Genomic DNA, 57,671 nt, shown 5'->3' with positions numbered 1-57,671 from the left:
TCGCCCATATTGTAATTAGGTGGGATTTCTATTAAAGATTCGATTTCCTCATGATCTAAACCTTCCACCACTTGAGAAACCAAATTTACAACTTCCTTTTTAAAATCCAACATATTATTACCTCCCTTTCTAAATATTTAAAGCCCCCATCCCATTAAGAGACGAGAGCTATCCCGTGGTACCACTCTTATTGGCCTTTGGCCCACTCGAAGTCTTTAACGCAACTAGCGTAATATCCTACTCTAATTTCAGATATAGCCTCTAGGGCCCTCTTCGAATATAGCTTTGTACTGGCTTCCACCGTCCCAGCTCGCTATCACAAAGGAATATATTCTACTCTCCCTATCATTGGTTAATATTAACTTATTAATCTATAATATACAATACTTGAATAAATAATTCAAGGTCTATTTAAGCTCTATAACTGTAACTCCATCTCCACCTTCTCCAAATTTCCCAGATCTAAAGCTTTTTACATGTTTATGCCCCTTTACAAAGGATTTTATGCCCTCTCTTAATACTCCAGCTCCCTTACCGTGAATAATATATGATTCCTTTAAACCAGCTATATATGCATCATCTATATATTTGTCTAACTCCAATAAAGCTTCTTCCAAAGTTCTTCCCCTTAGATCTATTTCGTTTTTAATGGTGGAGGCTTTAGATTTAATTATTTTTTTAGTGCTAGTCTGGGTTTTCTCTAAATCTATTTCTTCTGATCTTCTTAATGTGGAAATATGAACTTTTACCTTCATAATTCCCACTTGAACTAATACATTGCCATCCTCATCAGGAAGCTCCAATATATTCCCTTTTTGGCTAAGAGATAGTACTTCTACCATTTCTCCTACTTTCAAATTCTTGGGTATTTCTTTAGACTTTACATTCAACACATTATCAGATAAGGAACTTTCCACTCTTTCCAAACTGGCTTTTAATCTCTCCTGAGCTTCTTGAATTTTCATCATTCTGTCCTTTTCAATATCTGAAGATATTTCCCTTAATTCACTAACTATTTTATTCGCCTCTTCCTTTGCAGCTCTTAAAATATTCCTAGCTTCTTCTTTAGCTTTGAGAATTATTCTTTCTCTATTCTCCCTAGTTTTTTCCTTTTCCCTAGTCAATCCCTCTTTAAGTTTTTCTACTTCTTCCTTTAGTTTTTCCATTTCATAGCGATTTTCTTCTATTATCCTTCTATCCTTATCTATTGCCTTAAGAACATCTTCAAATTCCACATTCTCTTTAGATATCAAAGTCTTAGCATATTCGATTATATAGTCTTGTAATCCTAGCCTTTTGGATATTTCAAAGGCATTTGACTTTCCTGGAACTCCAATCAATAACTTGTAAGTTGGACTTAGAGTTTCCACATCAAACTCTACAGAGGCATTTTTTACTCCTTCTGTAGTTAAAGCGTATATTTTAAGCTGGCTATAGTGGGTGGTGGCAATGGTTCTAATATTTAACTGTAATAGATGGTCTAAAATAGCCATAGCTAAAGCTGCCCCTTCTGTAGGGTCTGTTCCTGCCCCTAGTTCATCGAATAAAACTAAACTATCCTTTCTCACCTTATCCAGTATATCCACTATATTAGTCATATGAGATGAAAAGGTGCTTAGAGACTGTTCTATACTCTGTTCATCTCCAATATCTGCAAAAATTTGATAGAACACTCCTATTTGAGAATTATAATCTGCAGGAATATGGAGTCCTGACTGAGCCATTAAAGTCAACAGACCCACAGTTTTTAATGTGACAGTTTTACCCCCTGTATTTGGTCCAGTAATAACTAGAGTATTAAATTCCCTCCCCACATATACATCTATAGGAACTACCTTTTTGGGATCTAAAAGGGGATGGCGGGCCTTTTTAATATTGATGTATCCATCTTCATTTAACATCGGTTTAGTAGCATCCATTTCCAAAGCTAATTTCCCTTTAGCAAATATGAAATCTAGTCTTTGCAGTATTTTTTGATTATTCCTTATTGTTTCTCCTTCTTCAGCTACTAAAGCAGAAAGCTCTTTTAAGATTCTTTCTATCTCTTCCCTTTCTTTAATCTCCAACTCCCTTAGTTCATTGTTTAACTCTACTACTGCCATTGGTTCAACAAAAAGGGTAGCTCCACTTGAGGACTGATCATGAATTAATCCCGGAAAATTGGCCCTATACTCTTGTTTAATAGGTACAACATACCTGCCTTCCCTCATGGTAATAATGCTGTCCTGTAGAAATTTCTTATACTTAGGGGAATTTATAATGGAATTCAATCTGTTCTTTATGGACTCATTCTTATTTAATATCTGTTTTCGAATATTTTTCAAAGTGGGGCTTGCATTATCAGAAATCTCGTTTTCATCTATTATTGCATTATTTATTCTATCCTCTATATCTTTCAAAACCCTTAAGCTGTTTATGAATCCACTAATTATAGGAAATTTGGAAACCTCATCTTCCTTTAATTCTTTCATATAGCCCTTCAAACTTCTTGAAACCCTAAGGGAATCAGATATCTTAAGAAGGTTGACTGGCATCAACATTCCGCCTAATTCAGCTCTTTTCAAATCTTGAGATATATCGTAGATCCCAAAAAGGGGAGGGTTCCCTCTTTTTACTACCAATTCTAAGGCTTCCTCAGTTTCCCTTTGGAGTTCTTCTACTTCTACTAAGGAAGTAGAAGGCTTTAATTCTTTTATTAATCGTTTGCCTAGCTCAGACTCTGCTTTATCCATAAGCCTATTCACTATTTTTTCATATTCCAATACTCTTAAGGTCTTTTCATTCATATTCTCACCTCAGATCAAATAACACCTCTAAAGTAGTGTCCCTTAGTTATCCCTCTTCTTTTTCTAAATTTATCTACATAATCCATTACTTCCTCCTCTGAAGCTAAGCCTTTAGCACAAGCATAATATATTTCCTGTATATCCCTGATGCCTTCTTCCTCAAAAGTAAAATCTAACCTGATCATGTTTACCCCTTTTTTATATATTTGCCTTAAACTGTCCAATACCATTATAGGAACACTATTATATATGGTGGTAATTTTCCCTTTTCTTTCCATGTAGAACTTCAATCCCATCCTATCTTTAAGTCCATAGCCTTTGCTATAAGAACAAGCCCTACAGTTAGAATCATCCTTACAGCCCTTTAACAAAGACATGGGACAATGTTTCATTATCATTAAGGGCAAATACCCGTATCCAATAGCTTCATAATCGAAGGGATGTCTTGTACACAGCTTTTCTATCTGCTTCATATTCACTTCTGGAGATAAAGTAAGACTTTTCAAGCCAAATTCCTTTAGGAAATTTGCTGAGAAACTATTAAATATGTTTAATCCTATATCCCCATGAATATCAAAGTTGAAATTATACTTGACCCAATTTAGGGTTCCAAGATTAGAAACTGCAATCCCATCTATAAGTCCTTCCACAGACTTGATCTTTTCCTTTAATCTATCTAAATCTCCTTTATAGAGAATCCTGTCCGTTAATAAAAAGGCTTCTTTGCCAGCTTCTTTTATCTTGAATAAAGCTTCCTTTAATCCTCCATCAAAACCAACATATATTCTATCAAGCTTTCTTATATCTATTTGATTAAACTGGCTTTCCTTTAATAGGGAGAGGCTAATTTTACTTTCAATATTTCTTTTTACTTTAGTAAAAGTGAAATATTTAGAAATATTAGCTAAATACTCTTCTTCAGGAAGGGGTTTTCTTTTATTAAAATTCATCCTTTTATTATTTAGCCTTTTTATAGCTTCCCTTCTTAAGCTATTTATTACACTTATGGGTAAAAAGGCTCCTTCATCTAAATGGATTATAGCCCTTTCTAAATAATATACTGTGTCATTTAACTTAGCAAGCTGGGCCAATACCCTTTCTTTCGTTAAAACCACTTTTTTCCCTTTTTCAACTTTTAAATCCGACTTTATCTCTATACTTTCTCCTTCATATTTTAAGCACAACTTAGCAGGCTTATCAATTAGTATTTCCATCTCCATTTCAATTGGAAATTTAATATTCTCTTTGCTGAAAGAATCTTTAGCCCTGTTTAGGAGTTGGTCGCTAGGCACAGCTCTGTTATCAGGCCTATCATAGGATATGAATTTTCTTCCAAAGTCCTTAAAAGGTAGTCCTTTGGTAAAACCTCGATTGAATATTTCATAAATATCCTTCTTATCCTCTTCAGTTATACTATCTATACCTAAATCTAAGGCCTTTCTATAGTTTTTGACAATTACAGCTACATATTCGGGTCTTTTCATTCTACCTTCGATTTTTAATGAAGCAATTCCACTATCTACAATGGAATCTAATACCTCTATGGTATTCAGATCCTTTGGACTCAATACGTATTTTATATTCCATAAGTCAGAAAGCTCTTCACCACTACTATAATCTATTAACGAATAAGCCATCCTGCAGGGCTGGGCACAAGTACCTCTATTACCACTTCTTCCACCTATTATACTGCTCATCAGACATTGTCCTGAATAACAGACACATAAAGCTCCATGAATAAATCCTTCCAATTCTATGTTCGAGTTTTGATGAATATATTTTATTTCTTCCAAAGGAACTTCCCTTGCTAAGACTACCCTTTCAAATCCTAATTTTTGCAAAAAAAGAGCTCCCGGTAGATTGTTTATTGTCATCTGGGTGCTCCCATGTAAAGGGAGGTCAGGAAAAAGCTTCTTGATTAAATAAGCAAGACCTAAATCTTGAACTATAATCCCATCTACATCTATTTCATAAAGATATTTTATATAGTCTAAAGTATCCTTCATTTCATCATCGTCAATTAATATATTGACGGTCACATATACCTTCACACCTCTTAAATGGGCGTACTCTATAGCGTATTTTAATTCATCCTTATCAAAATTAGATGCATATTGCCTTGCATTAAAAAGCTTTCCCCCAAGATATACTGCATCTGCACCATTTTGTACTGCAGCAAACAGGCTCTCCATACTACCTACAGGAGCTAATAATTCTACATTTTTATCCAACACTTAGTTATATTTCCTCCTTGCTAAATATATTCTTCTCCTTATCATATAATTTTACTGCTTCCTCTAATTCCTTTTTAATCTCTATTATCTGCATCTGACTGTCAAATATTTTATCCTGCAGCTTCTTTATGGTATTTTGACTATCTTGCAATTCCTTTTCCTTTAACTCCATAGCTTGAATATAATTTTCCAGCTCCTTTTTCAAGCGTTCATTTTCTTTTTTAATATTCAACAACTCATCTTTATACATATTTGATTCCATAGAAAGCTGTTCATTCTTTGTTTGCATTTCCTTTAATTGATTTAATAAGTTCTCGTAGTTCTCCATTGGCGATTTAGCTCTATTTTTTAAAGATTTCAATTCATCTAAAGCTTTGTAAAGTTCATCGGCAATATTCAACGCTGCCAAGGTAGCTGCCATTGAGCTGCTAAGCCTACTATTTTTACTAACCATTTCCTTTATCTTTTTATCTACATAAACAGCCAATTTGTGAATATATTCCTCTGGACCATTCCCAACTACCGTAAAGTTACGACCATCAATCAGAACGTTTGTCTTAGTTTTCTCTGTCATAACTTATCCTCTCCCTTTAATTATCTTAAGGTAGATATTCTACAAAATCCTCCAAAATCCTCTATTTTTTGAAAAATTTTAGCTCCTTAATTTTGCATCCAATCTCTTACCTAATTCTTGAATTATCTTTTCATGAATCTTATTTACCTCTTCATCTTTCAAAGTCTTCTCACTCGACCTAAAGGTTAGAGAAAAAGCAACGCTTTTTTTACCTGACTCAATTTGCTTGCCCTCATATATATCGAAAAGCTCAATGCTCTCTATTAATCCTTCTCCATTTTCTAATATTACCTTTTCAATCTCTCCAACTAACACATCTTCATCTACTACTATTGCTATATCCCTTAAAATAGCTGGATATTTAGGAAGTGGCTTGTATTTTCTATCTAAGTTGCTTTGTTCTACTAATGCATCAAAATTCAGTTGAGCTATATAGACTCTAGTATCTAAGTTATAGTTTTCTAATACATCCATGTGTATTTCTCCTAAAACTCCAATAGAATTCCCTTTCACCATAACATTGGCAGTCCTATTGGGATGGAAGGTTGGATTGTTTTCTTCCTTTATATAATCAAATTCCTTTATACCTAATCTTTCAAGCACTACTGTTATTATTTCTTTTAAATGATAAAAGTCTACATTTCCATACATTCCTATAACTAAAATCTTTTCTTCCTTTGGTAATTGCTTTAAAGGTAGTTCTTTAGGGATGAATATGTTTCCAATTTCATAAAGATAGCATTCTTTTATCCCATGGTTATAGTTTCTACTTAATAAATCTAACATATTAGGTATTAAAGTTGTTCTCATAACGCTGTAATCTTCTCCAAGAGGATTTAAAAGTCTAATATAATTTCTCAGTTGGCTGTTGGATTCTACCTTTATTCTATCATAGGTCTTGGGACTAATAAAGGAATAAGTTATGACTTCATTTAATCCAAAACCACGTAAAATTGAACCTACTTTATCTGAGATTATTCTGCTATAAGGTTTTTCTCCTCTTGTCAAAACTCCTATTAAAGGTTGGGCCTCTATATTATGGAATCCATGTAGCCTTCCTATTTCCTCTATTAGATCTGCTTCTATATTTAAATCCAATCTATAAGTAGGTATCTTAACTTCTAAAACATTTCCATTTACATTAGTTTTTAAATCTAATCTTTCTAGATAGTCTATCATATCATCTACTGATAATTGGGTTCCAAGAAGCCTGTTTACTCTTTCAGACCTTAAGTTAATTGTTTTTTCCTCTCTTCTATTTTTGTAGACATCGATTTTTCCTTTTACTATTTTCCCTGCTCCAATTTGCTCAATCAATTGACAAGCTCTTTCTGCAGCTATTTCACAAAGATTAGGATCCAATCCTTTTTCAAATCTAATGGAAGCTTCAGTTCTTAAATTCAGTTGTTTAGATGTAGATCGAATGGATTTATCACTGAAGTTTGCTGATTCTAACAATACGGTAGTGGTTTCTTCTGTTACTTCTGAATCCATTCCTCCCATGACACCAGCAATGCCAAGTGGATTTTCTCCATCAGTAATTAGCAAGTTGTCGGGATTAAGAATTCTCTCTTGACCATCTATAGTTATTATCTTTTCTCCTTCTTTTGCCCTTCTAACTAGTATCTTCTTATGACTTAATTTGTCTAAATCGAAAGCATGAAGAGGTTGACCGAATTCCAACATTACATAATTGGTAACATCAACTATATTATTAATAGGCCTTACCCCAGCTTCCATAAGATGAATTTGCAGCCATAAGGGAGATTCTTCTATCCTTATATCCTTAATAACCCTAGTATAATATCTGTTGCAAAGCTCTTCGTCTATTTCTATAGACTCTACATAATTCTTAATATCTTCTATCTCATCCCTTACTTTCACCGTTGGCAATTCCAATTTCTTATTAAATGTGGCCGCAGCTTCCCTAGCCATGCCTACTATACTTAAGCAATCGGGTCTGTTCGGAGTTATTTCTAGTTCAATTATCTCCCCGTATAATCCTAGTATCTTTGCTATGGGTGTGCCTAAAGGATATTCTTCATCCAGTACAAATATCCCATCTCTTTGGTGTTTTGGAATAACGCTATCATCATAACCTAATTCCTTTAAAGAACAAAGCATGCCGTAGGATTCTACACCTCTAAAACTGGTCTTCTCTATGTATAAACCATTAGGAAGTTTTGCCCCTATTAAAGCAACAGGAACATAGTCACCTACTTTTAAATTTGTTGCCCCAGTAACTATTTGTAAGGTTTCATCTCCTACATTGGCATTAACTATAAGAAGTTTATCCGCATTCTCATGCTTTTCTATTTTTTCTATCTTACCTACTACTATCTTTTCAAGTCCTCTATCCAATGAAATAATCGACTCCACATGGGAACCAGATAAAGTCAATTCATCTGCTAATATTCTAGAGTCTACATCTATATTTACATATTCTTTTAGCCATTTAACTGGTAATAACATTTCTACCCTCCTCACATCGATTAAAATTGTTCTAAAAACCTATTATCGTTCTCAAACAATAAGCGGATATTGTTAATACCATATTTTACCATGGTAATTCTATCTATCCCCATACCAAAAGCGAATCCTGAATACTTTTCCGGATCTATACCACATACCTCTAAAACCTTAGGATGTACCATTCCACAACCTAGAAGCTCCATGCTCCAACCGGTCCCATCACAAACCGGACATCCTTTACCTTTGCAGCTAAAACAGGATACATCTACCTCAGCACTAGGTTCAGTAAATGGAAAATAATGTGGCCTAAATCTGGTTTTCATATCTTTACCAAATAATTCTTTTACAAATATATTGATTGTATCTATTAGATTTGCCATTGATATATTTTCATCTACTACTAAACCTTCCAATTGATGAAACATTGGAGAATGGGTATCGTCGACATCATCAAATCTAAAGGTTCTTCCTGCTGAAACTATCCTTATAGGCGGTTTTATAGTTTTCATTGCTCTTATTTGCACAGGAGATGTATGGGTTCTTAGGAGAATATCCTCAGTAATATAGAAAGTATCAGTTAAATCTCTTGATGGATGGTTTTCTGGAGAATTTAAAGCGTCAAAATTGTATTCTACAGTTTCAATTTCTGGACCCTCCACTACTGTAAATCCCATGCTAATAAATAGATTTTCTAATTCTTCTATAGTTGCTAAAAGAGGATGTTTATGCCCCAATTTCCTAGTCCTCTTGTTTATGGAGATATCTATCTTTTCCTTTTCAATTCTTTCCAATTTTAATTTTTCCTTAAATCTATCCTTTGCATCCGCTAGTTCTTTTTCAATCTCCTGCCTAATTTCATTTGCCAACTGGCCTATAACTGGTCTTTCGTCTTTGGAAAGCTTCCCCATATCGCGTAAAATAGAAGTCAGTTCTCCCTTTTTGCCTAAAAATTTTATCCTTATGTTTTCCAATTCTTCTAAACTATTCATGCCATTAATATTCTTTAATGCTTCTTCTTTAATTCTTTTTAACCTATCCTTCATATTACTACTCCTTTCCTGAAAAAAACAAGATCTATTTAAGCAGAAGTCCAAAATTCAGACTATTTTAATAGATTATAGCACCTAGAACTTGAATTTACAAGAGCTATCAACTGCGCTGTCTTAAAGCTTCATACATTATTATGGATGAAGCTATAGCCACATTTAAGGATTCAGCTTCCCCTGACATGGGTATTTTCACCAATTGGTTAGCCATTATTTCCAAAGGTTTAGATACTCCTCTGGATTCATTCCCAATTATAATAGCCGATGCTTCTCTTAGGTTTATATTTTGAATAAATCCTTTTCCTTTCAAGGAAGTAGAATATACTTTAATATTTCTTTTTTTAAACTTCCCTATTATCCCTTCTAAATTATCTAAAAAGTATAATGGAACCCTAAATATAGAACCCATAGTAGATCTTACTACTTTAGGGTTATAAACATCTACAGAACCTTCTCCAATTACAATTCCATCAATACTAAATGCATCTGCTGTCCTTATTATGGTACCCATATTTCCAGGATCTTGCACTTGATCTAACATAAGAATAAAGGGATTGGTTTTATCAAATATTTCATCTATACTATTTAATTTAAATTTAGCTACAGCCAATATTCCTTGAGGAGACTCCAATTGGGATATTTCTTTATAAAGTTTATTTGATATCTTAATCAACTTGTCATAATCCTTTATTTTCTCCCACAAGAGATCTCCTCCCCTGATGTTAAACAGCTGATCGCAATAGACTATACAGGATAGGGGATAATCCTTGTCTATACATTCTTCTACTATTTTAACTCCTTCTACAATAAAGGATCTTTGTAACCAACGTTCCTTTTTCCTATAAAGGCTTTTAATTTCCTTAATAGTAGGATTAGACGAACTTGTAATATGAATCATAAATTTATCACCAGCACTTCTGTATATTTATAAGCTGTAACCCTTAAAATCAGCCTTAACATTATTTTGACATAAAGGTTTCACAAACTCCATAAATTAAGCAAAAAAGTTCCGAAATCGGAACTTTTATTACGCATTTTTTGCAATTTCAACTAATTTTGAAAAGCCTTCTGGATCATGGATTGCCATTTCGGATAATACTTTTCTATTGATTTCAATGTTAGCTTTTTTAAGTCCGTTAATAAATGTACTATAGTTCATTCCATTCATTCTAGCTGCTGCATTTATTCTTGAAATCCAAAGCTTTCTGAAATCTCTTTTTCTTTGTTTACGTCCTGAATATGCATATTGCAATGACTTCATAACTGCTTGATTAGCAGGTCTATATAATTTGCTTTTAGCACCATAATATCCTTTAGCTTGTTTCAAAACTTTTTTATGTCTTTTTCTAGCAGTTACACCACTTTTTACTCTTGCCATTTAAACTACCTCCCTTATATATCTATTTCTGTTTTTATTATGGAATTAAAGAGTCGATCCTCTTTTGATCTCCCTTGCTTACTAATGTAGACTTTCTTAAATTTCTAACCCTCTTAGGAGATTTCTTTCCAGTCTTATGACTCTTATATGCTTTATATCTCTTGATCTTACCTGAACCAGTTCTTTTAAGCCTCTTAGCTGCTCCTCTATGAGTTTTCATCTTTATCTTTTTAGCCATTTATATTACCTCCCTTACTTACTCTGTTTTTGGTACTAAATACATAATCATATTTCGACCTTCCATTTTAGGATGTTTATCTATGACTCCATATTCAGAGATTAATTCACTAAACCTTTCCAATACCTCTTTTCCAGCATCGGTATGGCCTAATTCCCTTCCTCTAAACCTGACACTAACTTTAACTTTATCACCATTTTTTAAAAAGTCTATGGCCCTTTTTGCCTTCACCTTCAAATCATGCTCGTCAATGTTAGGGGTCATTCTAACCTCTTTAACATTAATAGTCTTCTGATTTTTTCTAGCTTCTTTTTCTTTTTTAGATAATTCATATTTATACTTTCCATAATCCATAATTCTACAAACAGGCGGCTTTGCATTTGGAGCTACCAACACCAAATCTAGTTTCCTTTCATAGGCTACTTCCAAAGCTTTTTTGGTGGGCATTATACCCAACTGATTGCCATCCACATCGATGAGCCTTACTTCCTTTTCTCTAATTTCTTCATTAATTTGAAGTTCTTTAATATTACTGCACCTCCCAATTTTCTTAAAAATAAAAGCGGGTAGAAAATACCCGCTATAACTCCAAAAAATATGCACAACTAACTATATATTGAGGATATAGTTGTTTCTAAAATATGGACTATAACCTTATAAGCTTTCGCCATAAGGTGAGAAGCGGATACTTCTACTTTTCTTCTAATATTCATTTACCATAAACATTATATGTTAGATTTTACCCGTTGTCAAATATTTTTTTATTTTGCTAACTCATACAAAGCATGAGCATATATTTTCGTAATCTTCATTAAATGATCTATGGATATAAACTCATCTTTCTGATGTGCCACCTCTTTTTGTCCAGGAAAAACTGGCCCAAAAGCTACTGCATTTTCCGTTGCTCTAGCGTAAGTTCCTCCTCCTATGGTAATTGGCTGGCTTTCCACGTCTCCCGTTTGTTCCCTATACACCTTCATTAACTTTTCTACTAAAAAGTTGTCCTTTGGCACATATAAAGGTTTCATATCCGATTTGCCTTCAACTAAATCAATGCCAGTTCCCTCCAAATTTCTTCTAATGCCATCATACACTTCCTTGGCACTACTTTTTATTGGATATCTAACATTTATAGTAAGTTTAATTCCTTCTTTATCTAATTTTATTACTCCTGGGTTAAAGTTCAGTTTACCAGACACATCATCTTCAAATCCACAACCAATATCCTCTCCATGATGTCTGAAACCTATTCTATCGTTATATATCTTAATGAAATTGCAAATATCACAACTTCCATCCATTAACTTTCCTAAAAAGGCCATTAAATATGAAATAGCATTTTCTCCTTTCTCCGGAGTGCTACCATGGGCTGATACACCTTTTGCAGTTATCTTGATCTTATCACCCTTTCTCTCTAGAGTTAATGGATACTTGGTATTTTCAACAAAATTATTCAATTTTTCTTCCACCATAGATGGATTTTCTGAACTTAATATAGCTTCACAATAATCAGGCACCATATTAGCTGCATTACCACCTTGAATATTCTCTATAGCTATACCACTACAACCACTAGTATTAATTTTCTTTACCAAATCAAATACAATTATTCCTTTTTCTCCATGTATAACTGGAAAATCCGCATCTGGAGTAAAAGCCATAGTTGGCGCTTTTTCATGTTTGAAATAATGATGCATACAACCCCAACCAGTTTCTTCATTAGTTCCAAATATTATCCTAATTTTCCTATTTAGTTTAACTCCCGACTCCTTTAAAGCTTTCATGGCATAAATACATGCAATAGCTGGCCCTTTGTCATCTACAGTCCCTCTACCATAGATTTTATCATCATGAATTTCTCCTCCATAGGGAGGATAAGTCCAACCATCACCTTCAGGTACCACATCTAAGTGAACCAATATTCCTACCGTTTCCTCGCCTTCCCCAAAATCAGCATGTCCAGCATAGCCATCAAAGTTTTTAGTATTAAAACCCATTTTTTCACAAAGATTAAGAGCATATTCTAATGCCCTATAAGGTCCTTCTCCAAAGGGCATATTTAGTTTTCCTTCCTCTTCCACACTTTTAATCCTCACAATTTCTTGAGTAGACCTAATAATATCCTCTTTATAATTATCTACTAATTTCATAAACTCCATTATATCACCTCATTTTTTAATAGCTTAAATATTCAAATCCATTTGCATGAGTCAAAAAACTTTTGCATAACCCTATTTTTCAATAACCTCTAGTTATAAATATTATAACTCTACAAATTATTTCCTTCAACTTTTAATATGATTCTTTTTATATAAAATATGTAAATGGTTACACTACTATTTAGAAAAAGTAAAAAGGTGGGGATATATTGAAAAGAAAAAGTCTAGTATTCCTAATATTAGTAATTAGCATTATTGCGTCCACAATCCTATTGCTGGATAGATTTTACCCATCGTCAGGATTGAGTGAAATAAAAACTAGAAATCGGCTGATCATTTGGGTTTTTACAATAATTCTATTATTTTATTATATAAAATCTGGTTCAAAACCCCAATTAGTTCCTTCAGTATTGTCAAATGAAAAAATTGCTAATAAGGAAAAAGATAAACCGGATGTTTCATTTAAGGATGTTGCTGGATTAGATGAAATAAAGGAAGAACTACAGGAAACCATCGATTTTCTCAATAATTCCAGCAAATATAAAAAGATGGGAGCAAGAATACCAAAGGGCATTCTATTTTATGGCCCTCCTGGCACAGGAAAAACCTTATTAGCAAAAGCTGTAGCTGGAGAAACCAATTCAGTTTTTCTTTATGCTAGTGGTTCAGAGTTCGTAGAAAAATATGTAGGAGTAGGCGCCAAGAGGGTTAGGTCCCTATTCGAAAGAGCAAAAAAAGAAGCGCCAAGCATAGTTTTTATTGATGAGATCGATGCCATTGGTAGTAAAAGGAATTTAGAATCCAATAATGAAAAGGACCAAACATTAAACCAACTTTTAGTCGAAATGGATGGCTTTAACACTCATGAAACCGTCATAGTAATTGGAGCCACTAATAGATTAGACTTATTAGATGAAGCCCTATTAAGACCAGGAAGGTTTGATAGGCATATTTTCGTTGGAAGCCCCAATATGAAAGCCAGACAGCAAATACTAGAAGTCCATACCAGAAATAAACCTTTAGATAAATCCGTTAATATATTGGATATTGCTCGAAAAACTCATGGCCTTTCAGGAGCTGATTTAGCTAATATTGCCAACGAGGCTGCCATAATAGCCGTTAGAAAAAACAGAAGTAAAATTACTATAGAAGAATTTGATGCAGCAATTGAAAGAGTATTAGCAGGATTGGAGATTAAAAATCCAACGGTTTTATTGAAAGAAAAGAAAACGGTAGCCTTCCATGAAGCAGGTCATGCTTTAGTAGCAAAACTACTAAAAACAGAAATGGTTCAAAAGGTTTCTATTGTACCCAGAGGCCAAGCTTTAGGATATGTGCTAAAATTTCCTGAGGAGGATAGATACCTTTTAACGGAAAGGGAACTAATGAATAAAATAATAACTTTATTAGCAGGTAGAGCTGCTGAAGAATTGATATTTAAAGAAATAACTACAGGAGCAAAAGACGATTTAGATAAAGCTACTAAAATTGCAAGGGAAATGGTTTGCAGTTATGGGATGAGCTCATTAGGCCCTATTGCCATTGATGAACAACATATTAAATATGATTATGAATTGCTTAGGGCTGAAATAAAAAGAATACTGGATAAAGGGTATAAGGATGCACTAAAAATTCTTGAAGAAAACAGAACTTTACTTAATCATATAGCTGACACTCTCATAGAAAAGGAAAGCATCGACAGCAAAGAGTTGGAACAAATATTTAAAATATACGAAAACCCTATAGATTGTGCCACATAATATAACAAAAAGCGTAGAAATTTGCTTCTACAAGAAGTAATTTTCTACGCTTTTGTTTTTAATTCTTAATATGACTATTTTTTATTCTCAACTTCATCCAGTATCATACTTAAAAACTCTTCTACCTTAAATTGACCTATATCTCCTATGTCCCTTTTATTTACTGATACTAACCTACCTTCGACCTCCTTTTCACCTATAATAAGCATATAAGGTATTCTTTGAAGTCTAGCTTCTCTTATTTTATAGCCTATTTTTTCTGCTCTATCATCGATTTCTACTCTTATCCCCTTTTCTCCCATCATCTTTTTAATTTCATATCCATAATCATTGAATTTGTCAGATATTGGAAGGATTATAGCTTGAACCGGTGCAATCCATACAGGGAATTTTCCTGCATAGTGTTCAATCAATATTCCCATGAACCTTTCAATGCTTCCTAAAATTGTTCTATGAATCATTACAGGTCTTTTCTTCTCATTATCCTTATCTACATAGGTTAAGTCAAATCTTTCTGGCATTTGGAAGTCTAATTGTATTGTACCACATTGCCAAGTTCTTCCTATGGCATCTTCTAAATGATAATCAATTTTAGGACCGTAGAAAGCTCCATCTCCTTCGTTTAAAATATAGTCTATTCCTTTTTCTTCTAAGGCTTCCTTTAAACTATTTGTAGCCAATTCCCATTGTTCGTCTGTACCCATAGAATTTTCAGGTCTTGTAGATAGTTCTACATGATATTTAAACCCAAATATGCTATATATATAGTCTGCTAAATCTATTATATTCATTATTTCTTCCTTTACCTGAGAAGGAAGAGCATATATATGAGCATCGTCCTGAGTGAAACTCCTAACCCTCATTAATCCGTGAAGAGCTCCAGAAAGCTCATGACGATGAACTAATCCTAGTTCTCCCCATCTTAGAGGTAGATCTCTATAGCTATACAATTTCGATTTATATATTAAAATAGACCCAGGACAGTTCATTGGCTTTATGGCATACTGACCACTATCGATTTCAGTAAAATACATATTTTCTTTATAATGATCCCAGTGGCCAGATTGTCTCCATAAACTTTCATTTAGTATTATGGGGGTTTTTAATTCACCATAACCCCTTTTTGCATGTACTTCTTTCCAGAATTCCTCTAATATATTCCTAACAACCATTCCTTTAGGATGGAAAAATGGAAAACCCGGCCCCTCTTCATGGATGCTAAATAAGTCTAATTCCTTACCTAATTTTCTATGGTCCCTCTTCTTCGCTTCTTCTAATCTATTAATATAAGCTTCTAAGTCCTTTTTCTTTTCATAAGTTGTTCCGTAAATTCTTTGGAGCATTTTGTTCTTTTCATCGCCTCTCCAGTAAGCTCCAGCAATGCTTAATAACTTAATGGCCTTAACCCTTTTTGTATCTAATAGATGTGGGCCAGCACATAAATCTACAAACTCTCCTAGTTTATAGAAGGATATTTCCTCGTCTTCTGGGAAGTTCTCTATTAAGTCTACCTTGTAGATCTCTCCTCTTTCTTCAAAATACTTAATAGCTTCATCTCTTGGCATCACAAATCTCTCTAAGGTGTGGTTCTCTTTGACGATCCTCTTCATTTCCTCTTCTATCTTTTCTAAATCTTCTGGAGTAAATCTGTGTTCTGTATCAAAATCATAATAAAAACCATCTTCTATAGCAGGTCCTATAGCAAATTTCACATCAGGAAAAAGCCTTTTCACAGCCAAGGCCATTATATGAGCTGATGTATGCCAAAATATTTCCTTTCCTTCTTTATCTTCAAACTTTACCAGACGAAAATCAGAATCCTCTTCAATAGTTTCTTGCATTCCCTTTGTTTTTCCGTTAACTACCGCTCCTAATGCAACCCTTGCTAGCCCTTCACTTATGTCCTTTGCTATTTCTAAAACGGTTACGCCTTTATAATATTCTCTAACAGAATTATCAGGTAGAATAATTTTAATCTTTTCCATTTCTATCTCCTTTCCATATTATGTTATAATATTATGGTACAACTGAAAAACCTCTCGTCACTGCAGTAAGCAGGGACGAGAGGTTTACTCCCGTGGTTCCACCCTAATTGGTTCTTAATTAAGATAACGCTATTAGCGGAAATCCTTCTGCCAAAGGCTTGGGATTCGACTCAGGGGTGGTCTTCAGCTGCTCTTTCCAGGAGGAGGCTTTCAGCCAAAGGCACTCCTCTCTCTTTCTGGTCAAAACAACCTACTCTTCCCATCATAGTCTTTATATTAATTTAATTAATTATTTTATCACAATATACCCAGTTATTCAAGGATTATTCAATGCTTTTTAGTTAATGTTTAGAATTTAATATTTAAATTAAATAATATTTCTTCTATGGAAAGCATAGCTTGTTCTCCCGTTTTCATATTCCTAAAAGTGTATTTGTTTTCTTTTATCTCCTCTTCACCAATTATGATGGCATATGGAATATTCAATTTATCCGCAAATCCAAACTTCTTCCCCATTTTAGCTTTTTCCAAGTATATTTGGGTATTTACTTTATTATTCCTTAGTATATTGGCTATTTCTACAGCTCTATCTAAGCAATTTTCCATAGGCAATATTATAGCTTTAGTAAGGGAACTATCTTCACTTTTTATCAATTTTGCTTCAGATAATTGATAGAACAGTCTAGTAAGCCCAATTGAAATACCTACTCCAGGTAATTTCTGATCTGTATAGTATTCTGCTAGATTATCATATCTGCCTCCTGAGCAAATGCTCCCTATTTCTGGATAGTCCTTCAAAAATGTTTCATATACTGTACCAGTATAATAATCTAAGCCTCTTGCTATAGTTAAATCTATAGAATAATTCTCCCGGGGTACTCCAAATAATCCCACATAGTGATTCACTAGTTTCAGTTCTTCTACTCCTTCATTGAAAATCTCATTATTAATATTTAATCTCTCTAAGCTACTTAACTTTTCTTCATTGGTGCCCTCTATTCCAATGAATTCCATTATCTTTTCAATAGTGTTAACTTCTAAACCAATATTTTCTAATTCTTTAATTACCCCTTCTGCACCAATCTTTTCTATTTTATCTATTGCCCTTAATATTGCCAATGGTTTATCAATTTCCAACCATTTAAAAAATCCATTCAATACCTTTCTGTTATTTATTTTTATTACAAATGAATCAAAACCTAAATCCTTAAAGGTTGAATAAATTACACTAGGTATTTCTGCATCATTTATCACATCTAAACTTCCATTTCCAATTATATCAATATCGCATTGGTAGAACTCTCTAAACCTACCTCTTTGGGCCTTTTCTCCTCTATATACTTTTCCTATATGATACCTTCTAAAAGGAAATGTTAATTCGGAAAAATGTTGGGCCACATATCTAGCTAATGGTACAGTCAAATCAAACCTTAATGCCAAATCTGTATCTCCTTTTTTAAACCTATATATTTGTTGTTCTGTTTCTCCTCCTCCTTTTGCCAATAATACTTCAGCTTTTTCAATTACTGGGGTGTCAATAGGTAAAAAACCAAATCTTTCGTAATTTTTTCTAATCGTATCCATCATTTTATTGAATAGTATCTGATCCGATGGAATAAGTTCCATAAACCCAGCTAATATAGACGGTTTAATTTTATTTTTACTCATATGTATACCTCCAAACGATAAATTGTTATTACTATAATAACATCTATTAAATTTTTTTCAAATAGATTATATAATAAAATGAAGCTCTATAAGCTTTTAGCTTCATTTTATCCATCCGTTTTGATTTTTACTCTTCTATTACATCCTTCACATCCGTAACAAAAATATATTTTCTCTTGGAAAACGTCAGATATGATTCTTAATACATCTTTATTTTTGTTCTTATCATTTAAATGGATTACTATGTTTTTAGGAGATAGGACTATTAACGAGCTAATCAGTATATCATCTTGACTAATATCTACATCCTCTAATTCGCTTATTACCTCTTCAAAAAAATTATTATTTATTTCATTGTAATCTTTATCTAATAATTTATAATTTGAATCTTCAAACAAAATATTGACCAAATCTTTTTTCTCTCCCTGTACGTCGACAAAATATTGCAGTATTTGAATAAACTCTCTATATTCCTTTTCAAGAGTAAATTCTTCTACACCTTTATCCACAACTAAATCTATAAAAAGATTGAAACCCTTTAGTCTAAATAAAATAAATCCATCTATTGAAATAAAAGACATATCTTTTATATATTTTTTTATTTGGTCATTTATACATTCCTTTTCTATTATAAAATTACTTTCATTTAATAATAACTTTTCTGAAATTTCGCCTACCTGTTTCTTTTCGTTAGGATTTAAATTTTTGAAATTGGTTCCAATCTGCTTATATATAATATCTTTTGAATAAATATTTAATATTAGGTCCAATATAAGTTTAGTTATATCATCATAAAAATCTTTCCCAATCCTATTATTAGGAGGAATAATATGGAATATATGCCTAGATTGGTAATCTACTTCCTCTAATTTTACCTTCTTACCTGAAAAAAAATTATTTATTATTTCTCTTGCTTTATCTATATCCTTGTTAAGTGCTATCTGAATCTTCACTACTCTTTCACTCCCTTCTTGTTACTAGTATGTTCCCTCAAAAGGTCTATATACTGCATAAAGAGTTACTCTATTGGCAATTAAGAGTAATAATAGTTCCAATATCTATAATCTTTTCGTTACTTAACCAATAAATCTTTTTATTGTATTTGTTTACAAAATTTATAATTACGGTCTTGTCGGGATGTCCATCCAAATTCCCGGAAATGATAACAATTTCATTAGATAAATTTCCGGTTGCTCCCCCTATAAAGCCATAAGAATAACCTTTCAAAGTTACATAACCTGGTTGAATTAATAAAACATTTATTCCTCGTTTACAAAGTTCCCTATAAATAGGATAATCTGCTGTTATAATAGCTCTATCATCCACAATAGCCATAGAACATTTTGCATAACCTTGTTTAATATCTATAAATTCCACATTCTCTTTTTTCAGATAATATTTAAGTTTCTCATCGGTATATTTAAAATTATGTACCGCATAATCACCTATCCTACCTACATTGTATGCAATATCCCCTGGATAGTCTTTAGTTAATTTGGTTTCACCTTTTATAATTTTAATACCCAATCTAGATAATTTGTCTTCATAATAATCAAAAACATTTGGTGCAATAATTAAAGTATTGTGGTTAATAGGGTGGATTACCATATCTGGATGATAGGAAATAGGCTCTGCAATATCCTTGCAAGGTATAGTCAGAATTATATTTAAACCTAATCGCTGAAGATTCATCTTCATCTCTTCCGAAATGCTACCATCTATTATGACCGTATTAGCCATTTCTAACGGTATAAAAGGATTTTTCATATCTCCACCTTCTTACAAAAAAATTAAACCTTCTATCATTAATAGAAGGTTTGTGGAGGCGGCACCCAGATTCGAACTGGGGAATAAAGGTTTTGCAGACCTCTGCCTTACCACTTGGCTATGCCGCCATATGGAGCGGAAAACGGGATTCGAACCCGCGACCCTCGCCTTGGCAAGGCGATGCTCTACCACTGAGCCACTTCCGCACATTTCATCAATCCTGTTGGTGCCCAGAGGCGGAATCGAACCACCGACACGAGGATTTTCAGTCCTCTGCTCTACCGACTGAGCTATCTGGGCAAAGTTACTAAAGCCACATATTATAGTATACAGTATTGTTTAAGTATTGTCAACATAAAAATCCCCACTTCCAATTGGAAACAGGGATTAATTGATAAGCCTTCTTAAATCATCTTTAGTGAAATTATATTTCCTATTGCAAAAATGGCATACTACCTCCGCCTTTTCATCCTCTTCAATCATTTTACTTATCTCTTCTTTACCTAAGCTTAATAAGACTTCTTCTATACGTTCTTTACTACAGTTACATTTGAACTCAATAGATTGCTTTTCTAATATCCTCATATTGAATTCTCCAAATAGAGTTTCCATAATCTCTTCCGGATTCAAACCTTCATCAATCAAGGTGGAAATAGGCTTAGCTCTTCTTATTATTTCTTCTACTCTATCTATATCCCTATTATCTACATCTGGAAGAATTTGAAGAATATAACCACCAGCTGCCCTTACCGATATATCTTTATCTACTAATACACCTAAATTAATGGCTGAAGGTTGTTGTTCAGAATGATAGAAATAATGGACCAAGTCTTCAGCTATTTCTCCAGTAAGCAAATTAGAATAACCTACATAGGGCTCTTTCAAACCTAAATCTTTTATTATTGCCAATTGTCCAGTTTTACCTACTATACCTCCTACATCCAATTTGCCATCAGGCCTAGTTAATAAATCCGCATAAGGGTTGTCTACATATCCCTTAACCTGCCCTCTACTATTTGCTACTGCTATTATATTCCCAATAGGTCCATCGCCCTTTATCTTCAGGGTTAAAGTATCTTTTTCCCCTTTCATGGTTATTCCCAACATTGCAGCTGCTGTTAAAACCCTGCCTAAAGCTGCAGTAGCTGTAGGAGAAGTGTTATGAGTTATTCTTGCTTCTTCTACCATTTTAGTTGTGATTGCAACAAATAATCTAATACTTCCTTTTTCATCTATACATCGAATAACGTAATCTTTCATAGTCATTCGCCCCCAACTCAAATATTTAAAGCCCCTATTAAGGGGCTTAATTTGCTACCGTTATAAAACCTATAAAACAATTGGATTTATAGTTTAATAACATTAGTAGCTTGAGGACCTTTTTCACCTTGAACTATTTCAAATTCAACACTCTGTCCTTCTTCTAAAGTTTTAAATCCATCGCTTTCAATAGCTGAATAATGTACAAACACATCCTCGCCATCTTCAGTGGATATAAATCCATAGCCTTTAGTAGCATTAAACCACTTTACTGTTCCTTTTACCATTTAAAACATTCCTCCAATACAACAATTTAATAGATGAATCCTATGTATCATCTACTTTTATTCAGTCTATCACAATATATATCTCTTTGTCAAATAGTTTTCCCAAAGATGTGATAATTATTCTATAATTTTATGCTAATTTAAGGTAAACAGACAAAATGGATCCTTTCGCTTTCTCCAGAGGGCTTATTAAAAGTGAAACTGTGATAGGCTTCAACTTGAGAAAATCCAGCATTTTTAAGTAGTTCGCATATTTCTTCTTCCTTATAGGCTTTTTCTAGATGTTCTTCATCAAATCTTCTATAATTCCCTTTTTCCCTTTTTATGAAAAACGTTAAATAGAATTGGCAAATATTATCCTCATCATCGAAATAGTTCTGCCAAATGTAAAAAATATCATCTGTATCTTCTATAAAAGTATTATTTCCTATAATCTCTTTTAATTTATAATATGAATTAATATCGAATATAAAAATTCCACCTTTGTCAAGGTGCTTTTTTACATTTCTAAAGGTTTCAAGCAATTGACTCTCATCCAATATATAATTAATGCTATCACATATGGCAAGTATGAGATCAAATTTTTTATTTATTCTAAAATCCACCATATTTTGGTTTAATAGAGTAACATTTTTAAACTTACTCAACTTATTATATGCAACGCTTAACATATCTGTTGAAAGATCAAAGCAAGTTAAATCGAACCGATCTTTAGCAAAATAATAGGATAAGTTTCCAGTTCCACAAGCCATTTCCAATACGCACTTGGGTTCTCTATTAAATCTATTCAACATTTCCAATATATAAAAATACCATTTTTCATAATCTACATCTGCCATTAAATCATCATAAATAAAAGCAAAATCCTCATACAAAATTATGTCCCCCTTATCTTTTCTAATCACCTTTCTTTATTTGTCTTTTCCTAACATTAATCAATCCTCCAATTTTCCCAGATTCTTTAGCAGTTAATCCACCCCAACCTACTTCCCTTATTTTATCCATTAAACCCAATTCTTCTGCTATTTCATATTTTAATTTATCTTCCAAGGTCTCTTTTTTCTTCTTCTTCCTTTTTCTATTCTTTTTTTCCACAACAATCCCTCCTAAATCTATTATTAGATAGGAGGGTAAGATTTATTCTATGAAAAGAACACAATATAATTCCATACTATAAATACAGTTATGAATATCCATATTGGAATCCTTTCCCATATATTCATTCTAGCCCTTCTTATTGTATTAACAAATAAGTTATTATATCCATTGGAAAAACCTATTGAAATGGTTTTTCTACTAGGTAATGAGTTAATAAGCTTAATAAGTAGAATTCCAAATACTAGAGCAAATATACCCATTATAATAATCCCATAAAGCATCAAATCCATTTCTGGCATAGCTAAGTTTACTCCATCAAAATTCTGATTATAACCCCCAAATCTATTAAGACCATATCCTAGTGCTAAAGCAATTGTATTATTCAATGTATGACCAATTATTGCTGATAAAATGGAATCAGTCTTGAAAACTACTATACCAAAGATAATACCTAGAAAAATTGGACCTAATAGATTCTGACTATTAAAATGGAACATGCCAAATAAAATAGCAGAATAAACAAGAGCTTTTTTCTTGCCCATATTCTCATAGGAATTCATTATCAATCCCCTAAACATAGCTTCCTCACATATACCTGGACTTAAAGCTATCACTAAGAAACTTTTAATAAATTCCTGATAATTACTTGGAATAGGAACTGAACTTGGTATAACTTGACCAAATCTACTTATTATCATGATACTTATATAATTTAAAAATATAGCAATAGGATAAGCAAAAATTACTATAAATATTATATAAATGAATTGAAGAAAGCTAATACTATTAAGCCTTAACACTTCTGCAATGGAATGACCTCTCAGTTTTATATACAAAAGAGTAGGCAATAATATAATAATAAATTCAGTTATTATAAGGCCAGAATATAATTCTCTATGTTGTACTTTGGCTCCCAAAGTTAAAAGCAACAAGGCAGATATTAAAAACAAAACATTAGTCCCTAAAATCGATGGTCTATTTCCATTTTTTAACATTGTGCATCCCTACTTTATTTTAGTTATAATTTAATGTAAAAACTTAGGATTAACCTTAAGTTTCCTAATCGTCAAATGTAAAAATATACGGGGTATTCCTATAATAATCACCATAATCAAGCCCATAACCTACTATAAAAACATCTGGAATCTTAAAACCTACATAATCTGGAGATATTTCCACCTTTCTTCTGCTTGGTTTATCTAGCATAACACAAACCTTAATAGATTCGGGTTTTTTCTTTTCTACATATTCTATTACTTTACTCATGGTAAATCCAGAATCCATTATATCATCCACAATTAAAACATGCTTGCCTTCAATACTAGTTCTAATGTCTGCAATTATGTCTACTTTGCCTGAGGAAACCTCTTCATGACCATAGCTTGAAGTAATCATGAAATCAATATTTACAGGTACTTCAATGCTACGCACTAAATCAGCTGCAAAAACGAAACTTCCCCTTAGCAAGGATATTACAACTATGTCGTTGCCATCATAATCTCTGGTTATTTCTTTTCCTAACTCATTTACTCTCTCAGATATTTCTTTGGAACTAAATAATATCCTTTGATTTTTCTCCTTTGCCAATTACTTCTCCTCCCTTGTCAATTACCTATACTTACTCATTAATATCCTTTTAATTTCCCTTAATTCTACCAAAATTTTGTTTAAAGTATATTGTAAACTCACCAATATTGTTATAACTGTAACTATTATAACTATCTTTACATTCATCCATCTTCTCCTTAAAACTCAATTATTAATTAACATAATAGTTAGGTTATATTGTGTTGATTATACCATAAAATAGGGAGTAGAGAAAAGAGGAAATTAAAATAATCACACCCTTCTATTTTTAATTATCAAACAATATAATAGAAAAGTGTGATTAAATGGTATCATAACTAGATCAATTCCTTATTTTGCCCTATAATGTAGGGTTAAGCCTCTTCTTCACATAGACTTAACCTATTGTTATCATTTTCTATATATTCTAACTTTGAAATGGATACTTCATAAGCCACTTTCGTTTCAATTTCACCGTTATTGTGCTTTTTCTGATACTCTCGACTTTGTATTCTTCCCCACAATCTAACATGATCTCCTACCAACAGTTTTTCGCAGAACCTAGCATTCCTTCCCCAAGCTATACAAGGTATGTAATCGGATTTATTATAAGCTCTATTGACTGCAACTAACAAATCAGAAATTTCCCTTCCCAAAGGTGTAGTTCTATAGATGGGAGGTTTACAAATATAGCCATCTAAAAATATTTCATTAGGCGATTTTAATAGTTCTCTAATTTCTTCTTTGTCCTGTAAAAGAGTAATATCCCTTGCAAATACGGTTAGTACCAATTTGCTACTATTTTCTATGTAACGATTATAGGAACGCAATTGACCAAAGATTTGAATATAAGTTCCCGTGGATAAGTCCATATCTACTATTAATCTTTCAGAAATAGTTACAGGCAAAATGTCTACGGAATTGCTCAACCTAGGAATTTCAATGAAAAAATTATAAAAACCTTCCCCATACATCTCGTGGCTAAATTCCAACTCGCTGTTTACCTTCCCTATAATCTCTACTATATTAGTATCAATATTTCTCTTCATCACAAATACCATCTCCCCCTTATTCTTATGTATTCCATAATCTATATAACTATATTTATTCCTTGAATTCTGGTATTATGCTAAAATTAAATTCTTTTTTAGTAATATGCTAAAATCATTATAGATTATTTATCCTTAGTAATTATTGATAATATTTTATCAAAACCTCTGTTTTTTTACCAGCAAATTTTATAACCCAATAATTTTAACTTTTTTACTCGTTTATTTTTTGTCTACCAGTATTATCTATATAAAAATTATCTTTATATATTAATTTTGAAATAGGTACTATCTCATATCCTTCAGCTTGTAATCTTTCAATTACTATAGGTAGGTAATCTAATACGTATTTAGCATTATTATGAAAAAGAATTATTGAACCCTTCTGCACATTCCTGGTAACCCTATCTACAACAGGCTGGACACCCAACTCCTTCCAATCTAATGAATCAACATCCCATTGAATTACATAATAGCCATTTTCTCTACAAAGATTTATTACTCTATCGTTATAGTCTCCAAAGGGAGGTCTAAAAAGAGTCGGCCTTTCATTAATTAGTTTTTCGATCTTTTCAGCTGTTATATTCAATTCCTTTACAATTTCCTCATCAGATAATTTTGTCATATATGGATGATTAGTTGAATGATTGCCTACATCATGGCCTCTTTTATATATTTCCTTAACGTGTTCTGGGTATTTGTCCACCCAAAATCCTACTAGGAAAAAGGTAGATTTTATATTGTACCTATCTAAAATATCCAATATTCCTAATGTATAGTTATCACCCCAAGCAGCATCAAAGCTTATTGCTACCTTTTTTTCTTCCGTTTCAACGCTATAAATTGGCAATTCCCTTTTATTAGAAAAAACTTCAATTATGCCATTGTTCGTTTTTATACTAGTATAAGATATAGAAATAATAAGAATAAATAAGACAATTAGCAGTCTATATATTATATTATCCTCTCTCTTAACTCTTCTCAACATATCACCTCCCAATACTCCTTTAATACAATTTATTCTTAGAATGTATTATTATTACTTCCAATAAATCTTCATATTTTTTGTGCTATTAGAAATTAGTCTAATTAATCTTTTTTTATGACGTATATTATTATACTATTTATATTATTTTATCTATAAATATATGAATCATTCCTTGTAAGTCTTTACTTATTATGCTTACTATTTATTGGCAGCATATTTTTATTTAAATAAGGTTATATTATTAATGCAACGACTCAAATATGTTGTTGTAAGGAGGGAAAAAATGGCTAATAGTAATAAAATATTAGTCCCTGAGGCTAAGCAAGCACTTGAACAAATGAAGTTGGAAATTGCAAATGAATTAGGTATTTCTAATTATAATAGTATAGATAAAGGTGAACTACCTTCTAGGGTTAATGGTTATGTTGGTGGATATATGGTCAAAAAACTAGTGGAAACTGCACAAAATCAAATAGCAGGTAAATAATATTAAGAGGTAAGTGATTTGTCACTTACCTCTTAATTTGTGGTATAATTTAATTTAATGGCAATATATTAACAGCAGTGAGGTGTTTAATATGTTTATTGATAATACCGAAGAATTAGCTCAAAACAAGTTACTTTTATTATATATAATCGATAAATCAGAAAAGCCTTTAACCAATGAACAGATAACCGAGTTCGTATTGGAAAGGAATTATATGAATTATTTTTTAATACAACAGTTTTTATCTGAACTCATTCAATCTGATTTCATCGAATATATAAATAAAGACGGTAATAACTATTATCATATATTGGATAAAGGCAAAGCTACTTTATCTTATTTTGAAGATAGAATCCCAAAAAAAATTAAAGAAGAAATTGTAGAAAAATTTATGGAAATTAGGGAAAAGGAAAAAAAAGCAACTCAGGTACTATATGACTATTACCAAAAAGAGGATAGTCAATACATGGTAAATTTAAAGCTAGTAGAAAAAGACGAGACCCTATTCAGCTTGTATATAAATGTAGCTACTGATGAACAAGCAAGAAGAATTTGCTCCGTATGGGAAAGCAATACTGAATATATTTACAAAAATATATTGAATTTGTTAGTTGGTGAAAAAGTAGCTTCAGTTGAATAATAATATTCCATTGGGCTCTTTCCCAACTTTTATGTTCTTTATTACTTTATTCTGGTCAATACGGAATAAAGTAAGCATGTTGGTGGAAATATTTGTAATATATAAAATCTGGTTTCTATCCCATTCCATTTTATTGGGCATCCCCTTTAGATAGATTCTGCTCAATAGTTTTTTTCTTTCTAGGTCCACTCTATATAAAAAACCATCCTCCATACTAGTTATAAATATCATTTCTTCATTATTAATTTTCAACATATTGCTGAAAATCCCTTCCATTTCCATACAATTTTCTTCTTCATAATTATCTAAATTTACAATTGTTATATTACTATTATTTATTAACCCATTATTAACATTTGATAAAATATATATTTTATTTTCAGATATACTGATTTTAATAGGATTATTTTTTAATCTTATACTACGCTGTTCATATGCCTTTAAGCTTATTATATCCATACAATACCCATTACTGTTGACCACATATATGTTATTATTTACTTCATCTATTTCTATATGAGTTGGCTTTTCTCCTACAGGAATATTTTCGGCTAATGTAAATGTCTTCTCATCTACTATAGAGATGGAGTTTGAATCAGTATTGGCTATAAAAAGATGTTCGTTGAAATATTTAATACAAGTAGGATAACTGCCTACAGCCAATGTATCCAATAATACCTTATTTTCTATATCCATTTTAAAGACCGAGTCATCGAAAATATTAGTACAATAAACGTATCCCTTATTAATTGCCATTTCATAAGGACCAATTAGCTCACCTCTCAAGATGGACATCTTTTTATAATTTAAATGTAAAATTTCCCTTAAATCTATAGATTCTATCCTATTATTATCAAAGTCTATAAAAGTTAATGAATCCTCTCCAGTATTAGCTACCAACACTTTGCCCTTGAATAACAATATTTCACCTCCATCCATTGTATATAAGTTAATCTATGCTTATACATGGATTAAGGTGAAATATTTTTTACCAGCTTAAAATCCTCATAGCCAATAAGGGTTTTTTAATGGATAAATTTCTCCTTTTAACTTCCATAATCAATTGGTTTACCAAATGAAGTCTATTTTCATATTCAGTAGGGTCAAGCAATTCAGATAATTTTTTTAAATTCTCTATTTCTTCTAAAGTAAAATCTATTAACTGTTCATTAGTTAAATAGGTATAGGCTAATATTTTCACCTTGTTCATAAAAAAACCTCCCATAGAATGTGTATTCTATGGGGAAATTAAATATGCTAATTATTTTCTTTTATCAATTTTCTAATATCTCCGATTAAATACAATGAACCACTAAAAACTATTAAATCTTCTTCCTCTGCTAATTCATAAGCCTTATCTACAGCCTTTTTCATATCATTTTCGACAACAGTGTTTTCGTTATATTTCTTTATTACCTTTTCTAAATCTTCTGCCTTCATCTTTCTAGGCATGTTTACTTCTGTAACAACTATTTCATTCGCTAAAGGAGCTAAAGTTTTAATGATGTTTTCTACATCCTTATCTTTTAGTATGGCTATGCCAAGAATTAACCTTTTATATTGGAATAGATTTAAGCTACTTGCTAAAGTCTTAGCCCCTTGTAGATTATGGGCACCATCAATTAGGAAAATAGGCCCTCTCTTTAAAACTTCTAATCTACCTGGCCATCTAGTTTTTTTAAGGCCGTTTCTAATGTGCTCCTCTTCAATTTGGATTATACCTTCTTCATTTAAAATTAGGCTAGTCATAAAAGCTAAAGCAGCATTGTATACTTGATGTTCACCTAATAAACTGATTTCTATATCTTTGAATATTTTGCTATCATATTCAAAATTAAACACTCCACCTTTATCGCTTAAGTGAACTATTTCTACCTGGTTCATAGGGCAAACGTATAGTTTTGCCTTCTTTTCCGCTGCTACTCTTTCTATGGTTTTAATGGCCTCCTCTTCTTGAGGATAGGAGATTACAAGCCCATTTTCCTTAATTATTCCAGCTTTTTCATACGCTATTTTAGCCAATGTATCACCTAACACATCAGTATGGTCATAATCTATTGTAGTTATAACGGAAGCACAAGAATCACTAATTATGTTAGTAGAATCAGACCTCCCACCTAGACCAACCTCCAGTACTACAAAATCTACATTTTCTTCTTTAAAGTAAACAAAAGCAATGGCTGTAATTATTTCAAATGTTGTCGGATGTTCAAAGCCTCCCTTTAACATTATTTCTATTTTTTCTTTTATCCGCTGGGTTATTTTAGCTAATCTCTCATCTGGAATATCCCTTCCATTTATGGATATTCTCTCATTAAACCTTTCTAAATAAGGAGATGTAAATAAGCCTACCTTATAACCCGCTTCTTTTAATATAGTAGCCATATATGCTGAAGTAGACCCCTTACCATTAGTTCCAGCTATATGGATATACTTCATATCCAAATGGGGATTCCCAAGTAAATCTAGTAATTTCCCTATTACATCTAATCCCAATCTTGAACCATATTTTTCTTTATCATTTATATAGTTTAATGCTTCTATATAATTCATATCCTTCCCTCGCTTCAATCCGTTTTAATAGGGTGGATACTCCACCCTAAATTTACTTACTTGCTTTTAAGTTTTTCAACCTTTCCAATACCTTATCCATCATATCTTGATATTGTTTTTCCTTTGACCTTTCCTTATCTACAACTTCTTGTGGTGCTTTTTCAATAAAGCCTCGATTGGATAGTTTTCCTCTAACTCTTTTTAGTTCTTCTTCTAATTTTTCTTTTTCCTTTTCCAATCTCTCAATTTCCTTATCTATATCCACTAAATCCTTTAATGGAATGAATATTTCACACTTGTTTAGTACTACGGATATATTATCTTCTCCTAAATTGTCCCTATCTTCTTGTATTATTATAGTTTCTCCGCTAGCTAGGTTGGTAAAGTATCTCTTTCCGTAATCTATAATATCTTTTATATCCTCATCCTTGGTTACAAATATTAAAGTAGCCTTTCTTGACGGTGCTATATTCATTTCCTGTCTTGCATTTCTTATTCCTTTAATGGCTTCCATTATATAGGCCATTTTTATTTCAGCTTGAACATTTACTTTATTTTCATTGTATTTAGGCCAAGGACTTACGATTAAAGCTTCTTCCCTTCTAGGTAAATGCCCCCATATTTCCTCGGTAATAAAGGGCATGAAAGGATGTAGTAATTTTAGTATGTTTTCAAGTACATGGAGTAATACTTTTTGAGCTGTTTCTTTGCTTTCCTTGTCATCACCATATAGTCTAGGCTTTACCATTTCAATATACCAGTCACAGTACTCATCCCATATAAAATCGTAAATTCTTTGAGCTGCCATTCCTATCTCATATTTATTGAGATTATCAGTAACTTCTTTAATAACCCTATTTATCCTAGACAATATCCACTTATCTTCTTCCTCTAATAAATTTGGGCTGATATCTTCTAAAACTACTTTTTCATCTAAATTCATCAATACAAACCTAGTTGCATTCCACAGTTTATTGGCAAAATTTCTATTAGCTTCTACCCTTTCCATATGGAACCTCATATCGTTTCCTGGTGTATTTCCGGTAACTAAAGTAAATCTTAGAGCATCAGCACCATATTCTTCAATTACATCTAATGGGTCAATGCCATTCCCTAAGGATTTGCTCATCTTCCTACCTTCCGAATCCCTAACAAGCCCTGTTAAGAATACATCATTGAAAGGCACTTTTCCTGTTTGTTCTATACTTGAAAATACCATCCTAATTACCCAGAAGAAAATGATATCGTAACCCGTTACCAAAACATCCGTAGGGAAGAAATACTTATAATCTTCCGTTTCTTCTGGCCAGCCTAAAGTTGAAAAAGGCCATAGAGCAGATGAGAACCAAGTATCTAATGTGTCTGAATCTTGATACATATTGGTACTATTACATTTAGTACATCTTTCTGGTTCTTCTCTCGTGACTATTACCTCACCGCAGTCTTTACAATAGTATACAGGTAGTCTATGCCCCCACCAAAGTTGCCTCGATATACACCAATCCTTAATACCTTCTAACCAATGGGTGTAAATTTTTCCAAACCTTTCTGGAATAAATCTTAATTTTCCTTCCTTATAAGCATCTAGAGCTGGTTTAGCTAAAGGTTCCATCTTGACAAACCATTGTTTGGATATTAGTGGTTCTACAACGGTTTTACATCTTTCACAATGTCCAACACTATGGACATGTTCTTTAATTTCTACTAAATAACCTTCTTTTTCAAGGTCCTCTACAATCAACTTCCTAGCTACATATCTATCTAATCCATTATATTTCCCGCCATTTTCATTAATAGTTCCATCTTCATTCATTATTATTAAATGACCTAAATTATGTCTTAACCCTACCTCAAAATCGTTTGGGTCGTGAGAAGGTGTTATTTTAACAGCTCCAGTGCCAAAATCCATCTCTACATATTCGTCGGCAATAATTGGTATTTCCCTATTAACCAGTGGAAGTATGGCTGTCTTTCCAATAAAGTTCACATACCTCTCATCTTTGGGATTTACTGCAACTGCCAAATCTCCCAACATGGTTTCAGGTCTCGTAGTAGCAATAACAATGAACTCATCTTCATTCTTTATCGGATACCTTATATGCCATATATGTCCAGAAGTTTCCTCATGGTCTACTTCTGCATCTGAAATAGCCGTTTTGCAGTCTGGACACCAATTGATTATCCTATTACCCCTATATATTAAACCTTTTTCATATAATCTAATGAATACCTCTTTTACAGCATTGCTCAAACTTTCATCTAATGTAAATCTTTCTCTACTCCAATCGCAGGAAACTCCCAACTTTTCCAATTGGTTATTTATATTTCCTCCATATTTTTTGGTCCACTCCCAAGCTTCTTTTAAAAAATTATCTCTGCCTAACTCTTCTTTGGTTTTACCCTCTGATCTAATTTTTTCTACTACTTTTGCTTCTGTAGAAATGCTGGCGTGGTCCGTTCCTGGTAGCCATAATACCTCATATCCCTGCATCCTCTTCCAGCGTATAAGGATGTCTTGAATAGTATTGTTTAGAGCATGACCCATGTGAAGATTTCCAGTAACATTTGGTGGAGGCATCATAATGGTATATGGTTCTTTATCATAATTTATGTGGGCTTTAAAATACTCTTTTTCTTTCCAAAACTTATATAATCTATCTTCAAAATCTTTTGGATTGTAGGTTTTTGACAAATTCTCTATCATGTCTAACCCTCCTATTCTTTCCTTTATTAATCTATAATTAAAAACCCTTCGTCTTATAGTTTAAGGACGAAGGGTAATTCGCGGTACCACCTTAATTCCACAAAAATATTATGGCACTTATTCTATATAACGGATAAACCGTTCTAGCCTACTGTTTTCAGCTAGAATACTAAGAAGCTACCTTCAGTAACCATTGCCTATGAAAGCCTCTCAGCCAAGGGCTTTTTCTCTGTCTAGGTTAGTTACCTACTCCTCTTCCTCATCGTATCATATGGAATTGTTAGAAATTATTATACAGATAATGTTTATCTTTGTCAATAAATCAAATATAGTTTTTACTATCTTTAGACAGGAAAATAATTAAATAGTTTATAAATGCCAACATGTTTAAAACCACCGTAACTAAAATCAATATCTTAGTTATATTAGGGTCAGGAAATTTAAATACTATAGATAAGATTGCAACATAAAAGGAAAACGTGGCAATTTTCCCATATTTATTAGAGGGAAGAACTTTTTTATCCTTTAAAAGATATAGCATAAACCCACCTATAATCATTAATCCTTCTTTGGCTCCCATAATTAGCAAAACCCAAAACGGTATAAGACCTTCTGTAGTAAAACTTATAAGTACTGCAAAAGTCATCAATTTATCCGCTAATGGATCTAAAGCTGCACCCAATTTAGTTTTCAAATCATACTTTCTTGCAATATGTCCATCTAAAAAATCACTTATTCCGGCTAATATAAATACAATTGCTCCATAAATTATACGGTTTTTATTAGCTGAATAAAAAAGAATCAAATAAATAGGTACAAGCAAGATCCTAAATATAGTTAGTATATTAGGAATATTCATAACACAACCTCTTTTCAAGAATCTATTAATCTATTTATTTTCAAATAATTATTAAAATAGAATCCCAATTTATCATCTTTTTATTCATCACTATATATTTAAACTGTAACTAAAAAAAATAATCAGAATATTATAGCTATAAAGATGGCTTACAATATTAATAATATTATAGGAGGGATACATTTGTCAAAGGTTTTTAAATTTATACCCTTGTTCCTAATAACAGCTTTAATATTATCTATTGGTTTAACGGGATGTAAAAAGAGTGAACTCCAAAGAGTCAGATTGATAGAAGTTACCCACTCCCTTTTTTATACTCCTCAATACGTTGCAATAACCCAAGGCTTTTTTGAAGAAGAAGGTCTTGAAATCATACTTACAGATGGCAAAGGCGCAGACAAATGTATGGCAGCTTTATTAAGTGGTGAAGCAGATATTGGTTTTATGGGGCCAGAAGCTTCCGTATACGTTTATAACCAAGGGAGAGAGGACTATGCAATAAACTTTGCCCAATTAACACAAAGAGATGGCTCTTTTCTGGTAGCACGAGAACCAGATCCAGATTTCACCTTTAATAAACTTAAAGGAAAGGAGGTATTGGGCGGAAGAAAGGGCGGTATGCCCTATATGACCTTAGAGTATGTAGTAAAAAAACATGGGCTTACTCCCGGAGTAGATGTGAATTTAAGAACAGATATCCAATTCGATGTTCTTGCAGGAGCTTTTATTGGTGGAGAAGGTGACTACGTAACCTTGTTTGAACCTGTAGCAGCTACCCTAGAAAAGGAAGGAAAGGGCTATGTAGTAGCTTCCATTGGTAAAGAAGGAGGATATATACCCTATACTTGTTATTCTGCTACTAAGAGCTATATAGAAAAAAATCCTCAAATTATACAGAAATTTACCAATGCCATTTATAAAGCTATGTTATGGGTTCAGAGCCATACTACTGAAGAAATTGCAGAAGCTGTAAAACCTCAATTCCCAGATACAGACCACGAAATACTAGTTAAGCTTATAGAAAGATACAGGGAGCAGGACAGCTGGAAACCAGATTTAATCATTACAGAAGAAGGTTTAAAGCATATGATGCATATAATGGAGCTGGCAGGAGAATTGGATAAAAGAGCAGACTATGATAAGATAGTAACTACTGATTTTGCAATTAGAGCTATGGAAAACATTAAAAAATAAAATTGTAGAGGGGAAACCCAGTATGGGTTATTCCCCTATTAATCCCCTTAAATTAAGTCTTAATGTAAAAGTTGGATAAAAGTGTTTACAAAATAGTTACAATTTCCACTTTATTTATTCTGCTATTTAGTATATACTATTAATAAATAAAACTAAATCTAGCGTATAAAGGAGTTGTTCTTATGCCAGATTCCAGTTCCTGGAAGAAAAAGATTGTCGCATTTACTTTAGCTGGAACCCTTTTTGCCAATCCTCTATTAGTACAAGCAGAATTAGGAGATCAAATATTGAAATATAGTATGGAACACGAAGACGTAAAAGTTCTCCAACAGCACTTGATTAACTTAAATTTCTTAGACCTTGAGGAAACTACTACATATTATGGAGACCAAACTCTTAATGCAGTTAAAAAATTTCAAGAGTTTATCGGATTAAATCCAGATGGAGTGTTTGGTTCTGAAACCTTTGAGGCTTTAAAGAAAATTATTGACTTGAAACCTTTAGTACATGAGAGAGTACTAAAAGAAGGTGATGAGGGAGAAGATGTTAAAGCCTTACAGGAAAGATTAAAAATATTGGGTTTTTTAGATATTGATGAGTGTACTACATATTTTGGCCCTCAAACTAGACAAGCTATTAAGGATTTTCAAAAAATATATGGCCTTAAGGTTGATGGAATAGCAGGAGATGAAACCATTGATGCAATAAATGAAGCCTTAAAGGGTAATAGACGAAGAGTTACTATAGGATCAAGTAGAGGAAGCTCAAGAAGCAATTCTTTAGGTGAAAGAATTGTCGCTACTGCTATGCAATATCTAGGTTGTCCTTATGTATATAAAGGATCTAGTCCCAAGGGCTTTGATTGTTCTGGATTTACCCAATACGTTTATAAGCAATTTGGAATAAACATTTCCAGATCCTCATCTACGCAAGCTAATGATGGAGTTAGGGTGGATAGAGAAGATTTACAAATTGGGGATTTATTGATTTTTACCGGTACTAGAAGTTCTACCCCTGGTCATACTGGTATATATATAGGAAATGGTAAATTTATCCATTCCAGTTCTGGTAAGGCTAGAGGAGTTACTATTTCCGATTTAGATTCTGAATATTACAATAAGCGGTTTTTATATGGAAGAAGATTATATTAGCAAAAGGAGATGGTTTGAAAACCATCTCCTTTTGTTGGCTTGGTATTCATTGGGAAAACGAATATCGAAACACCTTATATTTATATAAATCCCACTTTCTTATATACTTTTCTTAACGTCTTATTTGCTACTAAGCTTGCTCTTTCCGCTCCTTCTCTATATATCTTTTCCAAGAATTCTTTGTTATTCATTAAGTCTTCATATTTTTTTTGAATAGGCCTAAGACCTTCTATAATCACTTCGGCTAAATCTTCCTTAAACTTTCCATACCCAATTCCTTCATATCTATTTTCAACATCTTTAATGGAATCCCCAGAAAAAACGCTATAGATGGTTATTAAATTCTTTATCCCCAACTGCTCATCGTTGTATTTTACTTCTCCAATGGAATCAGTTACTGCCCTTTTTATTTTCCTTCTTATGACATCGGGTTTATCTAATATTAAAATATAGCCATTTTCATTTTCATCTGACTTAGACATTTTACTTTCTGGATCTTGCAGGCTCATAATCCTTGCACCTTCCTTTTTAATTAAAGGTTCTGGCACTTTAAAAGTTGGGCTATACCTGTTGTTAAACCTTTCCGCCAAATCCCTAGCCAATTCTATATGCTGCTTTTGATCTTCTCCCACAGGTACTAAATCAGTTTGATATAATAAGATATCTGCAGCCATCAATACCGGGTAAGTAAATAGACCTGCATTAAGATTTTCTTCCGATTTTTTTGATTTTTCTTTATACTGGGTCATCCTACTTAGTTGTCCCATGTAGGATATAGTATTTAATACCCAAGCCAACTCCGCATGGGCAGGCACATGGGATTGGATGAAAATAGTCGATTTTTCTGGATCAAGTCCACAAGCTAAATATATGGCTAATACTTCCAAAGTATTCTTTCTCAAATCCTTTGGTACTTGAGGAACGGTTATGGCATGTAAATCTACTATGGAATAATAACAGTCATAATCATCTTGTAATGAAAGCCAATTCTTTATAGCTCCTATATAATTTCCTATTGTAAGTCCGCCTGAAGGCTGAACACCGCTAAATACAACTTTCTTCTCCATATAGATACCTCCTATAAAAAAATCCCTTTCAGCTCATAAAGAGACGAAAGGGTTGCTTCCGTGGTGCCACTCTAATTGGCCTAAGGCCCACTTTTTACCTCTAAGGGGGTAAACCCTAATATCCTACTGAAATTTCAGATATTAACTCTCAAGCCCATTCGATATAATAGTGTCATCAGGCTCCCACCATCCCTGACTCGCTGTAGACCTTTATTATATCTACTATTCTTGATCATAGCTTTAAAATTATCTTTTATTCTCATTATACATATTTTTTTTAAAAAGTAAACAATAGTTTTAAATTACATACATTAAATAGTCTCTTTTATTATATTTCACTATTCTTCCAGGTACCCCCACAACAGTTGAATATGGGGGCACATCCTCTAATATTACTGCATTAGCTCCAATCTTAGCTCCTCTGCCTATGGTTATAGGGCCTAATATTTTGGCTCCAGCCCCTATCATTACATTATCTTCAACGGTAGGATGGCGCTTCTTTCCAGGTTCTCCGCCAATACCTCCCAAAGTCACCCCATGATAAATTGTTACATTATCTCCTATCTCAGCAGTTTCACCTATAACTACTCCCATTCCATGGTCTATAAATAACCTTTTTCCAATCTTAGCACCGGGATGAATTTCAATTCCTGTAATCCTCCTTGCTCTTTGGGATATAATCCTAGCCAATAGAAATCTCCCTTTTTTATAAAATCTATGTGCTATCCTATGATAAACTAAAGCTTTTAAACCAGGATAGCAAAAAATCGCTTCTACCAAGCTTTTTGCAGCTGGGTCTTTTTCTTTTATATTTTTTGCTTCCTCTAAAATATATTTTAACATCCTATCACTCCTCATTAAATAAAGCAGTTGAAAGATATCTTTCACCTGTATCTGGTAATACTGTTACTACCTTTTTACCTTTTCCTAATCTTTTAGCTATAGTAATTGCAGCATGGATATTAGCTCCCGATGATATACCACAGAAAATTCCTTCTTCTTTACCCAATCTCCTAGATTGAATGAATGCATCCTTATCGTCTACAGTGATTATTTCATCAATTATATTTCTGTCTAATATTTCTGGAATGAAGTTTGCTCCTATCCCTTGAATACCATGACTACTTGGATTTCCACCTGATAGAATTGGCGATTTGCTTGGCTCTACAGCAACAATTAATATGTCAGTATTATTTTCCTTTAATCTCCTTCCTACTCCAGTTATAGTTCCACCAGTTCCTACTCCTACTACAAAAGCATCGATATTACCTTTTGTATCTTCTAGTATCTCTATGCCTGTTGTTTCATAATGGGCTATTACGTTGTTTATGTTCCCAAATTGATTTGGCATAAAATAACCTTCTCTACTAGCCAGTTTCTTAGCCAATTCTACTGACCCCTTCATTCCATACTTGCCTTCCGTTAATATTAATTCAGCTCCATAAGCCGCCATAAGCTTTCGCCTCTCCATGCTCATGGTATCGGGCATTACAATTATAACCTTATAGCCTTTTGCAGCTCCTATCATGGCAAGAGCAATCCCAGTATTACCGCTGGTAGGCTCGATAATTGTACTTCCTTTTTTTAATATACCCCTTTCCTCTGCATCCTTAATCATATAAAAGGCTGGTCTATCCTTTACACTCCCAGCTGGATTGAAGCCCTCTACTTTTACCCAAACCTCTGCCATTTCTGCAGTTGTCATATGATTTATTTTTACTAAAGGTGTTCTGCCGATTGTTTTATAAATACTGTTAGCTATCATTTTATCCCTCCTCAAAAAATTGAATTTATATAATATTTTTAGTTTATCCTAAAATTAATATAATAAAAAAACCCCTTACCTCATGTATCAGCATACAGAGGCAAAAGGTCTCCTTTCGCGGTTCCACTCTGTTTAAGGCTAATTGCCTTATCTCTATTCGAGTACTAACATACTCTAGTTCTGTAACGGGAACAACCGTTTAAGTCTACTAAAACTTCGACCAAAAACTCCTTGGAGCACTTCGAATATACCAGTATAGATTCCTTCCACCAAATAGAATCCTCTCTATAATACTCAGTATATTCTACTTTCCCAAATCATAGTTTTTTGCTTTTTAAATATTATATTATAGTATAACATATTTGTTACAAATTGCAAATTTTTTCTATATTCTAAAAGATGTAAAAGCTAATATAGAATATATGTGAGCTGTTAGGTTCCTGTATATATTTTTTCCAAACGAATAGAATAACTTAGTTAATATATCGTATAGTCTTTCATCCTTCGTCAATCCATATAGTTGTTGTAGAGTTAATCCAGCAAAGGAATTCCCAGATGGCATTGCTCCGTCATAAAAATCCTTTAACCTTAAGACCAACTTTTCGGATATATTGCTGTAATGGAAGAAGCCCCCATCAACCTTATCCCAAAATAGTTCTATCATTTCATCCTTTAATTTTTTGCTTATTTCTAAATAAACTTCTTCTTTTGTAACTTGGTATAAGGTTAAAAGACCATATATGAAAAATGCATAATCCTCCAGAAAACCATAATTATAGCTTTCTCCATCTACATAGGTAGATAATAAATGACCTTCTTTATCGATACAATTAGCTATAACAAAGTCTGCTGCTTCTTTTGCTTTTCGTATAAATAAGCCTTTATTTAACACTTTGCCTCCATAGGCTAAACTGGCTATAGCTAACCCATTCCACGAAATTAGTATTTTCTCATCCCTATGGGGTTTTACCCTTCTATTCCTATAGGATAAAATCACATCCCTTATGTTATCCAATTTACTCATATCCAATTCACTAATAGAATCTAGGTTTTTTCCAATCATATTAGGAATATTCTTGCCTTCAAAATTGCCTTCTTCTGTTATATTGTAATAGTTAGTAAAATATCCTCCAAATTCTTCACCTAAGAGATCAATTATTTCATCATATTCATATACATAGTACTTCCCCTCTTCCCCTTCAGTTTCTGCATCCAAAGCAGAGTAAAATCCACCCTCTTCCGATGCCAGATCCCTTAACAAAAATTCAAATATCTTCTCTCCTACGTCCCTATAGATTGGTTTGTTCATAATTTCGTAGGCTTTAATATAAGTAATTCCTAAAAGAGCATTATCATACAACATCTTCTCAAAATGGGGAACTAACCATTTTTCATCTACTGAATACCTATAAAATCCATAACCTATATGGTCGAAAATTCCACCTTTATACATGTTAATTAAAGTATTTTCTGCCATCATCAATGCCTTTTCATCTGCCATATTATAGCCATATTCCAATAAAAAGAGTATATACTGGGGTAATGGAAACTTGGGTCTATAGGAAAAACCACTATTTCTATCATCGTAAATCTCTTCCAATTCATCTTTAGTCCTTTTTAATATATCTTTATCAATATTTCCTTTAAGACTGCCATTGTATATTCTATCTATCTCTTTTAATATGTTGTTGCTATCCTCGATAATATCATCTTTCTTTTTCTTCCATAAATCCTTTACTTTCATTAACAGTTCTATTAAACCAGTTAATCCCTTTTTAAACCTTTTTGGGAAATAAGTGCCTGCAAAAAATGGCTTGCCTTCAGGAGTTAATATTAGAGTAAGAGGCCACCCAGTTGTTCCTGTTAAAGCTTCCGCAAAGGTCATATATACCTTGTCTATATCCGGCCTTTCCTCCCTATCCACCTTAATTGGAACAAAATGTTCATTTAATATATGAGCTACCTCTTCATCTTGAAAGGACTCTTTATTCATATTATGACACCATCGACAAGTGGAATAGTCAATGGATATAAATATGGGTTTATCTTCCTCCTTAGCTTTGTTAAAAGCTTCTTCCCCCCAAGGAAACCATTTTATTGGATTATAAGCATGCTGTAATAGATAAGGAGATTTTCATGGATTAATTTATTGGGAATTCTACTGCTTTCATTCATATGACCAAACCCTTTCATAATGTATTTATATGTATATTTTAACCATAGGGTTTACCTATATTCACAAATTATGACTTACTTAACACTTCCTTCTTTATTCTACTATACAACTCATTTCCGCTAAAAAGCCTTCCATCATATTTGAGAATCTTGTAACTCGATTGAAAATGGGTTTCTTCCCTTATTATACTATCCAGTTGGGCAGTTCTATTTTGCTCCACATCTATTATCTTACTTGCAATTTTTTCAAGATTAAGTAATCTCTTCTTAGGAAAAGGTATCGATCCTCTGACCTGCAACACCACCTGTTAAAATAGTATAATCTATCCTAACCTATTTCACCCCATTTAATCCATATTCACTATACTACGTTATACCCATATTAATTTTTTTATCACAAAAAACTGAAAAATATCTTATAATTTTAAGGTATCAAAAATGACCTACTCATCCCATTAGCATATGAATTGGTGAAGGCATGCTTTTTATTAGTTATCAATACACTACATTAAACCAACGGAAAATTTTACTTCTGTAGATTTTTTGGTATAATTAATGTGTATAAATATTATTGAAAAGGTGAATGTTGTTATGAAAACAGTAGATTGTCTTGGCGATATGTGCCCTATTCCCATTATAAAAACTAGAAAAGCTCTAAAGAAAACTGAGCCAGGAGAGACCATTAAAGTAATAACAGACCATAGCTGTGTATTAGAAGCCATAAAAAGCAACTTTAAAAAATGCAATATAACACATGAGGAAGTCATAAATGGAATTTGGGAAATATCCATTACAAAAAATTAGCATAAACTCTTTTTAGCGATTTTCTTAAAATATTCAATAAAATTATATAATACTTCATTTCCTTTTATATTGTTATTATATATTAGATACATATCATACTCAATAGAGTAATCTCTAATATTTATTTCTTTTAATTGCTCATTATATAGCTCTTTTTTTATAGAAGTATAAGGTAAAAAGCCTATGCCAAATCCATTTAAGACTGAGGATTTTACAGATTCCGCAGAATCACTATTATACAAAATATTTAAATCTTCTATTTTTAAACCTATAATATTTAACTTTTCATTAATGGAATCAATAACGTGAAGTTTATCATTTAATAGAATAAATGGATGCTTTACCAATTCTTCAAAATCTATTTCATCTTCAATTTCATAATTCTTAGGAGCTACTAATACAATCTTGTCCTTACCTATCTTATAATACGATAGATTTAAGCTTTTAGGCTTATTGTATATTACCCCAATATCACATATATTGTTTAAGACATTTTGTTCAATTAGATCTAATTCATTTGGGTTTAATTCATAGCTGTAATTGCCAAATTGATTTTTAATTTCATACATAACACAGGGTAAAGAATATGTAGCTATAGACCAACAAGCTTCTATTTTTATATTCCTTTCATTCTCATCAGCAAGTTTAAGCTCTTTAAGCATTGCATTATATGTTCTGATAATATTATCTGCATATTTAAAAGCGATAATCCCTTTATCGGTTAATTCGACGCCCTTATTGCTTCTTTCCAATAATTTAGTTCCTAATATTTCCTCCAACTTTAAAATCTGTTGACTTAAAGCAGATTGCGAAATATGAGATTCTTTAGCTGCTTTAGATATGCTCCCTGCAATAGCCACCTTGCAGAAATAATCTAAGTATTCTATATTCACAAATATCCATCCCCTTGTTTCAAACTATTCTAAATTGTAATTATTACTAAATATATTATATAATATATTTAACAAGGTTACACAATACATAAACTAAAAAGACATAACTGTCAAATGGCAAGCTAATTATTGACATTAATTGTATAATAATTAACTATTGGAGGTGGATTTTATGTATTCAAATAAGGGACATAATAAAAGAAATCAAGTCCCTTTAGGAATTCTAGTTTTAACTATCGCCATAACATTCGGCATATTTCTGTACTTTAAATCCCATCTCCTCTCCTTCTTCTGGATGACTGGAATAGCCTCTGGCTTCATATTGCAAAGGTCTAAATTCTGTTTTGCTGCAGCATTAAGAGATCCTTTCCTTATTGGCAGCACTTCCCTTTCTAAAGCGTTACTAATAAGCATAGCATTAACCACTATTGGATTTACAGCTATTAAATATGGGGCCTATACAAATGGACAGGAAATTCCAGGTCAAATATCAGTGATCAATATAAGCTTAGCAACTATAATAGGAGGAATATTATTTGGTATAGGAATGGTTTTAGCTGGAGGATGTGCTTCAGGATTACTCATGAGAACTGGAGAAGGCTTTCTAACCCAATTAGTAGCCTTAGTTTTTTTCATTTTAGGTTCTCTATGGGGAGCACATGATTTTGGCTGGTGGAATGAAAAGTTTATTTCAAAGGGATTTAAAGTATTTCTGCCAGATATACTTGGCTGGTTTAAAGCGTTAATAATTCAGCTTTCATTCATAGGTTTACTATATGTTTTCCTTGATAAATGGGTACCAAATGAAAATGAGGATTTTTTTGAATAGGGGGTCTAGGTTTTGAACTTAAACAATAACAGATGTTATAGCAAATGGTTTAAAGATTCATGGACTTATATTACAGGTTCAGTATTGCTTTCCTTATTTCAAATTGTCACATTAGCTGTAACAAATGAACCTTGGAGAATTTCATCTGCGATGGCTTACTGGGGTGCTTGGATATTAAAAGCTCTTAGAATAGATGTTTCCCACTGGTCCTATTTTAATATAGAAGGAGGCCAAGAAATATTTAGTGGAGGATTTTTACAAGACCCTTACTCCATTAGGAATTTTGGAATTATAGTAGGTGCTCTTTTTTCATCTTTAATGGCCTCCCAATTCAGAATTAGGAAGATAAAGTCAAAAAACCAATTTATATTAGCAGCTATAGGTGGACTATTGATGGGTTATGGTGCTAGAATAGCTTCAGGGTGCAATATAGGTGCCCTTTTTAGTAGTATTTCTAGTCTATCCTTATCCGGTTGGATTTTTGGTCTAGCTGTTGTTATTGGTGCTATCATTGGAGGCAAAATAATAGTTAGGTTTTTAATGTAAATAATAAATAAAACAAGTCAAAAAACCTATGAAATAGTCAATAAATAAAGACAAATCATAAAGAGCAACTTCCCGATTCAGGTTTGGTGGTATCACGATACAGAAAAAACAGATTTGCAAACTCGCTACTTATATATCTTTTGCTGGTTTATATTTTGTATTACATTTCCTATAATAGAAAACTCCTGCAATAACCCATATGAACATGAATACAATCGATGGGAAGCTAAGTCTAGCTGGAGAAGTCGGAATTATCAAAAGTCCAATGAATAAAGTGCTTACAATTGCACCTATTAATGACAGATACTTTTCTGCCTTGTTTTTACCAATCCTATAACTTATGTAACATACATATAGGTATACCAAAGCAGCCAATAATGATGACATATCAACTATATATAATATTACCTGTCTTCCAATAAAGGGTGCGATTAAACCTACAAGGCTAACAAATTTAATTGCATTTTCATTTACTCCAGCTTTATTTTTCTTATTATACTTTTCAGGGAACAATTTATATGTGGATAAAGCGCCAATTAGCTTAGAACTTCCTAACATAAATCCATTGATTCCGGTAACTACTGCTGATATTAAAGCAATGGTCAATAATATGAATCCTATGATACCTAAATTGCTTAAAACCGCTGTACCAAGAGCCCACTCTTGTTTTAGCACATCTTCTGGCCCATAAGCAAGTGAAGTGATTATGTTCAAAGAATTATATATAAATATTCCTGAAAAAATGGATATAATCCCCATAGTTACAGCTTTTCCAGGCTTAAAATTTAGTTCTGTACTCACTTGGGGTATAACATCAAATCCTACGAATAGAAATGGAGCTATGGCTAATACCCTTGAAATTTCACCAAGATCTATTTTAGTTTCACGTATATAATTTTCGACAAATATTGTCCTATTGGCTTTAAAAATCATGACTGAAAGTACTACTATCACATTTATAACTAAGAATAATACCATTATGTTTTGGGTTCTAGCACTAGTTTTTACTCCCTTTATATTGATATAGGCAAATAGTAATATTACAAAGCTTGCAACCAATATTTCAGACAAATATACGGGATGTCCTGCTACATGATATAAATATATCTTTTCCACAGAAGATCCAAAGAGCCTTTTTATAACGAGTACAAAAGCCGTTGCATTTAATGGCACTAGACTTAAATAGCATAATATCAAACTCCAACCTACTATGAATCCATTTAATTTCCCCATATTTTCGTAAGTATAGGAGAATTCCCCGCCATCTTTAAGGTGATTTTTCATCATAACCCTATAACCTATTTGGACAAAAACTACAGCTAACCCTCCTAAGGTTAACCCAATGGCCGTATTTATGACTCCCGATTCAGGAAGAAATTTAGTCCCGGGTAGGGTAAACGAACCCCACCCTATAATGGAACCTAAAGCCAGGCTCAATATATCTACTGGATTTAGTTTATTTTCCCTTTTCTTTTCCATAGTATCACATTATTTAAAATTATATTCCGTTAATATTTTATTTCTTCCAGTAACGTGGTCATTGAAGTATTCATAGTAGGATATGCCTAAGAAAGAACCAGATATATTGTATAGATTGTCAAATCCCATATGTTGCAATGCCATTATCGCATTATAGCTTCTTTGACTTGAACGACAATGTAAATACACAGGTCTATCTGTAGGAATTTCATCAACTCTCTGTCTTAGTTGGCTTAAAGGTATATTAACAGCATTAATTAGATGGCCTGCTTCGTATTCATACTTTTCCCTTACATCAATAATATGGGCATTATTTTCTACCAAATCCCTAACTTTGGTAACTGGAACTTGCTTAAAAACGCCATTTAATATATTTAATCCTACCATGGCTGCATGGTTTACAACATCTCTTGCAGTACCAAACATTGGTGCGTAGCATAGTTCCAATTCCTTTAAATCCTCTAAGGTTCCATTCATCATAATTAAAGTCGCAATTACATCTATTCTCTTATCTACATTTCCCCTTCCTATAGCTTGAGCTCCTAATATCCTCCCTGTTGGAACTTCAAACAACAGTTTAAAATGCATAGGACTACTATTTGGCATTAATCCTACCTTATCCTGTGGAATTATATATACATAGTCGTAGATTATGCCAGCAGCTTTTGCTTGCTTTTCGTTAAGTCCTGTACAAGCTGCATTCAAAGCAAATAATTTTATAACTGAAGAACCAATTACTCCATTGTTTCTTACAGGTATATTGTATATATGATCTGCAGCAGCTCTCGCCTGTCTCTGGGCAGGTCCTGCAAGAGCAAGTCTTGTAGGTTTTTTAGTTAACCTATTATATACTTCAATAGCATCCCCCACTGCATAGATATCCTTATCGCTAGTTCTATAATTGCGGTCAACTTTGATTCCACCTGTTTCTCCAATCTCAAGACCAGCTTCCTCAGCCAATTTAGTTTCAGGTCTTACTCCTATGGCCATAACTAAAGCTTCAGCCTTCACTATTTTGCCAGATTGCAATTCTACATAATCTTTTCCAATTTTTTTAACACCATCACTAAGTATTAAATCTATCCCATGATCCATTATTTCCTTATGTAATATCTGAACCATATCATAATCGAAAGGTGCCATAACTTGGTCTAAAGCTTCTATTAGGGAAATGTTCATACCAGCCAAGCGTAAATTCTCTGCTACTTCTAGCCCTATAAAACCTCCACCTATTACTGCTACGTCCTTAATACTTTTCTCCTTTATATATGTCTTTAAATTATCTATATCTACTACATCTCTTACTGTAAACACATTTTGGTTGTAAATGCCTTCAATACTATTTGGACGAATTGGACTTGCCCCTGGTGAGAGGACTAATTTATCATAGTGTTCCTCATATTCTCTTCCTGTGCTTAAATCCTTTACTAAAATGGTTTTTTTACTTCTGTTAATTTTAATAACTTCATTATTTACTCTAACTTCAATATTATACTGTGCTTTAAAAGTTTCTGGATCCATCAACACCAAAGATTCCATATCTTCCACAATTCCACTTAAATAAAAGGGCAGTGAGCAATTAGAAAAGGATACATGAGGTCCCTTTTCAAAAATTATAATCTCCGCCGATTCATCTAATCTTCTTAATCTAGTAGCTGCAGAAGCACCTCCTGCAACTCCCCCCACTACTAAAATTCTTTTACTCATCCTTTTTCCCCCTTTAAATGTAATTTATAATTTTAAATGTTTAATTTTTATTCCACCTTTTAGCACAGATATTGCCTATAGTTCCTCCTATAACCATAAATATTAAAAATAACCACCCTGAAAGCGAGAAATGAGCAATTGATGTATATAATGCTCCTGCATTACAACCATTTGCCATACGGGTTCCCAAGCCCATGGTTATTCCACCTAAAGCAAAGAGCAGTGCTTCTTTTTTACTAATCTTTAACTCAGAAACAAATGTAGTTCTAAACTTTCCAGCAGTCAATAGATAAATTGCTGTACCAACTACTATTCCAAAATTTTGCACTGAAGATCCATGCTCAAAAAATGGTACTGTGAAAAATTCAGGAGATTGCTTAGTAAATGAAGCAAGGGATTCGGGTGATATACCAAATACCACTAATGCTTTTCCAAACCACAGCCCAAGAGGTGTAGAAACACCCCAACCGGATTTGGTTACTCCCATTAGCAATGTAAATAGCAAGCATAAAACTACTGCTCCCTGTTTTAAGGTCCAAGGTTTTACAAAAACCTTTTCATAGGTTTCAGCACTAATTAGCTTGGAATAGGAATAATCTTTTTTTTCCAAAGAATCTTGTAACTTTTCCATTGGATGGCCTATATAGGTACCTTGTTCTTTTCTCCTTTTTTCATATAGATGGGATAAGTGGACTACTATACCACAGAATATACCAGTTAGGACCAATGCTCCTAAATAGCCTCCAAAGCCATCCCATTTAAATAAATCTGGTAGAAAAACACCACCTTTAAACAATTGTCCAACTGGCGATGTTACCCATGATTCAGTAACCCAGGTTGCACCATTTTGAATGGGAAATCCTAAAAACACACCTAATCCAAAAAATATTAAGGTGATAATAGCTCTTGGTAACCCAGTTACTAGATCTGTTAATACTCCGCTAGCACAACACGAAGAAAAGGACATTCCAAATCCAAATAATATTCCACCTAGTATCAGGCCTAAATTAATGGGATTTATGTTTAAATTATAAGCTGTCAAATCTTCAGATGTGTATAAAAAAGCTGTAGTAGATAAAAGGGTAAGGAAAAACATAAACATTAGAGTTCTCATTAACTTGGTAGAACCAGTATTAAAAGCCCGATTTACACTGCCAGCAAAGCCAGTATAAGCTCTTGTCAAAGTATACCCTAAAGCAGTGCCAATGACAAGCCTAAAATATATCATTTGGTTTTTTAGTAAAAACTTTCCTAGAATTAGTACTGAAAAAACACCCATAAAACCTAATATGATCTCCGCTTTCTTCAAACTAATCTCAGATTGAATTTTTGAAGGACCCAAAGTTGTAGTGCCCTTATCCATTTAATCTCCCTCCTTAAAACCTTGTATTGTTTTATTTATGTTTATTATATAACTAACAATCCTCAATAGATCATAACTCTTTCTAATACAATATTAGTATTTTTAATAGCTTCTTTTATTGAAGTAAACTTGTACCAATCGAAAGTTTAAAACTGTAAAACTTACTTAATAGCATTTTTTAAAAAAAGTGCTTAGGAACTACTTCTAAAACAAGTAGCTCCTAAGCACTTTTAATCTAATTTACATTAATTAAGTTAAATCTGTAATTCTCTTAAACCCATACTATTCTTCTTCCCATTTATGAGCCCTTTCAACAGCTTTCTTCCATCCTCTATACAATCTTTCTCTTTCTTCTTCATCCATTTCTGCTTCAAATACTTTATTTACATTCCATCTCTTCGAAATTTCATCTTTATTAGACCAGAATCCTACAGCTAATCCTGCTAAATATGCTGCGCCTAAAGCAGTGGTTTCTATTACCTCAGGCCTATGAACTGGAACTCCTAATATATCAGATTGAAATTGCATTAGAAAATCATTGGCTACTGCTCCACCATCTACTCTTAATGCTTGTAAGTCTATTCCTGAATCCTCCTGCATTGCTTCTAAAACATCCCTTGTTTGATAAGCAATGGATTCTAAGGCAGCTCTTATAATATGATTTCTATTTGCTCCTCTAGTTAAACCTACTATTGTTCCTCTTGCATACATATCCCAATAAGGAGCTCCCAATCCCACAAAAGCAGGTACTAGGTAAACTCCGTTATTATCCTTCACCTGTGTTGCAAAATATTCGCTATCCTTGGCATCATGTATTAACTTAAGTTCATCTCTTAACCACTGAACCACAGCCCCGGCTACAAATATACTTCCTTCTAAAGCATATTCTACCTTTCCGTCCACACCCCAAGCAATAGTAGTTAAGAGACCATTCTTAGAGGTTACCGCCTCTTCTCCTGTATTCATCAACATAAAGCATCCAGTTCCGTAAGTGTTTTTAGCCATTCCCGGTTGGAAACATGCTTGCCCAAATAGAGCTGCTTGCTGGTCTCCAGCTATACCAGCTATTGGAATTTGAGCACCACCTAATGTTTGAGGATCTGTAACCCCATAGATTTCACTGGAAGGTCTAACTTCTGGTAACATAGAAGCTGGTATTCCTAACTCTTTCAAAAGTCTTTCATCCCATTTAAGATCCTTTATATTGAAAATCATAGTTCTTGAAGCATTGCTATAGTCCGTTATATGAACTTTCCCCCTAGTCAAGTTCCAAATAAGCCAAGTATCAATATTTCCAAATAAGAGTTCTCCTCTTTCCGCTTTTTCCCTTGCCCCTTCTACATTATCCAAAATCCATTTAATCTTGGTTCCAGAAAAGTATGCATCAATAACAAGGCCCGTATTTTCTCTTACATAATCCTCTAATCCCCTTGCTTTCAACTCATCACAAATATTAGCTGTCCTTCTACATTGCCAAACTATTGCATTATATATGGGCTTTCCAGTATTTTTATCCCATACAACCGTTGTCTCCCTTTGATTTGTAATTCCGATGGCAGCGATCTCATGTGGTCTGATACCTGCAGTTTCCAATACTTGCCTTAAAACTCCAGACTGGGTTCCCCATATCTCCATTGGATCGTGTTCTACCCATCCCGGTTTTGGATAATATTGAGTAAACTCACTTTGAGCAACTTGAACTATTTCCCCATCATGATTAAATATTATTGCTCTAGAACTGGTAGTACCTTGGTCTAAAGCAATTATATATTTCTTATCCAATGTATTTTCCCCCTTTAAATATATTGTTTATACCCATAGGCTTAAAAATAGTTGATATACATAAGCCCCCAATACTCCACCAATTACTGGTCCAATTACTGGAATCAGTGCATAGCCCCAGTCTGAATCCCTTTTTCCTGATATAGGAAGTATTGCATGGGCAATTCTTGGTCCTAAATCTCTAGCAGGATTAATAGCATAGCCTGTAGGCCCACCTAAGCTTAAACCTATGCTCCACACTAAAAAACCCGCTAATAAAGCTGACAAAGCTCCTACCCCATTATTCATATGATTAATACCTAAAATTCCAATTGCTAACATAGCAGTTCCTATTATCTCGGTAATCATATTGGATACCTTGTTTCTAATAGCTGGAGCAGTACAAAAAACTCCAAGTTTTGCATCCTTATCTTCAGTAGCTGCGAAATGGTCTTTATAGGTTAAATATACTAAAACAGCACCAACAAAAGCCCCTAACAGTTGTGCTACTATGTATCCTGGAACTAAAGACCAAGAAATGTTCCCAATTGCAGCAAAGCCTATAGTTAAAGCCGGATTAAGGTGAGCTCCACTAACCCAACCAGTAGTATAAGCTGCTACTGCAACTGCCAAGCCCCAAGCTGTAGTTATTACGATCCAGCCTGAATTATTCCCTTTCGAATCCTTTAATACAACATTTGCAACTACTCCATCCCCCAAGAGGATTAGTAACATTGTACCAAAAAATTCACCAAAATACATACCCATATTAGACATCGGTTTTCCCCCTTTAATTAATTTTTAAGCCATATTTAAGTTTAATAATAAAAAAACTTTCACCACCACCTCCTTGAATCTGCTATCCTACATATACCAAACCTTTTCATTGCTAGTAGATATGGCTATGGCCCCTGCTTTAAGGCTTGATATTACATCTTCTTTCTCCTTAATAAGGCCTCCAGTAATTACTGGAATATTAGTTTCTGAAGTTATATTTTCTATTATTTTTGGCATAATGCCAGGGAGTATTTCTACCGCATTGGGCCTCGTAGTTTTTACAGCGTTAATACCAGAATCTAAGGCTAAAGAATCTAATATGAATAATCTTTGAATAACAAATAGCTTTAACTCCTTAGCAACTTTCACCAAATTAGCCTTAGTAGTTATTATTCCATCTAGTTTAACATGAGTATTGAGGAATTTTATTGCCACCTCGTCTTTTGAAAGCCCATCTATCAAATCTACATGAACATATACTAGCTTAGCATTTTCCTTTAACTTAGAAACAATAAAACTTAAATCCAATATATTTCCCGTTAGTAAAAACACAGCTTTACAAGGCGATTGAATAACCTTATCTAATTTATCCAAATCATTAATTGCTGCAATAATCGGGTTTTGGCTTATAGCGTTAAAAAAATTTCCCATTACTTTTCCCCCTCTAAACTATGAGTTAAAATTGCTCCTGCAACTTTTTAGTTGTTCGTGCTTCTTCTGCAGCTTTTAAAACTTCCTCCATATTATTAGATATATATGCTTGTACTGCTACAGATATGCTACCTTCTACAATAGGGGTATCTAAAATTATTACTTTCTTTCTTATTTCCTCTTCTAGCAATTCTATAGCTAATTCAGCGTTCATTAGAGAACTTCCTATATCTACAATTATCCCTATTCCATCCCCATCATAAGCTTTTTCTATAGCTTCCTTAATCATTATGGGATCAGTTCCAATCCTGCCGTCACTGGTGCCCCCCGCAGGTATTATTTTGAAATCTTTATCTACCATTTCATATATAAGTTCCACTACCCCTTCTGCAATTTTCCTGCTATGTGATACAACTACTAATCCAATCACGATTCCCCTCCTAATTTTTCTCTAATATCTCAGTTATAGATTTGATAATAATGTAGCTTGAAGTAGCCCCGGGATCTTGGTGTCCCAGGCTCCTTTCACCAAGATAACTGGCCCTCCCCTTCTTAGCTATAATGGTTTTAGTATATTCAACGCCTTCCAATGCTGATTCTTCGGCTCTTTTAAATGCTTTAAGGCTATTTTGTCCTTCTTCGTAAGCTAACTTAAGGGCTTCATAAGCAGGGATTAGTGCGTCTAACATGGTTTTATCCCCTCTGTTGGATTTTCCTCTCATCTTTATACCTTTAATTGCTTCATCAAACATATTTACGACATCATCCTTATCTATTTCCTTTTTTCCTTCCACTACTGTAGCAGCCCTTAAAAAACCTGTACCATATAGAGGCCCAGAAGCACCTCCTACTGTAGATATCAGAGTCATGGCTACGGTCTTTAGAATACAGCCCCAATCTTTCCCTTCCATTTCCTCTAGTTTGTCATTGATTGCACTGAAACCCTTAGCCATATTTATTCCATGGTCTGAATCTCCTATAACCCTATCCAGTTCAGTTAATAGTTCTTTACTTTCTATTATATTTTTTGACATATTCTTTACTATTTCTAATAATAATGAAGTGTCGCCCATTTTATCCCCTCCATTGGTATGCTATATTTGTCGAAATGCAGGTGTATAGGCTCTATCATCTAAAAATCCCTTTAGTTCTTCATCTAATTCTAGTAATGAAATCGATATCCCAGCCATCTCTAAAGATGTCATATAATTGCCTACTATTGTCTTATATACCTTTATTCCCTGATCTTCCAAGATCCTATGAACTTCCCTATTAACTATATATAGTTCCATTAGTGGTGTTCCTCCTAATCCATTGACCAATACAGCAACTTCTTTATTTTTTAGTTTCATATCCTTTATTATCTTATCTAATAATATGGTTGTTATTTTATTTGCTGTTTTTATCTTTTCCTTATGAGTTCCCGGCTCTCCGTGAATGCCTAGTCCTATTTCCATTTCGTCTTCTCCTATCTCGAAGCTGGGTTTCCCTGCTGCAGGAACTACACATGGTGTTAAAGACATTCCCATAGAACGAGTATTTTCTATTGCCTTTTCTGCCACCCTTTTAACCTCTAATAAATCCAATCCCCTTTCTGCTGCTGCTCCTGTTATTTTATGAACTAAGACTGTTCCTGCTATTCCCCTTCTGCCTACAGTATAAGTTGAATCCTCCATAGCTACATCGTCATTTACTACTACTTTTTCTACTTTAATTCCTTCCATTTCAGCCATTTCTGCTGCCATTTCAAAGTTCATCACATCTCCGGTATAATTTTTAATAATTAACAGTACACCCTTTCCTCCATTTACAGCTTTAATTCCCTTATAAACCTCTTCAGGTGTTGGAGATGTAAACACCTCACCTGCCACAGCTCCATCTAACATACCTAGGCCTACAAAACCTCCATGGGAAGGTTCGTGCCCACTTCCGCCTCCACTTATTAGAGCAACTTTTCCCTTTACTGGTGAATCCTTTCTGATTAGAACATTGCTATTCTCTACCCTTTTTATAAATTCTGGATGAGCTTTTACCATCCCCTGAAGCATTTCCTCTACTACCTTATCACTGCCATTGATTATCTTTTTCAAAAAATCACCCCTATTATAATACTTTTTATTTAAAATGACAATTTATGTACCCTATTTTAAACATATGGTAAGGAAAGTAACTTGTGCATATAAGCATAAAAAGCCACAACTATTTAACCTTATAATAAAGTAGGTTAAATAAATTGCGGCTCTCTTCTTCTCCACCGAATATAAATTTGCAAAATTCTTATATTTATTACGAATAATACCATAAATCAAGTTTTATGTCAAGAATATTTTGGAAATTTATGATTAAGCTCTAAAAACATTCAAATACTTTTAAAAAATACTACGATTTTCTTGGGTATCTTTTTTGTAAATATAATAATGTATCAACATTTGGTACAGTATATGATAAACTTGCTAGTATTATGAATATTTTAAATTTTTATTTTTCTACTTTACTTTCTTTCAACATAATTATATAATAATAGTAAGAAAATTAAATACCATGGTTGAGAATCGAGAACCACACTTTTGCCCGAAAAGGGTAAGGTGTGGTTTTTTTATATTTCTTTTAAAGGAGGTCTTGTTATGTATGATGTAGTCATAGTTGGCGCTGGAATAACTGGAACTTTCATTGCTAGAGAATTGTCCAGATATGAATTAAAAATATTACTCATAGATAAAGAAAACGATATCTCTAACGGGACTACTAAAGCAAATACTGCCATAATACACGCTGGATTCGATGCTCCTTATAATAGTAAAATGGGGTATTTCAATGTGCGAGGTAATCCTATGTTTGATAAGATTTGTAAAGAGTTGGATGTGCCCTTCAAACGGATTGGGTCCTTAGTCCTTGCCTTTAATCAAGAAGACTTAATAACTATAGAAAAATTATTTGAAAATGGATTAAAATCCAAAATACCTCAGATGGAAATTTTAGATGGAAAACAAGCTAAGAAAATAGAACCAAATATATCCGATGATGTTAAGGGTGCTTTATATGCCAGAACCGCTGGCATTATTGGACCTTGGGAATTGGCAATTGCACTAGCAGAAAATGCAATGGAAAATGGTGTTGAGCTTAAATTAAATACAGAAGTACAAGATATTACTAAATCAAATAACGGCTATAAAATCGTTACCAATCTAGGAAACATAATAACTAAAATTATAGTTAACTGCGCTGGAATATATGCTGATAAGTTAAACAATATGGTATCCGACAAAAAATTAAATATTATTCCTAAGAAGGGACAGTACTACCTATTAGATAAAATGGCAGGAAATCTAGTTAATAAAGTAATATTCCAATGCCCAACTGAAAAAGGAAAAGGAGTAGTAGTAACTCCAACAGTTCATGGAAATTTAATAGTAGGTCCTGATAGTGAAATAATAGAAGAAAGGGAAGATACGAGAACAGAAACTCTCAGATTAAAATATATAAAAGAAGTAGCTACAAGATCCGTACCTAATATCCCGTTTGAACAAGTTATTACAACTTTTGCAGGAGTTAGGGCTGAACCAGATACAGGAGATTTCATAATTGAAGAAGTGGAAGATTCCCCAGGATTTATAAATGTCGCAGGCATTAAATCGCCAGGATTATCTGCTTCCCCTGCCATAGCTGAATATGTCGTAAATCTAGTTGGTAATATTTATGGTGGATTGAATGAGAGTAAAAATTTCAACCCTTATAGAAAAAAAGTGATTAGATTTGCAGAACTTTCTGATGAAGAAAAGGATCGATTGATAAAAGAAAATCCTAAATATGGTAATATAATTTGCCGTTGTGAAACAGTAACGGAAGGAGAAATATTAGATGCTATCCATAGGAAGGCCGGTGCAAGAACTGTTGATGGAATTAAAAGAAGAGCAAGACCTGGTTCCGGTAGATGTCAAGGAGGTTTTTGTTTGCCTCGTGTAATGGAGATATTAGCAAGGGAAATGAATGAGGAAATAGAAAAAACTCTAAAGGATGGTCTAGGTTCTTATATATTAACTGGTAAGACCAAATAATCATGATGGAGGTGACAAATTTGAATTATGATTTAGTAATTATTGGAGGGGGGCCTGCTGGTTTAGCCGCTGCAATTAGCGCAAGGAAAAAAGGTATAAAAGATATATTGATTATAGAAAGGGATAGAGAATTGGGAGGGATTTTAAATCAATGTATCCATAATGGCTTTGGACTGCATCTTTTCAAAAAAGAGCTAACTGGTCCCGAATATGCAAAGATTTTTATAGACGAAATCAAAGAGCTTAACATAGATTATAAGTTAAATACATTCGTATTAGATATAAACAATAATAAAGAATTATCTGTAATCAATTCGAAAGATGGATTTTTTAAGATTCAAGCAAAAGCAATAATCCTAGCCATGGGATGTAGAGAAAGACCCAGAGGAGCAATTAATATTCCCGGTTCTAGACCTAGCGGAATATTTACCGCTGGAACTGCCCAAAGGTTTATTAACATGGAAGGATATATGGTAGGTAAAAAAGCTGTAATTTTAGGTTCTGGTGACATTGGACTGATTATGGCAAGAAGATTAACCCTAGAAGGTACGAAAGTAGAAGCTGTAGCTGAAATAATGCCTTATCCTAATGGGTTAAATAGAAATATCGTCCAGTGTTTAGAAGACTTTAACATTCCCTTACTGTTAGAACATACTGTAATAGAGATTAAAGGCAAGAATAGATTAGAAGGAGTAGTTTTAGCAAAGGTTGATAAAAATAGGAATATAATAAAAGGAACAGAAAAATATATTGAATGCGATACCTTAATCCTTTCAGTAGGACTTATTCCTGAAAATGAATTGTCCAAAAGTGCAGGCATCAAAATTGATCCCCTTACTTCTGGACCCATAGTAAATGATTCTTTAGAAACCAGTGTTGAAGGAATATTTGCCTGTGGTAATGTGCTCCATGTCCATGACTTAGTAGATAATGTAACCATGGAAGCCTATAAAGCTGGTGAAAAAGCCTTTGAATATATTGAAAGGATTAATAAAAGGAAAGTCATTGAAACAAATAGAGTAAGATTACGTACAGGTAATGGTATTAGATATGTCATTCCCCAATATATAAATACTGATAACTTAAACGAGAATTTGAAACTATTCTATAGGGTAAACAATATTTATAGAGGCATTGAGATTTTAATAGAATCTAATGGAAAAGTAATAAAAAGAATAAAGAAAAATCAAGTATTTCCATCACAAATGGAATCCATCTTTCTAGAAAAAAACTCACTAGCTGGGATAGCCCAAAAAGAAATTACGATTTATCTTAAATGACGGGAGGGATTAAAATGGACAAAATAGAAAAGATATGCATAGTATGTCCTATTGGATGCAATTTAATCATTGAAAAGGATTCTACATCTAAAGATGGATATAAAGTTAATGGCAATAAATGTAATAGAGGGTTGAAATACGCAATTGAAGAAATGACTAATCCTACCAGAGTTCTTACATCTACTGTAAGAATAAGAGGAATATCTAATAATATGTTATCAGTAAGAACCGACAAAGGCATTCCAAAGGATAAGATCTTCCAAGTAATGGATGTGATAAGGGGCTTAGAGGTAGAATTGCCCGTTGAAGTAGGAGATTTAATTTTAACAAACATATTGAATACCAATGCCAATTTAATTGCAACTAAATCTGTTGGCTAAAAGGTATGGAGCCTATTTGACTCCATACCTTTTATATAAATTCCTCCATCAATTTTTCTGCATCCATTGGATCTAATTCTCTATCAACAAGAGGTGGACCATCCTTTATAAATTGAAATCTATCTTCATAAGTTTTCTTTTCTGCTTTATATGATATTCCTAAAGGGATTCTATCGCCAAATTCCAATGCCTTTTTATATGCTTTATCTTTATTGGTATAGTCGTAATCCTCATCT

At 33.1% G+C, this 57,671-nt stretch carries 53 protein-coding genes, 3 tRNA genes, 2 pseudogenes and 5 other annotated features (2 of these 63 cut by a window edge); of the genes and pseudogenes, 10 read left to right on the top strand and 48 right to left on the bottom strand.

Going from position 1 to position 57,671, the window contains the following annotated elements; all coding sequences use genetic code 11:
- The 11 genes from argS to pepV all read right to left on the bottom strand — a co-directional run.
- Positions 1 to 113: the beginning of an arginine--tRNA ligase gene (argS, locus tag BLV68_RS11015; protein WP_093753770.1), read on the bottom strand. It extends 1,588 nt beyond the left edge of the window; only the first 113 of its 1,701 coding nucleotides appear in the window; it begins with the start codon at positions 111 to 113; its stop codon lies beyond the left edge, outside the window.
- 41 nt (positions 114 to 154) lie between these two features.
- Positions 155 to 358, bottom strand: a binding site (T-box leader).
- Positions 359 to 407: 49 nt separating this feature from the next.
- A complete protein-coding gene (locus BLV68_RS11010; RefSeq protein WP_093753768.1) occupies positions 408 to 2,786 on the bottom strand; it encodes an endonuclease MutS2 in 2,379 nt (792 codons plus the stop codon).
- 14 nt (positions 2,787 to 2,800) lie between these two features.
- A complete protein-coding gene (locus tag BLV68_RS11005) occupies positions 2,801 to 5,020 on the bottom strand; it encodes a DUF3656 domain-containing U32 family peptidase (protein ID WP_234949896.1) in 2,220 nt (739 codons plus the stop codon).
- A 4-nt stretch (positions 5,021 to 5,024) separates the two neighbouring features.
- On the bottom strand, positions 5,025 to 5,594 hold the full coding sequence (gene zapA / locus BLV68_RS11000; protein WP_093753766.1) for a cell division protein ZapA: 570 nt from the start codon (positions 5,592 to 5,594) through the stop codon (positions 5,025 to 5,027).
- A gap of 78 nt (positions 5,595 to 5,672) precedes the next feature.
- A complete protein-coding gene (pheT, locus tag BLV68_RS10995; RefSeq protein WP_093753764.1) occupies positions 5,673 to 8,066 on the bottom strand; it encodes a phenylalanine--tRNA ligase subunit beta in 2,394 nt (797 codons plus the stop codon).
- A gap of 20 nt (positions 8,067 to 8,086) precedes the next feature.
- Positions 8,087 to 9,109 (bottom strand): phenylalanine--tRNA ligase subunit alpha, encoded by a 1,023-nt coding sequence (pheS, locus tag BLV68_RS10990; protein WP_093753762.1) that lies wholly within the window; start codon positions 9,107 to 9,109, stop codon positions 8,087 to 8,089.
- A 106-nt stretch (positions 9,110 to 9,215) separates the two neighbouring features.
- Complete coding sequence (locus tag BLV68_RS10985; protein WP_093753760.1) at positions 9,216 to 10,010, bottom strand: TrmH family RNA methyltransferase; 795 nt, start codon at positions 10,008 to 10,010, stop codon at positions 9,216 to 9,218.
- Between the two features lie 129 nt (positions 10,011 to 10,139).
- The gene (gene rplT, locus BLV68_RS10980; protein ID WP_093753758.1) at positions 10,140 to 10,490 is read right to left on the bottom strand and encodes a 50S ribosomal protein L20; all 351 of its coding nucleotides are present in this window, start codon (positions 10,488 to 10,490) and stop codon (positions 10,140 to 10,142) included.
- 37 nt (positions 10,491 to 10,527) lie between these two features.
- Positions 10,528 to 10,728 carry a 50S ribosomal protein L35 gene (gene rpmI, locus BLV68_RS10975; RefSeq protein WP_093753756.1) on the bottom strand — a complete coding sequence of 67 codons (201 nt, stop codon included), beginning with the start codon at positions 10,726 to 10,728 and terminating at the stop codon, positions 10,528 to 10,530.
- 18 nt (positions 10,729 to 10,746) lie between these two features.
- Entirely contained in the window at positions 10,747 to 11,325 is a 579-nt protein-coding gene (gene infC, locus BLV68_RS10970; protein ID WP_407702365.1) for a translation initiation factor IF-3, read from the bottom strand.
- Positions 11,277 to 11,431 (bottom strand) — a sequence feature (ribosomal protein L20 leader region). (Overlaps the previous gene by 49 nt.)
- 58 nt (positions 11,432 to 11,489) lie before the next feature.
- The gene (gene pepV, locus BLV68_RS10965) at positions 11,490 to 12,887 is read right to left on the bottom strand and encodes a dipeptidase PepV (protein ID WP_093753754.1); all 1,398 of its coding nucleotides are present in this window, start codon (positions 12,885 to 12,887) and stop codon (positions 11,490 to 11,492) included.
- A 209-nt stretch (positions 12,888 to 13,096) separates the two neighbouring features.
- Here pepV and ftsH point away from each other — a divergent pair, with 209 nt between their 5' ends.
- The gene (ftsH, locus tag BLV68_RS10960) at positions 13,097 to 14,647 is read left to right on the top strand and encodes an ATP-dependent zinc metalloprotease FtsH (RefSeq protein WP_093753752.1); all 1,551 of its coding nucleotides are present in this window, start codon (positions 13,097 to 13,099) and stop codon (positions 14,645 to 14,647) included.
- 74 nt (positions 14,648 to 14,721) lie between these two features.
- Here the strand turns inward: ftsH and thrS are convergent, their stop codons facing one another.
- The 16 genes from thrS to pdaB all read right to left on the bottom strand — a co-directional run bounded on the left by thrS (position 14,722) and on the right by pdaB (position 26,315).
- Positions 14,722 to 16,632, bottom strand: coding sequence for a threonine--tRNA ligase (gene thrS, locus BLV68_RS10955; RefSeq protein ID WP_093753750.1), 1,911 nt, complete (start codon positions 16,630 to 16,632; stop codon positions 14,722 to 14,724).
- A gap of 348 nt (positions 16,633 to 16,980) precedes the next feature.
- Positions 16,981 to 18,300, bottom strand: a complete 1,320-nt coding sequence (gene hisS / locus BLV68_RS10950; RefSeq protein WP_093753748.1) for a histidine--tRNA ligase — start codon at positions 18,298 to 18,300, stop codon at positions 16,981 to 16,983.
- A 107-nt stretch (positions 18,301 to 18,407) separates the two neighbouring features.
- On the bottom strand, positions 18,408 to 19,253 hold the full coding sequence (ytxC, locus tag BLV68_RS10945; protein ID WP_093753746.1) for a putative sporulation protein YtxC: 846 nt from the start codon (positions 19,251 to 19,253) through the stop codon (positions 18,408 to 18,410).
- 70 nt (positions 19,254 to 19,323) lie between these two features.
- A complete protein-coding gene (locus BLV68_RS10940; protein WP_093753744.1) occupies positions 19,324 to 20,067 on the bottom strand; it encodes a DUF6873 family GME fold protein in 744 nt (247 codons plus the stop codon).
- A gap of 53 nt (positions 20,068 to 20,120) precedes the next feature.
- Positions 20,121 to 20,195 (bottom strand) — tRNA-Cys (locus BLV68_RS10935).
- 3 nt (positions 20,196 to 20,198) lie between these two features.
- Positions 20,199 to 20,273: transfer RNA gene (locus BLV68_RS10930), tRNA-Gly, on the bottom strand.
- 18 nt (positions 20,274 to 20,291) lie between these two features.
- A tRNA-Phe gene (locus tag BLV68_RS10925) sits at positions 20,292 to 20,367 on the bottom strand.
- 87 nt (positions 20,368 to 20,454) lie between these two features.
- Positions 20,455 to 21,327, bottom strand: coding sequence for an Hsp33 family molecular chaperone HslO (gene hslO / locus BLV68_RS10920; RefSeq protein WP_093753742.1), 873 nt, complete (start codon positions 21,325 to 21,327; stop codon positions 20,455 to 20,457).
- An 86-nt stretch (positions 21,328 to 21,413) separates the two neighbouring features.
- A complete protein-coding gene (locus BLV68_RS10915) occupies positions 21,414 to 21,614 on the bottom strand; it encodes a cold-shock protein (protein ID WP_093753740.1) in 201 nt (66 codons plus the stop codon).
- A 140-nt stretch (positions 21,615 to 21,754) separates the two neighbouring features.
- Positions 21,755 to 22,489, bottom strand: a complete 735-nt coding sequence (locus BLV68_RS10910; protein WP_093753738.1) for a class I SAM-dependent DNA methyltransferase — start codon at positions 22,487 to 22,489, stop codon at positions 21,755 to 21,757.
- A 22-nt stretch (positions 22,490 to 22,511) separates the two neighbouring features.
- The gene (locus BLV68_RS10905; RefSeq protein WP_200773762.1) at positions 22,512 to 22,709 is read right to left on the bottom strand and encodes a small, acid-soluble spore protein, alpha/beta type; all 198 of its coding nucleotides are present in this window, start codon (positions 22,707 to 22,709) and stop codon (positions 22,512 to 22,514) included.
- A 47-nt stretch (positions 22,710 to 22,756) separates the two neighbouring features.
- Entirely contained in the window at positions 22,757 to 23,707 is a 951-nt protein-coding gene (locus BLV68_RS10900; protein ID WP_093753734.1) for a CPBP family intramembrane glutamic endopeptidase, read from the bottom strand.
- Positions 23,708 to 23,771: 64 nt separating this feature from the next.
- Complete coding sequence (hpt, locus tag BLV68_RS10895) at positions 23,772 to 24,299, bottom strand: hypoxanthine phosphoribosyltransferase (protein ID WP_093753732.1); 528 nt, start codon at positions 24,297 to 24,299, stop codon at positions 23,772 to 23,774.
- Positions 24,300 to 24,320: 21 nt separating this feature from the next.
- Positions 24,321 to 24,446 carry a hypothetical protein gene (locus BLV68_RS16135; RefSeq protein ID WP_268807636.1) on the bottom strand — a complete coding sequence of 42 codons (126 nt, stop codon included), beginning with the start codon at positions 24,444 to 24,446 and terminating at the stop codon, positions 24,321 to 24,323.
- 206 nt (positions 24,447 to 24,652) lie between these two features.
- Complete coding sequence (locus BLV68_RS10890) at positions 24,653 to 25,327, bottom strand: single-stranded DNA-binding protein (protein ID WP_234949894.1); 675 nt, start codon at positions 25,325 to 25,327, stop codon at positions 24,653 to 24,655.
- Between the two features lie 214 nt (positions 25,328 to 25,541).
- Positions 25,542 to 26,315, bottom strand: a complete 774-nt coding sequence (gene pdaB / locus BLV68_RS10885; protein WP_093753728.1) for a polysaccharide deacetylase family sporulation protein PdaB — start codon at positions 26,313 to 26,315, stop codon at positions 25,542 to 25,544.
- Between the two features lie 283 nt (positions 26,316 to 26,598).
- On the opposite strand from pdaB, the gene BLV68_RS10880 reads away from it, so the two are divergent.
- The gene (locus BLV68_RS10880) at positions 26,599 to 26,802 is read left to right on the top strand and encodes an alpha/beta-type small acid-soluble spore protein (protein WP_093753726.1); all 204 of its coding nucleotides are present in this window, start codon (positions 26,599 to 26,601) and stop codon (positions 26,800 to 26,802) included.
- 91 nt (positions 26,803 to 26,893) lie between these two features.
- Positions 26,894 to 27,442 (top strand): DUF4364 family protein, encoded by a 549-nt coding sequence (locus BLV68_RS10875; protein WP_093753724.1) that lies wholly within the window; start codon positions 26,894 to 26,896, stop codon positions 27,440 to 27,442.
- On the opposite strand, the gene BLV68_RS10870 is transcribed toward BLV68_RS10875, so the two are convergent.
- The 5 genes from BLV68_RS10870 to pgsA form a co-directional block, all read right to left on the bottom strand.
- Positions 27,431 to 28,363, bottom strand: a complete 933-nt coding sequence (locus tag BLV68_RS10870; protein ID WP_093753722.1) for a YncE family protein — start codon at positions 28,361 to 28,363, stop codon at positions 27,431 to 27,433. The genes BLV68_RS10875 and BLV68_RS10870 overlap by 12 nt on opposite strands.
- 67 nt (positions 28,364 to 28,430) lie before the next feature.
- Positions 28,431 to 28,652: a hypothetical protein gene (locus BLV68_RS10865; protein WP_093753720.1), complete on the bottom strand. Its 222-nt coding sequence runs from the start codon at positions 28,650 to 28,652 to the stop codon at positions 28,431 to 28,433.
- 47 nt (positions 28,653 to 28,699) lie between these two features.
- Entirely contained in the window at positions 28,700 to 29,995 is a 1,296-nt protein-coding gene (locus BLV68_RS10860) for a bifunctional folylpolyglutamate synthase/dihydrofolate synthase (RefSeq protein ID WP_093753794.1), read from the bottom strand.
- A 52-nt stretch (positions 29,996 to 30,047) separates the two neighbouring features.
- Positions 30,048 to 32,699, bottom strand: coding sequence for a valine--tRNA ligase (locus BLV68_RS10855; RefSeq protein WP_093753718.1), 2,652 nt, complete (start codon positions 32,697 to 32,699; stop codon positions 30,048 to 30,050).
- Positions 32,700 to 32,758: 59 nt separating this feature from the next.
- Positions 32,759 to 32,971 (bottom strand) — a binding site (T-box leader).
- Between the two features lie 50 nt (positions 32,972 to 33,021).
- Positions 33,022 to 33,558, bottom strand: a complete 537-nt coding sequence (pgsA, locus tag BLV68_RS10850) for a CDP-diacylglycerol--glycerol-3-phosphate 3-phosphatidyltransferase (protein ID WP_093753716.1) — start codon at positions 33,556 to 33,558, stop codon at positions 33,022 to 33,024.
- A gap of 183 nt (positions 33,559 to 33,741) precedes the next feature.
- On the opposite strand from pgsA, the gene BLV68_RS10845 reads away from it, so the two are divergent.
- Together BLV68_RS10845 and BLV68_RS10840 are read left to right on the top strand one after the other, a co-directional pair.
- Entirely contained in the window at positions 33,742 to 34,752 is a 1,011-nt protein-coding gene (locus BLV68_RS10845) for an ABC transporter substrate-binding protein (RefSeq protein ID WP_234949893.1), read from the top strand.
- Positions 34,753 to 34,934: 182 nt separating this feature from the next.
- Positions 34,935 to 35,903 carry a C40 family peptidase gene (locus BLV68_RS10840; protein ID WP_093753712.1) on the top strand — a complete coding sequence of 323 codons (969 nt, stop codon included), beginning with the start codon at positions 34,935 to 34,937 and terminating at the stop codon, positions 35,901 to 35,903.
- A gap of 80 nt (positions 35,904 to 35,983) precedes the next feature.
- Here BLV68_RS10840 and trpS read toward each other — a convergent pair whose 3' ends face one another.
- The 5 genes and pseudogenes from trpS to BLV68_RS10815 form a co-directional block, all read right to left on the bottom strand.
- Positions 35,984 to 36,970 (bottom strand): tryptophan--tRNA ligase, encoded by a 987-nt coding sequence (trpS, locus tag BLV68_RS10835; RefSeq protein ID WP_093753710.1) that lies wholly within the window; start codon positions 36,968 to 36,970, stop codon positions 35,984 to 35,986.
- A 36-nt stretch (positions 36,971 to 37,006) separates the two neighbouring features.
- Positions 37,007 to 37,215: a binding site (T-box leader), on the bottom strand.
- A gap of 52 nt (positions 37,216 to 37,267) precedes the next feature.
- Positions 37,268 to 37,813, bottom strand: a complete 546-nt coding sequence (epsC, locus tag BLV68_RS10830; RefSeq protein ID WP_093753708.1) for a serine O-acetyltransferase EpsC — start codon at positions 37,811 to 37,813, stop codon at positions 37,268 to 37,270.
- A 4-nt stretch (positions 37,814 to 37,817) separates the two neighbouring features.
- Positions 37,818 to 38,735, bottom strand: coding sequence for a cysteine synthase A (cysK, locus tag BLV68_RS10825; RefSeq protein WP_093753706.1), 918 nt, complete (start codon positions 38,733 to 38,735; stop codon positions 37,818 to 37,820).
- A gap of 93 nt (positions 38,736 to 38,828) precedes the next feature.
- Positions 38,829 to 39,065: a binding site (T-box leader), on the bottom strand.
- Between the two features lie 55 nt (positions 39,066 to 39,120).
- Positions 39,121 to 40,857: pseudogene (locus tag BLV68_RS10820) on the bottom strand (thioredoxin domain-containing protein); the annotation flags it as partial.
- A gap of 121 nt (positions 40,858 to 40,978) precedes the next feature.
- The gene (locus BLV68_RS10815) at positions 40,979 to 41,209 is read right to left on the bottom strand and encodes a hypothetical protein (protein WP_093753702.1); all 231 of its coding nucleotides are present in this window, start codon (positions 41,207 to 41,209) and stop codon (positions 40,979 to 40,981) included.
- Between the two features lie 292 nt (positions 41,210 to 41,501).
- Here BLV68_RS10815 and BLV68_RS10810 point away from each other — a divergent pair, with 292 nt between their 5' ends.
- Positions 41,502 to 41,714: a sulfurtransferase TusA family protein gene (locus BLV68_RS10810; protein WP_093753700.1), complete on the top strand. Its 213-nt coding sequence runs from the start codon at positions 41,502 to 41,504 to the stop codon at positions 41,712 to 41,714.
- Here the strand turns inward: BLV68_RS10810 and BLV68_RS10805 are convergent.
- A complete protein-coding gene (locus BLV68_RS10805) occupies positions 41,711 to 42,607 on the bottom strand; it encodes a LysR family transcriptional regulator (protein ID WP_093753698.1) in 897 nt (298 codons plus the stop codon). The genes BLV68_RS10810 and BLV68_RS10805 overlap by 4 nt on opposite strands.
- Positions 42,608 to 42,779: 172 nt before the next feature.
- Between BLV68_RS10805 and BLV68_RS16000 the strand changes: the two are divergent.
- Positions 42,780 to 43,982 (top strand): annotated as a pseudogene (locus BLV68_RS16000) (YeeE/YedE family protein).
- Positions 43,983 to 44,111: 129 nt separating this feature from the next.
- On the opposite strand, the gene BLV68_RS10790 reads toward BLV68_RS16000, so the two are convergent.
- From BLV68_RS10790 to dhaK, 9 genes are all read right to left on the bottom strand, one after another.
- The gene (locus tag BLV68_RS10790; RefSeq protein ID WP_093753692.1) at positions 44,112 to 45,461 is read right to left on the bottom strand and encodes an APC family permease; all 1,350 of its coding nucleotides are present in this window, start codon (positions 45,459 to 45,461) and stop codon (positions 44,112 to 44,114) included.
- Between the two features lie 9 nt (positions 45,462 to 45,470).
- Entirely contained in the window at positions 45,471 to 47,168 is a 1,698-nt protein-coding gene (locus tag BLV68_RS10785; RefSeq protein WP_093753690.1) for an FAD-dependent oxidoreductase, read from the bottom strand.
- A 40-nt stretch (positions 47,169 to 47,208) separates the two neighbouring features.
- Positions 47,209 to 48,531 carry a YeeE/YedE family protein gene (locus tag BLV68_RS10780; RefSeq protein WP_200773761.1) on the bottom strand — a complete coding sequence of 441 codons (1,323 nt, stop codon included), beginning with the start codon at positions 48,529 to 48,531 and terminating at the stop codon, positions 47,209 to 47,211.
- A gap of 282 nt (positions 48,532 to 48,813) precedes the next feature.
- Positions 48,814 to 50,313, bottom strand: coding sequence for a glycerol kinase GlpK (glpK, locus tag BLV68_RS10775; RefSeq protein WP_093753688.1), 1,500 nt, complete (start codon positions 50,311 to 50,313; stop codon positions 48,814 to 48,816).
- Positions 50,314 to 50,340: 27 nt separating this feature from the next.
- On the bottom strand, positions 50,341 to 51,069 hold the full coding sequence (locus BLV68_RS10770; protein ID WP_093753686.1) for an MIP/aquaporin family protein: 729 nt from the start codon (positions 51,067 to 51,069) through the stop codon (positions 50,341 to 50,343).
- 87 nt (positions 51,070 to 51,156) lie between these two features.
- Positions 51,157 to 51,720 (bottom strand): glycerol-3-phosphate responsive antiterminator, encoded by a 564-nt coding sequence (locus BLV68_RS10765; protein WP_093753684.1) that lies wholly within the window; start codon positions 51,718 to 51,720, stop codon positions 51,157 to 51,159.
- Positions 51,721 to 51,745: 25 nt separating this feature from the next.
- A complete protein-coding gene (gene dhaM / locus BLV68_RS10760) occupies positions 51,746 to 52,150 on the bottom strand; it encodes a dihydroxyacetone kinase phosphoryl donor subunit DhaM (RefSeq protein WP_093753682.1) in 405 nt (134 codons plus the stop codon).
- A gap of 10 nt (positions 52,151 to 52,160) precedes the next feature.
- Positions 52,161 to 52,793 carry a dihydroxyacetone kinase subunit DhaL gene (dhaL, locus tag BLV68_RS10755; protein ID WP_093753680.1) on the bottom strand — a complete coding sequence of 211 codons (633 nt, stop codon included), beginning with the start codon at positions 52,791 to 52,793 and terminating at the stop codon, positions 52,161 to 52,163.
- A 21-nt stretch (positions 52,794 to 52,814) separates the two neighbouring features.
- Positions 52,815 to 53,810 (bottom strand): dihydroxyacetone kinase subunit DhaK, encoded by a 996-nt coding sequence (dhaK, locus tag BLV68_RS10750; protein WP_093753678.1) that lies wholly within the window; start codon positions 53,808 to 53,810, stop codon positions 52,815 to 52,817.
- Positions 53,811 to 54,344: 534 nt separating this feature from the next.
- On the opposite strand from dhaK, the gene BLV68_RS10745 reads away from it, so the two are divergent.
- Genes BLV68_RS10745 through BLV68_RS10735 form a run of 3 tightly spaced genes read left to right on the top strand, consistent with a single transcriptional unit; the run spans position 54,345 to position 57,435 of the window.
- On the top strand, positions 54,345 to 55,775 hold the full coding sequence (locus BLV68_RS10745) for an NAD(P)/FAD-dependent oxidoreductase (protein ID WP_093753676.1): 1,431 nt from the start codon (positions 54,345 to 54,347) through the stop codon (positions 55,773 to 55,775).
- A gap of 5 nt (positions 55,776 to 55,780) precedes the next feature.
- On the top strand, positions 55,781 to 57,055 hold the full coding sequence (locus BLV68_RS10740; protein ID WP_200773764.1) for an NAD(P)/FAD-dependent oxidoreductase: 1,275 nt from the start codon (positions 55,781 to 55,783) through the stop codon (positions 57,053 to 57,055).
- A 14-nt stretch (positions 57,056 to 57,069) separates the two neighbouring features.
- Positions 57,070 to 57,435, top strand: a complete 366-nt coding sequence (locus BLV68_RS10735; RefSeq protein ID WP_234949892.1) for a DUF1667 domain-containing protein — start codon at positions 57,070 to 57,072, stop codon at positions 57,433 to 57,435.
- 31 nt (positions 57,436 to 57,466) lie between these two features.
- Here BLV68_RS10735 and BLV68_RS15995 read toward each other — a convergent pair whose 3' ends face one another.
- Positions 57,467 to 57,671, bottom strand: partial view of a hypothetical protein gene (locus BLV68_RS15995; RefSeq protein WP_234949891.1) — the 3' portion only. It continues 53 nt past the right edge of the window; 205 of the gene's 258 nt are visible here — the last part of the coding sequence; its start codon lies beyond the right edge, outside the window — the gene reads right to left on this strand; it ends in the stop codon at positions 57,467 to 57,469.

This window comes from Tepidimicrobium xylanilyticum (assembly GCF_900106765.1).
In the GTDB taxonomy this organism is placed as follows: domain Bacteria; phylum Bacillota; class Clostridia; order Tissierellales; family Tepidimicrobiaceae; genus Tepidimicrobium; species Tepidimicrobium xylanilyticum.
This window is presented reverse-complemented; position numbering and strand designations above follow the sequence as displayed.

Coding starts and splice junctions, on each gene's coding strand:
- hslO (WP_093753742.1), bottom strand. CDS start 21,327: ATGAAAGATTACGTTATTCGATGTATAGATGAAAAAGGAAGTATTAGA.
- BLV68_RS10875 (WP_093753724.1), top strand. CDS start 26,894: ATGTTTATTGATAATACCGAAGAATTAGCTCAAAACAAGTTACTTTTA.
- dhaL (WP_093753680.1), bottom strand. CDS start 52,793: ATGGGCGACACTTCATTATTATTAGAAATAGTAAAGAATATGTCAAAA.
- pdaB (WP_093753728.1), bottom strand. CDS start 26,315: ATGTTGAGAAGAGTTAAGAGAGAGGATAATATAATATATAGACTGCTA.
- BLV68_RS10900 (WP_093753734.1), bottom strand. CDS start 23,707: ATGTTAAAAAATGGAAATAGACCATCGATTTTAGGGACTAATGTTTTG.
- rpmI (WP_093753756.1), bottom strand. CDS start 10,728: ATGGCTAAAAAGATAAAGATGAAAACTCATAGAGGAGCAGCTAAGAGG.
- BLV68_RS10780 (WP_200773761.1), bottom strand. CDS start 48,531: ATGGATAAGGGCACTACAACTTTGGGTCCTTCAAAAATTCAATCTGAG.
- BLV68_RS10810 (WP_093753700.1), top strand. CDS start 41,502: ATGAAAACAGTAGATTGTCTTGGCGATATGTGCCCTATTCCCATTATA.
- BLV68_RS10770 (WP_093753686.1), bottom strand. CDS start 51,069: ATGTCTAATATGGGTATGTATTTTGGTGAATTTTTTGGTACAATGTTA.
- epsC (WP_093753708.1), bottom strand. CDS start 37,813: ATGTTAAAATATATTTTAGAGGAAGCAAAAAATATAAAAGAAAAAGAC.
- BLV68_RS10765 (WP_093753684.1), bottom strand. CDS start 51,720: ATGGGAAATTTTTTTAACGCTATAAGCCAAAACCCGATTATTGCAGCA.
- BLV68_RS16135 (WP_268807636.1), bottom strand. CDS start 24,446: ATGAATGTAAAGATAGTTATAATAGTTACAGTTATAACAATATTGGTG.
- BLV68_RS10880 (WP_093753726.1), top strand. CDS start 26,599: ATGGCTAATAGTAATAAAATATTAGTCCCTGAGGCTAAGCAAGCACTT.
- BLV68_RS10860 (WP_093753794.1), bottom strand. CDS start 29,995: ATGAATTATATAGAAGCATTAAACTATATAAATGATAAAGAAAAATAT.
- BLV68_RS10785 (WP_093753690.1), bottom strand. CDS start 47,168: ATGAGTAAAAGAATTTTAGTAGTGGGGGGAGTTGCAGGAGGTGCTTCT.
- BLV68_RS10740 (WP_200773764.1), top strand. CDS start 55,781: ATGGAGGTGACAAATTTGAATTATGATTTAGTAATTATTGGAGGGGGG.
- pepV (WP_093753754.1), bottom strand. CDS start 12,887: ATGGAGTTTATGAAATTAGTAGATAATTATAAAGAGGATATTATTAGG.
- BLV68_RS10985 (WP_093753760.1), bottom strand. CDS start 10,010: ATGATTCATATTACAAGTTCGTCTAATCCTACTATTAAGGAAATTAAA.
- BLV68_RS10865 (WP_093753720.1), bottom strand. CDS start 28,652: ATGAACAAGGTGAAAATATTAGCCTATACCTATTTAACTAATGAACAG.
- pgsA (WP_093753716.1), bottom strand. CDS start 33,558: ATGAATATTCCTAATATACTAACTATATTTAGGATCTTGCTTGTACCT.
- trpS (WP_093753710.1), bottom strand. CDS start 36,970: ATGGAGAAGAAAGTTGTATTTAGCGGTGTTCAGCCTTCAGGCGGACTT.
- rplT (WP_093753758.1), bottom strand. CDS start 10,490: ATGGCAAGAGTAAAAAGTGGTGTAACTGCTAGAAAAAGACATAAAAAA.
- thrS (WP_093753750.1), bottom strand. CDS start 16,632: ATGGAAAAGATTAAAATTATTCTACCTGATAATTCTGTTAGAGAATAT.
- BLV68_RS10890 (WP_234949894.1), bottom strand. CDS start 25,327: ATGAAGAGAAATATTGATACTAATATAGTAGAGATTATAGGGAAGGTA.
- BLV68_RS11010 (WP_093753768.1), bottom strand. CDS start 2,786: ATGAATGAAAAGACCTTAAGAGTATTGGAATATGAAAAAATAGTGAAT.
- BLV68_RS10745 (WP_093753676.1), top strand. CDS start 54,345: ATGTATGATGTAGTCATAGTTGGCGCTGGAATAACTGGAACTTTCATT.
- hisS (WP_093753748.1), bottom strand. CDS start 18,300: ATGAGTAAAAATAAAATTAAACCGTCTATATTAGCTGGGTTTATGGAA.
- BLV68_RS10840 (WP_093753712.1), top strand. CDS start 34,935: ATGCCAGATTCCAGTTCCTGGAAGAAAAAGATTGTCGCATTTACTTTA.
- BLV68_RS10915 (WP_093753740.1), bottom strand. CDS start 21,614: ATGGTAAAAGGAACAGTAAAGTGGTTTAATGCTACTAAAGGCTATGGA.
- cysK (WP_093753706.1), bottom strand. CDS start 38,735: ATGATAGCTAACAGTATTTATAAAACAATCGGCAGAACACCTTTAGTA.
- BLV68_RS10855 (WP_093753718.1), bottom strand. CDS start 32,699: ATGATAGAGAATTTGTCAAAAACCTACAATCCAAAAGATTTTGAAGAT.
- BLV68_RS10940 (WP_093753744.1), bottom strand. CDS start 20,067: ATGAAAAATCCTTTTATACCGTTAGAAATGGCTAATACGGTCATAATA.
- pheT (WP_093753764.1), bottom strand. CDS start 8,066: ATGTTATTACCAGTTAAATGGCTAAAAGAATATGTAAATATAGATGTA.
- zapA (WP_093753766.1), bottom strand. CDS start 5,594: ATGACAGAGAAAACTAAGACAAACGTTCTGATTGATGGTCGTAACTTT.
- BLV68_RS10790 (WP_093753692.1), bottom strand. CDS start 45,461: ATGGAAAAGAAAAGGGAAAATAAACTAAATCCAGTAGATATATTGAGC.
- pheS (WP_093753762.1), bottom strand. CDS start 9,109: ATGAAGGATAGGTTAAAAAGAATTAAAGAAGAAGCATTAAAGAATATT.
- BLV68_RS10735 (WP_234949892.1), top strand. CDS start 57,070: ATGGACAAAATAGAAAAGATATGCATAGTATGTCCTATTGGATGCAAT.